45 protein-coding genes and 1 other RNA gene (2 of these 46 running past the window's edge) are annotated in these 57,671 nt (G+C 65.0%); 33 read left to right on the top strand and 13 right to left on the bottom strand.

Annotated features, from left to right (window positions below; translation table 11 throughout):
• Positions 1 to 196: the 5' portion of a DUF6725 family protein gene (locus OU11_RS02270; protein ID WP_033514224.1), read on the bottom strand. The gene continues 56 nt to the left of window position 1, outside the view; only the first 196 of its 252 coding nucleotides appear in the window; the start codon lies at positions 194 to 196; its stop codon lies off the left edge, out of view.
• A 130-nt stretch (positions 197 to 326) separates the two neighbouring features.
• On the opposite strand from OU11_RS02270, the gene OU11_RS02265 reads away from it, so the two are divergent.
• From OU11_RS02265 to OU11_RS02240, 6 genes are all read left to right on the top strand, one after another.
• Complete coding sequence (locus OU11_RS02265) at positions 327 to 1,244, top strand: tyrosine recombinase XerC (RefSeq protein ID WP_033514223.1); 918 nt, start codon at positions 327 to 329, stop codon at positions 1,242 to 1,244.
• A gap of 319 nt (positions 1,245 to 1,563) precedes the next feature.
• On the top strand, positions 1,564 to 2,547 hold the full coding sequence (locus tag OU11_RS02260; RefSeq protein ID WP_033514222.1) for an ABC transporter permease: 984 nt from the start codon (positions 1,564 to 1,566) through the stop codon (positions 2,545 to 2,547).
• A 96-nt stretch (positions 2,548 to 2,643) separates the two neighbouring features.
• Positions 2,644 to 3,621 carry an ABC transporter permease gene (locus tag OU11_RS02255; protein WP_033506249.1) on the top strand — a complete coding sequence of 326 codons (978 nt, stop codon included), beginning with the start codon at positions 2,644 to 2,646 and terminating at the stop codon, positions 3,619 to 3,621.
• Entirely contained in the window at positions 3,621 to 5,723 is a 2,103-nt protein-coding gene (locus tag OU11_RS02250; RefSeq protein WP_052122553.1) for a dipeptide ABC transporter ATP-binding protein, read from the top strand. The genes OU11_RS02255 and OU11_RS02250 overlap by 1 nt, the downstream gene beginning before the upstream one ends.
• Before the next feature lie 273 nt (positions 5,724 to 5,996).
• Positions 5,997 to 7,745 carry an ABC transporter family substrate-binding protein gene (locus tag OU11_RS02245; protein WP_033514221.1) on the top strand — a complete coding sequence of 583 codons (1,749 nt, stop codon included), beginning with the start codon at positions 5,997 to 5,999 and terminating at the stop codon, positions 7,743 to 7,745.
• A gap of 396 nt (positions 7,746 to 8,141) precedes the next feature.
• The gene (locus OU11_RS02240; RefSeq protein ID WP_081963390.1) at positions 8,142 to 9,893 is read left to right on the top strand and encodes an ABC transporter family substrate-binding protein; all 1,752 of its coding nucleotides are present in this window, start codon (positions 8,142 to 8,144) and stop codon (positions 9,891 to 9,893) included.
• Between the two features lie 241 nt (positions 9,894 to 10,134).
• On the opposite strand, the gene OU11_RS02235 is transcribed toward OU11_RS02240, so the two are convergent.
• The gene (locus OU11_RS02235; RefSeq protein WP_033514220.1) at positions 10,135 to 11,547 is read right to left on the bottom strand and encodes a C1 family peptidase; all 1,413 of its coding nucleotides are present in this window, start codon (positions 11,545 to 11,547) and stop codon (positions 10,135 to 10,137) included.
• 213 nt (positions 11,548 to 11,760) lie between these two features.
• On the opposite strand from OU11_RS02235, the gene OU11_RS02230 reads away from it, so the two are divergent.
• The 8 genes from OU11_RS02230 to OU11_RS02195 all read left to right on the top strand — a co-directional run bounded on the left by OU11_RS02230 (position 11,761) and on the right by OU11_RS02195 (position 22,816).
• Positions 11,761 to 12,621, top strand: coding sequence for an exodeoxyribonuclease III (locus OU11_RS02230; protein ID WP_033514218.1), 861 nt, complete (start codon positions 11,761 to 11,763; stop codon positions 12,619 to 12,621).
• 92 nt (positions 12,622 to 12,713) lie between these two features.
• Entirely contained in the window at positions 12,714 to 13,571 is an 858-nt protein-coding gene (locus tag OU11_RS02225; protein WP_033514216.1) for a DUF3710 domain-containing protein, read from the top strand.
• A 72-nt stretch (positions 13,572 to 13,643) separates the two neighbouring features.
• Positions 13,644 to 14,378, top strand: a complete 735-nt coding sequence (locus OU11_RS02220) for a DUF3159 domain-containing protein (protein ID WP_033514215.1) — start codon at positions 13,644 to 13,646, stop codon at positions 14,376 to 14,378.
• Between the two features lie 92 nt (positions 14,379 to 14,470).
• Positions 14,471 to 15,733, top strand: coding sequence for a class I SAM-dependent RNA methyltransferase (locus tag OU11_RS02215; RefSeq protein ID WP_033514213.1), 1,263 nt, complete (start codon positions 14,471 to 14,473; stop codon positions 15,731 to 15,733).
• A 24-nt stretch (positions 15,734 to 15,757) separates the two neighbouring features.
• Positions 15,758 to 16,342, top strand: coding sequence for a type 1 periplasmic-binding domain-containing protein (locus OU11_RS02210; protein WP_033514211.1), 585 nt, complete (start codon positions 15,758 to 15,760; stop codon positions 16,340 to 16,342).
• A 167-nt stretch (positions 16,343 to 16,509) separates the two neighbouring features.
• On the top strand, positions 16,510 to 19,158 hold the full coding sequence (locus tag OU11_RS02205) for an HAD-IC family P-type ATPase (RefSeq protein WP_033514312.1): 2,649 nt from the start codon (positions 16,510 to 16,512) through the stop codon (positions 19,156 to 19,158).
• 139 nt (positions 19,159 to 19,297) lie between these two features.
• The gene (acnA, locus tag OU11_RS02200; protein ID WP_033514311.1) at positions 19,298 to 22,006 is read left to right on the top strand and encodes an aconitate hydratase AcnA; all 2,709 of its coding nucleotides are present in this window, start codon (positions 19,298 to 19,300) and stop codon (positions 22,004 to 22,006) included.
• A gap of 177 nt (positions 22,007 to 22,183) precedes the next feature.
• Entirely contained in the window at positions 22,184 to 22,816 is a 633-nt protein-coding gene (locus OU11_RS02195; RefSeq protein WP_033514309.1) for a sugar O-acetyltransferase, read from the top strand.
• Positions 22,817 to 23,219: 403 nt separating this feature from the next.
• On the opposite strand, the gene OU11_RS02190 is transcribed toward OU11_RS02195, so the two are convergent.
• From OU11_RS02190 to OU11_RS02180, 3 genes are all read right to left on the bottom strand, one after another.
• Entirely contained in the window at positions 23,220 to 24,245 is a 1,026-nt protein-coding gene (locus OU11_RS02190) for an NAD(P)H-dependent amine dehydrogenase family protein (RefSeq protein ID WP_033514209.1), read from the bottom strand.
• A gap of 259 nt (positions 24,246 to 24,504) precedes the next feature.
• The gene (locus OU11_RS02185) at positions 24,505 to 25,182 is read right to left on the bottom strand and encodes a response regulator transcription factor (RefSeq protein ID WP_033514308.1); all 678 of its coding nucleotides are present in this window, start codon (positions 25,180 to 25,182) and stop codon (positions 24,505 to 24,507) included.
• Between the two features lie 18 nt (positions 25,183 to 25,200).
• The gene (locus OU11_RS02180) at positions 25,201 to 26,499 is read right to left on the bottom strand and encodes a sensor histidine kinase (RefSeq protein WP_052122566.1); all 1,299 of its coding nucleotides are present in this window, start codon (positions 26,497 to 26,499) and stop codon (positions 25,201 to 25,203) included.
• 275 nt (positions 26,500 to 26,774) lie between these two features.
• Here OU11_RS02180 and OU11_RS02175 point away from each other — a divergent pair, with 275 nt between their 5' ends.
• Positions 26,775 to 27,467, top strand: a complete 693-nt coding sequence (locus OU11_RS02175) for an Ltp family lipoprotein (protein ID WP_206538216.1) — start codon at positions 26,775 to 26,777, stop codon at positions 27,465 to 27,467.
• A gap of 62 nt (positions 27,468 to 27,529) precedes the next feature.
• Here the strand turns inward: OU11_RS02175 and OU11_RS02170 are convergent, their stop codons facing one another.
• From OU11_RS02170 to OU11_RS02160, 3 genes are all read right to left on the bottom strand, one after another.
• Positions 27,530 to 28,723 (bottom strand): MFS transporter, encoded by a 1,194-nt coding sequence (locus OU11_RS02170; RefSeq protein WP_033514303.1) that lies wholly within the window; start codon positions 28,721 to 28,723, stop codon positions 27,530 to 27,532.
• A 365-nt stretch (positions 28,724 to 29,088) separates the two neighbouring features.
• Complete coding sequence (locus OU11_RS02165; protein ID WP_033514207.1) at positions 29,089 to 29,919, bottom strand: Bax inhibitor-1/YccA family protein; 831 nt, start codon at positions 29,917 to 29,919, stop codon at positions 29,089 to 29,091.
• Positions 29,920 to 30,066: 147 nt separating this feature from the next.
• On the bottom strand, positions 30,067 to 30,801 hold the full coding sequence (locus tag OU11_RS02160) for a GTP pyrophosphokinase (RefSeq protein ID WP_033514301.1): 735 nt from the start codon (positions 30,799 to 30,801) through the stop codon (positions 30,067 to 30,069).
• Between the two features lie 35 nt (positions 30,802 to 30,836).
• Here OU11_RS02160 and miaB point away from each other — a divergent pair, with 35 nt between their 5' ends.
• Together miaB and miaA are read left to right on the top strand one after the other, a co-directional pair.
• Entirely contained in the window at positions 30,837 to 32,297 is a 1,461-nt protein-coding gene (miaB, locus tag OU11_RS02155) for a tRNA (N6-isopentenyl adenosine(37)-C2)-methylthiotransferase MiaB (RefSeq protein ID WP_033514206.1), read from the top strand.
• On the top strand, positions 32,284 to 33,342 hold the full coding sequence (miaA, locus tag OU11_RS02150) for a tRNA (adenosine(37)-N6)-dimethylallyltransferase MiaA (RefSeq protein ID WP_081963389.1): 1,059 nt from the start codon (positions 32,284 to 32,286) through the stop codon (positions 33,340 to 33,342). Before miaB ends, miaA begins: the two co-directional genes overlap by 14 nt.
• A gap of 122 nt (positions 33,343 to 33,464) precedes the next feature.
• Here miaA and OU11_RS02145 read toward each other — a convergent pair whose 3' ends face one another.
• Positions 33,465 to 34,193: a Fic family protein gene (locus OU11_RS02145; protein ID WP_081963388.1), complete on the bottom strand. Its 729-nt coding sequence runs from the start codon at positions 34,191 to 34,193 to the stop codon at positions 33,465 to 33,467.
• Between the two features lie 102 nt (positions 34,194 to 34,295).
• Between OU11_RS02145 and OU11_RS02140 the strand changes: the two genes are divergently transcribed.
• The 7 genes from OU11_RS02140 to OU11_RS02110 all read left to right on the top strand — a co-directional run bounded on the left by OU11_RS02140 (position 34,296) and on the right by OU11_RS02110 (position 41,170).
• Positions 34,296 to 37,013: a DNA translocase FtsK gene (locus tag OU11_RS02140; protein WP_033514204.1), complete on the top strand. Its 2,718-nt coding sequence runs from the start codon at positions 34,296 to 34,298 to the stop codon at positions 37,011 to 37,013.
• Positions 37,014 to 37,082: 69 nt separating this feature from the next.
• Entirely contained in the window at positions 37,083 to 37,742 is a 660-nt protein-coding gene (pgsA, locus tag OU11_RS02135; protein ID WP_033514203.1) for a CDP-diacylglycerol--glycerol-3-phosphate 3-phosphatidyltransferase, read from the top strand.
• 86 nt (positions 37,743 to 37,828) lie between these two features.
• Positions 37,829 to 38,353, top strand: a complete 525-nt coding sequence (locus tag OU11_RS02130; protein ID WP_033514297.1) for a CinA family protein — start codon at positions 37,829 to 37,831, stop codon at positions 38,351 to 38,353.
• Positions 38,354 to 38,417: 64 nt separating this feature from the next.
• Entirely contained in the window at positions 38,418 to 38,930 is a 513-nt protein-coding gene (locus OU11_RS02125) for a helix-turn-helix domain-containing protein (RefSeq protein WP_033514202.1), read from the top strand.
• 38 nt (positions 38,931 to 38,968) lie between these two features.
• Complete coding sequence (locus tag OU11_RS02120; RefSeq protein WP_033514201.1) at positions 38,969 to 39,202, top strand: DUF3046 domain-containing protein; 234 nt, start codon at positions 38,969 to 38,971, stop codon at positions 39,200 to 39,202.
• A 250-nt stretch (positions 39,203 to 39,452) separates the two neighbouring features.
• Positions 39,453 to 40,589, top strand: a complete 1,137-nt coding sequence (gene recA, locus OU11_RS02115) for a recombinase RecA (RefSeq protein WP_033514200.1) — start codon at positions 39,453 to 39,455, stop codon at positions 40,587 to 40,589.
• 29 nt (positions 40,590 to 40,618) lie between these two features.
• Entirely contained in the window at positions 40,619 to 41,170 is a 552-nt protein-coding gene (locus OU11_RS02110; protein ID WP_033514199.1) for a regulatory protein RecX, read from the top strand.
• A 22-nt stretch (positions 41,171 to 41,192) separates the two neighbouring features.
• Here OU11_RS02110 and rnpB read toward each other — a convergent pair.
• Positions 41,193 to 41,563: RNase P RNA component class A (rnpB, locus tag OU11_RS08755), an RNA gene on the bottom strand.
• Positions 41,564 to 41,722: 159 nt separating this feature from the next.
• On the opposite strand from rnpB, the gene hpf reads away from it, so the two are divergent.
• The 7 genes from hpf to OU11_RS02075 all read left to right on the top strand — a co-directional run bounded on the left by hpf (position 41,723) and on the right by OU11_RS02075 (position 52,101).
• Entirely contained in the window at positions 41,723 to 42,391 is a 669-nt protein-coding gene (gene hpf / locus OU11_RS02105) for a ribosome hibernation-promoting factor, HPF/YfiA family (RefSeq protein WP_033514198.1), read from the top strand.
• Between the two features lie 169 nt (positions 42,392 to 42,560).
• Positions 42,561 to 45,488 (top strand): preprotein translocase subunit SecA, encoded by a 2,928-nt coding sequence (gene secA / locus OU11_RS02100; RefSeq protein WP_033514197.1) that lies wholly within the window; start codon positions 42,561 to 42,563, stop codon positions 45,486 to 45,488.
• A gap of 165 nt (positions 45,489 to 45,653) precedes the next feature.
• Positions 45,654 to 46,706: an anthranilate phosphoribosyltransferase gene (gene trpD / locus OU11_RS02095; protein WP_033514196.1), complete on the top strand. Its 1,053-nt coding sequence runs from the start codon at positions 45,654 to 45,656 to the stop codon at positions 46,704 to 46,706.
• Between the two features lie 56 nt (positions 46,707 to 46,762).
• A complete protein-coding gene (locus OU11_RS02090; RefSeq protein ID WP_052122552.1) occupies positions 46,763 to 47,464 on the top strand; it encodes a LytR/AlgR family response regulator transcription factor in 702 nt (233 codons plus the stop codon).
• Between the two features lie 37 nt (positions 47,465 to 47,501).
• Positions 47,502 to 48,179 (top strand): sensor histidine kinase, encoded by a 678-nt coding sequence (locus OU11_RS02085; RefSeq protein ID WP_033514195.1) that lies wholly within the window; start codon positions 47,502 to 47,504, stop codon positions 48,177 to 48,179.
• A 99-nt stretch (positions 48,180 to 48,278) separates the two neighbouring features.
• The gene (locus OU11_RS02080; RefSeq protein WP_081963386.1) at positions 48,279 to 50,183 is read left to right on the top strand and encodes an ABC transporter ATP-binding protein; all 1,905 of its coding nucleotides are present in this window, start codon (positions 48,279 to 48,281) and stop codon (positions 50,181 to 50,183) included.
• A complete protein-coding gene (locus OU11_RS02075; protein WP_052122551.1) occupies positions 50,170 to 52,101 on the top strand; it encodes an ABC transporter ATP-binding protein in 1,932 nt (643 codons plus the stop codon). Before OU11_RS02080 ends, OU11_RS02075 begins: the two co-directional genes overlap by 14 nt.
• Before the next feature lie 116 nt (positions 52,102 to 52,217).
• Here the strand turns inward: OU11_RS02075 and OU11_RS02070 are convergent, their stop codons facing one another.
• On the bottom strand, positions 52,218 to 52,763 hold the full coding sequence (locus OU11_RS02070) for a hypothetical protein (RefSeq protein ID WP_033514194.1): 546 nt from the start codon (positions 52,761 to 52,763) through the stop codon (positions 52,218 to 52,220).
• Between the two features lie 66 nt (positions 52,764 to 52,829).
• Between OU11_RS02070 and OU11_RS02065 the strand changes: the two genes are divergently transcribed.
• Entirely contained in the window at positions 52,830 to 53,537 is a 708-nt protein-coding gene (locus tag OU11_RS02065) for a lysophospholipid acyltransferase family protein (protein WP_033514193.1), read from the top strand.
• A gap of 67 nt (positions 53,538 to 53,604) precedes the next feature.
• Here the strand turns inward: OU11_RS02065 and OU11_RS02060 are convergent, their stop codons facing one another.
• Positions 53,605 to 55,875 carry a protein kinase domain-containing protein gene (locus OU11_RS02060; RefSeq protein WP_033514191.1) on the bottom strand — a complete coding sequence of 757 codons (2,271 nt, stop codon included), beginning with the start codon at positions 55,873 to 55,875 and terminating at the stop codon, positions 53,605 to 53,607.
• Between the two features lie 44 nt (positions 55,876 to 55,919).
• Positions 55,920 to 57,017 (bottom strand): polyprenyl synthetase family protein, encoded by a 1,098-nt coding sequence (locus tag OU11_RS02055; RefSeq protein WP_033514190.1) that lies wholly within the window; start codon positions 57,015 to 57,017, stop codon positions 55,920 to 55,922.
• A 192-nt stretch (positions 57,018 to 57,209) separates the two neighbouring features.
• Here OU11_RS02055 and OU11_RS02050 point away from each other — a divergent pair, with 192 nt between their 5' ends.
• Positions 57,210 to 57,671, top strand: partial view of a DUF4192 family protein gene (locus OU11_RS02050; protein ID WP_052122550.1) — the 5' portion only. Its footprint extends 156 nt past the window's final position; 462 of the gene's 618 nt are visible here — the first part of the coding sequence; it begins with the start codon at positions 57,210 to 57,212; its stop codon lies beyond the right edge, outside the window.

Below are 57,671 nucleotides of genomic sequence, written 5' to 3'. Positions count from 1 at the left end.
CGTCGATGGTCACCCGTTGTTCGGGGCGCGACCCGTTGGCGGTCGCGTCGCGGGTCATCTCCAGCGTGTGCCCGTCCCATGAGCGCACGTGGCCGACGTAGTCGCGGAACTTCATGCGGTGGTCGGACGGGTCGACGCCTTCGCACACGCGCGCCACGATGCGTGCGCCGGTCGGAATCTCACGTGGTATAGGCATATCCCTATGCTACGCCGTGCGTGGGCCCTGCGGCGTGCGGTGTCCGGACAGCGGTCCGTGGCCTGCGCGGCGCTGCGGCATCCGCATGCGAGAATGGATGGCGAAACGGCGGAAACGGAAAGGGGCCGTCATGCGGTTCGAACGCGAACTGGATGGGTATCTGACCTATCTGAAGGCCAACCGGGGGCTGAGCGAGAACACGCGATCGGCGTACGCGCGTGACGTGAGGTCGTGCCTGGAGGCCATGCAACGGCGCGGCGTGGCCGAGCTGGGGGAGATCACGCTGGATGACCTGCGGATGTGGATGGCGGGGGAGTCCCGCACCCACGCGCGTTCGAGCATGGCCCGCCGGGTGGTGGCGGTGCGGGGGTTCTTCTTCTGGGCCCATGAGCATGGGATGATTCCGTCCGACCCGGCGGCCGCGCTGATGACGCCGAAGATCCCGGAGCACCTGCCGGAGATTCTGAACGAGGCCCAGACCGAACGCTTGCTGGATAAGACGGCGGATCGTCTGGTCTCCGACGGCGACGACCCGCGGCGCGACGCCATCGGACTGCGGGACGACGCGATGCTGGAACTGCTGTATGCCACGGGGATTCGCGTGGCCGAACTGGTGGCGTTGGACCGCGGCGACATCACCTTCGCCAACCGCACGCTGAAGGTGACCGGAAAGGGAAACAAGCAGCGGGTGGTGCCGTTCGGGGCACCCGCCGGACGGGCGCTGGAACGCTGGCTGGAACGGGGGCGGCCGGTGCTGGAGAACGAGGCATCGGGGGCGGCCGTGTTCCTGGGCGCGCGGGGCGGGCGGGTGAACCAGCGCGTGGTGCGCCAGGTGGTCCACGCATCCGCGCGCGCGGCCGGCGTGCCCGACATCGGTCCGCATGCGCTGCGTCACAGCGCCGCAACCCATCTGCTCGACGGCGGGGCCGACCTGCGCGAGGTCCAGGAGCTGCTGGGGCATGCGTCGCTGAAGACCACCCAGCGGTACACCCACGTCTCGATCGAACAGCTCAAGCAGCGCTATGGCCAGGCCTTCCCCCGCGCGTAGAGAGGACATTACGTCGCATGCGTGTCGGAATGTGGACGCTTAAACGTTGCAGCAACCCGTTCCGTCTCATCATATGGGAAGTTCCGCATCGGTGATTCCGTGTTTGCTATGATGGCGCGTTTCGTCGGTGTCGCCGGCGCAAACCCCTGAACTTCTGCGGCATAGGCTTGTCCATCGTTGTCTTCGGAACATGAACGGCGTCTGAACTTCCGGCGCTTTTGATATAACAGCATCTAATGAAAATGGCTCGGCTCACCGGTTCGACGACTAGAATGTTGAAGAGTTTGCATGGCCGAACATCCTGATAAGGGAGTAGCAAGTGATTAAATACATCATCAGACGCTTGGTGAATTACGTGATCATGCTATTCGTCGCCATTTCGATGACGTACTTCCTGGCAAGTGCGTTCATGGATCCGCGTTCGAACTACATGTCGCGTAACCCCCGTCCGCCGGAGGCGTCCATCGATCGTTCGCTCGATCTGGCGAACATCAACGACAAGACCCCGGTGCTCGTCCGTTATTTCAACTGGCTCAAGGGCATCGTCACCGAGTGGAACTGGGGTCTTTCCCCCGATCAGGAACCGGTCGCTCCGGCTGTGGCCTCCCGCATCTCCTCGTCGGTGCAGCTGGTGGCCATCTCCACGGTGCTGTCCATCATCATCGGCGTGAGCCTGGGCGTGTACACCGCCATCCGCCAGTACAAGTGGCAGGACCGCGCGCTGAACGCCGTCTCCACGCTCTTCCTGGTGACCCCGGCCGCAGTCCTCGGCCTGCTCATCGTGCTCGGCGCCATCGCGATCAACAACGCCACCGGCACCCGCATCTTCTACGTCACGGGTCTGCACTCATATGAGGGCGGGAACATAGGGTTGGCCATATTGGACTTCCTGCAGCACATCATCCTGCCGACGATCGTGTTGGTATGCATCGGCTACGTCAACTACCACCTGACGCAGCGCACCTACCTGCTGGACACGATGAACGCCGACTATGTGCGCACCGCCCGCGCCAAGGGCCTGACGCTCAATCAGGCGATCCGCAAGCACGCGTTGCGCACCTCGCTGATCCCGACCACCACCAACATCGCGTTCTCGATCGCCAGCATCTTCACCGGCGCGGTCATCACCGAAACGGTGTTCGCCATCAACGGTCTGGGCCGCTACTTCGTCACCACGATCCAGGACAACGACATCAATGGTGCCGTCTGCATCGCGGCGTTCAGCGGCGTGTGCACGCTGGCCGGCGCCCTGCTGGCCGACATCCTCGCCGCGTGGCTCGATCCGCGCATCCGACTGAACTGATGAAGGTGCGTGATATCCAGTGAACCAAGCAATGCTGCCAGTGAATACATGGTCCGTCAACGGACCTCTCGCGGAAGGAGACCGGTCGTGAGCGACATGGCCACCGAAGAAAAGGACCTCGGTCTGAATCAGGACGTCGCCACCGAAGGCACGCCCGCCGCAGTCGTCGTCAACCCCGTCTCCCAGGGCGGGGACGCCCAGGACCTCAAGCGCACCGGACGCATGACGCTGTACGTCCGCCGCTTCATGCGCCGTCCTTCGGCCGTGTTCGGCCTGGTGGTGCTGTGCATCCTGATCCTGTTCGCGCTGTTCGGCGCCATGGTCTGCCCCTGGAAGTACGACGAACCGGACTTCACCGCCCTCGCCGCGGCGCCGAGCGCCGACCATTGGCTGGGCACCACCATCGGCGGTTCGGATATGTACGCCATGATCGTGCGCGGCCTGGGCCGCTCGCTGCTCGTCGGCATCATCTCCTCCACGCTGATCATGATCATCTCCGCCGTGCTCGGCACGGCCATCGCCTTCTTCGAGGGCGTGGTGGAGAAGGTCGGCATGTGGATCCTCGACATGCTGCTGACCATCCCGTCCTTCCTGCTCGTGGCCATGATCGTGCGTTCCTCGTCCGGCACGTCCGGATGGCTGTGGCTGACCATCGGCATCACCGCATTCGGCTGGATCGGCTACGCTCGTGTCATCCGCACGCTGACCATGAGCCTGCGCGAGCTGGACTACATCCGTGCGGCCAAGTTCATGGGCGTCGGTTCCTTCCGCATCATCCTGCGCCACCTGGTGCCGAACCTCGGTTCGGTGCTCATCATCAACACCGTGCTGGGCGTGGTCAGCGCCGTCAATCAGGAAACCGCACTGAGCTTCCTGGGCCTGGGCATCAAAGCCCCCGACACCTCGCTGGGTACGCTGCTGATGAACGGCCAGTCCTCGGTGCTCACCGCCCCGTGGATCCTGCTGTTCCCCTCGGCCGTGCTGATCCTGCTGACCTTCTCGGTGCAGCTGATCGGCGATGGTCTGCGTGACGCGATCGATCCCTATTCCCGTTCGGCCGGAAAGGCGGAGTGATGACTGAACCGATGAATACTGTGGCGGCCGCGCCCGCCAATGGCGAGCAGCCTGTGCTGGAAGTGCGCGACCTGCGCGTCAACTTCGCCTCCGAGGCCGGCACCGTGCGTGCCGTGCGTGGTGTGAACTTCGACCTGTACCGCGGCAAGACCCTGGGCATCGTGGGCGAGTCCGGTTCCGGCAAGTCCGTGACGTCGATGGCCATCATGGGTCTGCTCGACAAGAACGCCCATGTGGAAGGCTCGATCAAGTTCCGCGGCGACGAACTGCTGACCAAGAACGACAAGGAGATGAGCGTCCTGCGCGGCGACCGCATCGCGATGGTCTTCCAGGACCCGCTCTCCGCGCTGACCCCGGTGTTCTCCATCGGCGAGCAGCTCAAGGAGGCCCTGGTCATCCACAACCCGAAGATGACCGAGGAGCAGATCGTCTCCCGTTCGATCGAGCTGCTCAAGCTGGTCGGCATCCCGAACGCCGAGGAACGGCTCAAGTCGTATCCGCATCAGTTCTCCGGCGGCATGCGTCAGCGCGTGGTCATCGCCATGGCCATCGCCAACAACCCGGATATCATCATCTGCGACGAACCGACCACCGCACTGGACGTGACGATCCAGGCCCAGGTGCTGGAGGTGCTGCAGCGTGCGCAGCAGGAGACCGGCGCCGCCGTGATCTTCATCACCCACGATCTGGGCGTGATCGCCGGCATCGCCGATGACATCATCGTGATGTACGCGGGCCGTCCGGTCGAGAAGGCCGATGTGGACACCGTGTTCCACAATCCCGTCATGCCGTACACGATGGGTCTGCTGGGCGCCGTGCCGCGCCCCGACCGTGAGAAGTCCAGCCGTCTGGTGCCGATCCCCGGCGCGCCGATGAACCTGGTGAACATGCCGAAGGGCTGCCCGTTCGCGCCGCGCTGCCCCCTGGCCACCGACATCTGCCGTCAGGGCGAGCCGGACCTGCTGCCGGTCGAGGGGCGTGAGGGCCAACTGGCCGCCTGCCACCGCGTCAAGGAGATCGTCGATCAGAACCTGACGTTCAGCGACATCTACACCGTCGGCGAGTCGGTGAAGTCGAAGTTCGACGGCATCCCGCGCGAGCGGCGCCGGACCGTGCTCGACGTCAAGCATCTGAAGAAGACGTTCCCGCTGACCGCCGGCGGATTCCTGCGCCGCAAGGTCGGCGAGGTGCACGCCGTCGACGATGTGACGCTCGACGTGCGCGAGGGCGAGACCGTGGCCCTGGTGGGCGAGTCCGGCTCCGGAAAGTCCACCACGCTGCTGGAGATCATGGAGTTCCGTCAGCCCGAATCGGGCGAGATCTCCGTGCTCGGCAAGCCGATCGCCAAGCGCATGAGCCGCGAGGACAAGCGTGAGCTGCACAGCAACGTGCAGTACATCTTCCAGGACCCGATGAGCTCGCTCGACCCGCGTCTGCCGATCTACGACATCCTGGCCGAGCCGCTGAAGGTGCAGGGCCTGTCCAAGCAGGAGATCAACGACCGCATCCGCGATCTGATGGCCCTGGTGGAGCTCAACCCAGATCAGGTCGACCGCTTCCCGACGCAGTTCTCCGGTGGCCAGCGTCAGCGCATCGCCATCGCGCGCGCCCTGGCCGTCAACCCCAAGCTGGTGCTGCTCGACGAACCGGTCTCCGCGCTGGACGTCTCGATCCAGGCGGGTGTGATCAACCTGCTGGAGGACCTGCAGAACAAGCTGGGCGTGGCCTACCTGTTCGTGGCTCACAACCTGTCGGTGATCAGGCACATCTCCAACCGCATCGCCGTCATGTACCTGGGCCGCATCGTGGAGCTCGGCAGCAACCACGACGTGTTCGAGGAGCCGCTGCACCCGTACACCAAGGCGCTGCTGTCCGCGGTGCCGGTGCCCGATCCGCAGATCGAGCGCACCCGTCAGCGCATCGTGCTGGAAGGCGAACTGCCGAGCCCGTCCGAGAGCTTCTCGGGATGTCCGTTCGCCGGCCGTTGCCCGATGTTCTCCACGCTGACCAAGGAACAGCAGGCCCGTTGCCTTGGCGAGTCGCCGGAACTGGTGGCCAAGGGCGGCGCCGCCGACCACATGGCGGCCTGCCACTTCGCGTGACCTATGGGCACGGCGGGTGAGTGAACGCCGACCCGCGCCGTCTCCGTGATCGCCGGATGGATCCTCAGGACCCATCCGGTGTTTTTTGTTGCCGAAAACGGGCGTGGAGCACCGGCTTCCGGCCCGTGATGTTGCGTCGGTGTTACGAACATGTGTCCAATAGGTGAATCATCGCCGCGGTTTGGTCAGCGGTCCTACTACCATCGGAACTGTTTCAGTGCCGCGAGGCACATTCGAGACGAGAGGAAACAATAAGTGAAAACTCGCAAGACAATGATTGCGGTGACTGCTGCTTTCGCTGCCTGCATCCTGGCTCTGTCCGGCTGCGGCGGCAATAACGCGAACACCGACGACAACGGCAATGGCGAAGCCTACGTGCAGCCGGATGACGGTGTCCCCTCGAGCTATCAGGGCACGCTGCCGACCCCGGTCGCGGGCGAGCGCAACGACAACCCGACCGATCGTGACGACATCCAGGACGGCGGCGAGCTGATCCAGGACATCTCCGAGATCGGCCCGAACTGGAACGCCAACAGCACCGACGGCAACACCGCTTACATGGCTGAGCTGTGGGCTTGGTACCAGCCGCACCTGTGGGATTACAGCGTTGGTGGCGAGGCCACCCCGAACCCGGATTACCTGACCAACGTTGAGGTCACCAGCGAGGATCCGCTGGTCATCACCTACGACATCAACGAAGAGGCCACCTGGAACGACGGCACCCCGATTGACTACACCGCCTTCCAGTCCACCTGGACCTGCCTGAACGGCAAGGACGACCGCTACAACCCGCCGCAGACCATGGGCTATGAGAACATCGCCTCGGTCGAGAAGGGCGAGTCCGACAAGCAGGTCGTGGTGACCTTCGAGACCCCGTTCTACCCGTACCAGTATCTGTTCCAGCAGCTTGTGAACCCGAACTCGGTCGATCCGGACGTGTTCACCCAGGGCTGGGTCAATGATCCGCACACCGAATGGGCCGCTGGCCCGTACACCATCGAGTCCTTCGACGACACGCAGGTCACCTTCGTGCCGAACGAGAACTGGTGGGGCAACCCGGCCAAGCTGGATCGCGTGGTCTTCCGTCAGATGGCCGACTCCGCTGCCATCAACGCGTTCCAGAACGGTGAGATCGACGCCATCGGTGGCCGTGCCTCCGGCGGCGGTGCGGCTTCGGCCGATCGTCTGAAGATCGTCCGTGGCATGGAGGGCGTGCAGCTGCGTATCGGTTACTCGATGCAGACCAACGTCTTCACCTACAACGGCACCGCTGGTGCTCTGAAGGACATCGCTGTGCGCAAGGCCATCTCCCAGGGCTTCGACTATGAGACCTGGATCAAGATTGCCTATCAGGGCGTGGATTGGGATCCGGAGCGTCCGGGTTCCGAGATCCTGCAGCCGTTCCAGGAAGGCTATGAGAACAACCTTCCGGAGGACGTGCAGGAGCTCGACGTCGAGGGTGCCAAGAAGACCCTCGAAGACGCCGGCTACACCATGGGCGAGGAGTACTACGAGAAGGATGGCGAGACGCTGCACATCACCTACACCTACTTCGGTGACAGCGCCACCCAGACCGCTATGGCGAACGCCTACCAGCAGATGATGAAGAACATCGGCGTCGAGTGCGAGATCATCAACCTCGACAACTCCGAGTTCTCCGACACCGTGGTCAGCGGTTCCTACGAGGTGCTGCCGATGGGCTGGTCCGCCTCTGATCCGTTCGGCTACAGCTCCTCTGGTTTCCAGCTGTACGGCTCCGATTCCTCTTCGAACTTCACCTATGTGGGTTCGGACGAGGTCGATGAGCTGTGGGCTGTTCCGGGCACGCTTGAGGACGCGACCGAGGCCACCGCCGCTGCCAATGAGGCCGAGAAGGCTTCGCTGGCGCTGTACGGCACCGTCCCGGTTTCGACCCCGCCGATCTACATGGCCGTCAAGGAAGGCCTGGCCAACTACGGTCCGTCCGGCTTCATGCAGATCACGTTGCACCGTGAGGACATCGGCTGGGAGAAGGAGGCCTGATTCCGATAGGGATTACGCCCCCGTGACCATTCCGGTCTGATTTCGGGGCCTGCGCAACCATGGGCTGCGCAGGCCCCTTTTCGTTGCCCGAAGGCGCGTATGCGGCGAAACCGTCCACATTGCGACCGCGGTGTTCGGATTGACGAAAACCCAGTCGTTTCAAGGAAAACGACGCCATGGCGTAACGTGTTCGTAACAAGCAGGACCACGACATCGTTCCCATCTCGGTACGTAAGACCTATAGTGGACCGCGAGATTGGGATTTCGACTTGTTCCTTGTGAACAGTGTGGGGTACATCTGGGGATTCACAATCGCCCCCGGCATCGTGCGGCGCCACAAGCGCGACCGATGCCGGGGAGGACATGATGGTCTGCGAACCATGAGGGGAGCGAAATATGAATATGCGCAAGACGATGACGTGGACGATCGCCATGGTCGCCGCGGCCTCGATGGCCTTGGCCGGCTGCGGCGGCAACGGCGCGGGCGACGCCTCCGCGTCCAAGAGCGGCTACGTCCAGCCGGCGGACGGCGTTCCGTCGGATTATACGGGAACATTGCCCGCTCCGGACGCGTCGAAGGCATATAACAACCCGCAGGAGCGTGACAACATCCAGGACGGCGGCACGCTGACCCTGGCCACGACCGAGATTGGCCCGAACTGGAACGCCAACAGCACCGACGGCAACACGTTGTACATGAGTGAGTTCTGGTCGTTCTACCAGCCGCATCTGTGGGACTACTCGTTCGACGGCAAGGCCACCCCGAACCCGGACTTCCTGTCGAAGGTCACGCTCACCAGCGAGGACCCGATGGTGGTGACCTACGACATCAACCCGGATGCCAAGTGGAACGACGGTAGCGAGATCGACTACACCGCCTTCCAGTCCACCTGGAACGCGCTGAACGGCAAGGATTCGGCCTACAACCCGCCGATGACCACCGGTTACGACCAGATCGCCTCGGTGGAGAAGGGCGAGTCCGACAAGCAGGTCGTGGTGACCTTCGAAACCCCGTTCTACCCGTACACCGGTCTGTTCAACCTACTGGTCAACCCGAAGGCCGCCGACGCGGACACCTTCACCCAGGGCTGGGTCAACGATCCGCACACCGAGTGGGCCGCCGGCCCATTCGTCGTGGACTCCTTCGACGACTCGCAGGTCACCTTCACCCCGAACCCGAACTGGTGGGGCGACAAGCCGAAGCTCGACAAGGTGGTGTTCAAGCAGATGGAATCCAGCGCAGCCATCAACGCGTTCCATAACGGCGAGATTGACGCGGTGGGCGCCAGCACCGCCGACAACCTGAAGATCGTGCGCTCGATGGATGATGTGCAGATCCGCATCGGCTACAGCAAGTCCACCGATGTGCTGACGTACAACGGCACGGCCGATTCACTCAAGGATATCGCGGTGCGCAAGGCCATCACCCAGGGCTTCGACCAGAAGACGTGGTCCAAGATCCGTTACCAAGGCACGGATTACGATTCGCCGCAGCCCGGTTCCGAATGCATGCTAGTCTTCCAGGACGGCTATGAGAACAACCTGCCGAAGGATTCCGGATACGACGTGGACGCCGCCAAGAAGACGCTGGAGGACGCCGGCTACACGATGGGCGATGACGGCTACTACCAGAAGGACGGCAAGCCGGTCAAGATCTCCTACACGTACTTCGGAGATGATGCCACCCAGAGCGCCATGGCGAACGCCTACCAGAAGATGATGAAGGACATCGGCGTGGACTGCGAGATCGTGAACCTCGACAGCTCGGAGTTCTCCAAGACCCTGATCAGCAAGAGCTTCGAGGTGCTGGGGATGGGCTGGTCCGCCTCCGACCCGTACGGTTACTCCACCTCCGGCTACCAGCTCTATGGCTCCGATTCCGATTCGAACTACAGCTTCATCGGCACGCCGGAGATCGACGCGATGCTCAAGAAGCCGTCGACGATGTCGGACTCCGCCGAGGCCATCGCCGCGTTCAACGAGGCCGAGAAGGCCGCCTTCGAACAGTATGGCACCATTCCGACCGATGTGCCGCCATCGTACACAGCAGTCAAGAAAGGCCTGGCCAATTTCGGCCCCTCCGGCTTCAACAACTGCAACGGCGGCATCTGGCACACCGAGAACATCGGCTGGCAGAAGGAAGCCTGAGCGGCAGACACCGAGCGGAGCGCATGATCCCATAGGATGATGCGGCTCCTATAAGACGGTCGCCGCGTTTCTGCGGCGCCTCCACGGAGCGAATCCGGATCATCTTTCCTCTCATCTCTGATCCGGATTCGCTTGTTCCATTCTGAACAAGGTACGGACAGGCCGTCGCGGCTCCAGGAACCGCGACGGCCTGATCGCAATGGTCGCGCCGGCACACGCATATGACGCGGGGCGTGTCGGCTCAACGGCACGGCCGCGTCAGCGGCGCCCACGGGTCCAGCGTCACCGGTTCGGTTTCGAGCAGCGCGCGCGTCTCGTCGTCGAGGCAGTCCTTGCGGACGACGATCTCCGTCACGAAGCGGTCGAACCAGGCGCCCGAGGCCACGTAATAGCCGTCGTCGCCGTTGTCCTTGCCCCAGCTGTTCTCGATCTTCCAGCGGTCAGGCGCGCCATCGGGAGCGATGTTCACGCCGGTGAACGTCATCGCATGGTTGCTCGGGCAGTCGGCGTATTCGAGGCCCTGACCCTTGTCGAACGTGAACTCGGTGCCGAACAGCTGGTCCACACGCACGGTGTCGCAGTCGAAATACCCCTCGTCGCGCAGCGAGAACTGCATGCAGTCGCAGGCGAACCAGATCGGGTGGCCGGCGGCGAGCTGGTCCGCGGCGGCCTTCCTGAACGTGTCCAACGGCACGTTCACGAATTCCATCGGACCGGCTTCCTTGACGTTCTCGGTGTAGGCGATCCGGTATCGTTTGCCGAACGGGGTGCGCGCCATCGGAGCGTTGACCAGCGTCACGAACTCATCGACGTCCACGGGCACGTACTTCCTGTAGAACTCGAGCGGGGTGATGCCGTACTCGCGGATCTGCGGGCGGTCGTCGATGCCGGACTTCGGCGCGTCGGCGGCGTCCGTATCCTTGCCGGTGTTCTTGCCGTCCTTGGTGCGGGCGATGAAGTCGAATGTCGCGGGCGGCTCGCCCAACGCGATCGCACAGATGCGGTACACGGTCTCCATGTCCCTGACCTTGAGGTCGCGCAGCTCGTCAATCGTGGCGCCCGCGGCGTGGCGGTCGCGCAACTCGGCGGCGAACTCGCGCAGCTTGGTGTTGAGGTACTGCTCGAAGGCCGTCGAATTGCGGGAGTTCGCCGACTCCGGGAACGCGCTTTTGGGCATCAGGCCGTATTTGTCGACCAAGGCGGCGAACATCTGCCACCAGCCGCCGTCGCCGGCCGGATTGCCGTTGATGTTCTGGAACAGGCGGCTGTCGGTGGGCTCGTCAAGCGTTTCCAGCACGTTCTCCAGATAGGCGTTCGATTTCTCGAACTTGTCCCAAAAGAACAGGTAGGTCTCCGAGAACTCGAAGTCCTCCAGGTTCCAGCGGTGCATGAGCTCATAGCGCAGCGTGTTCAGGCCTGCGAACATCCAGCAGCGGCCGGACTGGCGCTGGTTGGTGATCGACCCCTGCTTGAGCTCGATCGAGAAGTCGCGTGGCAGGGCGCGCATGCCCTTGTAATCGGTCGCGGCCTTCAGGATCCCTTCGGACACCGAGGCGTTGGCGGCCACCAGATTCGCGCGATCCGCGTTGAATGACTCGGCGTAACCGCGCGTCATCTCGGCGGTCATCGCCACGGATGCGGTCGGATTCGTCATATTCCCTCCCGTCATTGGTGCATGGATGTCGGAACCGTGCGGGCGCATACCGATATGCCCCGCGCCAACTCGGTATGATACACCGCCATCGGGGCGGATCCGGTTGCGGAAGGCGCAATCCGTCGGCGCGGTCACGAACGGTGGGCGGCCATCCGGCCGGGGCAGTGCGGACGTGCCCGGGTGCGGTGCGGGGCGGCTGGTATGGTTCGGGGTATGACGATCACTATCACGACTTCGAATGTCAACGGCATCCGTGCGGCGCGGCGCAAGGGCATCGCCGCCTGGGCGGGCGCGAACACGCCGGATGTGTGGTGCATGCAGGAGGTGCGTGCCCCGCAGGAGGAGGTCGATCCGATCTTCGCGGAATTCGGGTTTGAATACGCCACGGCGGGCAAGATCGGCGATCAGGGGGAATTGTCGGCGATGAACGAGGTCTGCCGGGTCAAGGGGCGTGCCGGGGTCGGGCTGTTGAGCGATCTGCCGGTGGTCGAACGCCGCTACGGCTTGCCGGGATTGGATGAGGACGTGGATTCGGGCCGGTGGATCGAGGCCGATGTGCGCACGCCGCAGGGGTATGTGATCACGGTGGCCTGCGTGTACGTGCACGCCGGCAACAGCGATGACGAGGTCAAGATGACCCAGAAGTACCGGTTCCTGGACACGATGCTGGTCCGTTTGGGGCAGTTGCGCGACGAGGCGGCCTCCGGCGGACGGCAGGCCGTGCTGTGCGGCGATTTCAACATCGCGCATACGCCGCTGGACATCAAGAACGCCAAGGCCAACGAGACGCATGCGGGCTTCCTGCCCGAGGAGCGCGCCTATGTGGACCGCTGGCTGGACGAATACGAATTCGTGGACGTGGTGCGCGACCTGGCCGGCGACATCCAGGGGCCGTACACCTGGTGGAGCCAGCGCGGCAGGGCGTTCGACAACAACGTCGGCTGGCGGCTCGACTACCAGTTCGCCACGCCTGAACTGGCCCAGACCGCGCGGGGGTTCGTCATCGACAAGGCCCCCACCTACGACGCCCGGTGGTCCGACCATGCGCCGCTGACCATCACCTATGACGTGTGACGGTCCAGCTGGCATTCAGGTTCGGATGTCATCCGGGTGCTAGGCTATAGGACGGTTGCACACGAGCACGAAACCATTATCAAAGGAGCATTATGGGACTGTTCGGATTCGGCAGGAAGAAGCGCGAAGCCAAGGAGGCCGAGGAGATCAAGGAGGCCGAGGATCTCGGGGCCGTCCGGACCGAGGCCGAAGAGGGCGAGTCCGCCGCCGAAACTCAGCCGGAGCAGACGCCGGCGTTCCCGCCCGCCCCGTCGGCGGCGTATGAGGGGCGCGGCGAGGTCTACGGCCCGTGGGATGTGAACGACGAGGACGTGCCCGACTACGACGAATACCTGGATCTGGGATCGTACTACCTGCCGTTCCTGCTGGGCATCCAGCTGCGCATCAAGGCGAACCGCAAGACGGGCCAGGTGCTGGGCGCCACGGTGACCTTCGGTGCCTCCAGCCTGGAGATCGAGGCATTCGCCGCCCCGAAGACGATGGGGCTGTGGGACGACATGCGCGCCGACCTGCTGGCCGCCAACGAGAAGGCGACCGAGAAGGAGGGCGTGTTCGGCACCGAGATCATGCTGCCGGTCACGCTCAAGGGCGGCCGCAGCGTGATGACCCGCGTGGTCGGCATCGACGGTCCCCGGTGGATGCTGCGCGGCGTGTTCTCCGGTCGCGCCGCCGTGGCCGAGGGGCCCGAAACCGATGCGCTGAACAAGTTCTTCGCCGATATCGTGGTGGAGCGCGGCGACGAACCGCTGGCGCCCCGCGATCTGATCCCGATGCACCCGCCGGTCACCCCGAAGCAGCGTCGTGCCGCCGAACAGGCCGCCGAAGCCGCCGAACAGGGCGATGACAAGCGTGACGTCCCCGGCAAGCCGAAGGGGCCGTTCGATTCCGACCAGCAGGTGCAGGTGGAGACCACGCTGTCGCGCGGGCCGATGTTCTCCGAGGTCCGCTGAGCCTATCGCTCGGCAGCCGGCCGGTCGCCATGGACGACCGGCCGGAGGAACGCTACTGATCGGGATACCCGTATGGCAGAACCAGGGAAACGTACCGGGCTGGCCTCGCTGGCCAGCGCCGGCGAGGATGAGGATTTCTCCGTCATCGACGCGATCGGCGGACCGCGCGGCGTCATCGAATCGATGTTGCCCGGAGTGGTGTTCGTGGTGCTGTTCGTCATCACCAGCAATCTGGAACTGACGGTTGGCGTGTCGGCCGTGCTGGCGGTGCTGCAGGTCGTCGTCCGCCTGATCCAGCGTCAATCGGCCGTGGGCGCCGCCAGCGGTCTGCTGGCGGTCGGCATCTGCCTGATCTGGGCGTGGCAGAGCCACGAGGCCCGCAACTACTACATGTTCGGATTCCTGACGAACGCGTTCTATATCGTCGTGCTGTCGCTCTCGCTGATCGTCCGTGTCCCCGCGCTCGGTCTGGCGGTCGAGTTCATCCGCACGCTGCCCACCGAACACCTCAAGGCCTGGCTGGACGATTGGATGCGGGACAAGCCGCTCAGGCGCGCGTACACGATCATCACCGCGCTGTGGATCGGCGTGTTCGCACTGCGGCTGCTGGTGCAGGTGCCGTTGTATCTGACCGACCAGGTCGGTTGGCTGGGAACGGCCCGCCTGCTGATGGGCATCCCGTTCTGGGCGCTGATGATCTGGATCTCCTACCTGATCATCGCCACGCCGATGCACCACCACAAGGCGATGCAATCCGCGGCGGAGGAACGGCACGCCGAACCGGAGCCGCCACGGCGGGACGCGTAGACGCGGCGTCGGGGCGGATGCCGTCCGGCCATGAACCAGTCGTACAGGCCGCAAGGCCGCAAGGCCCGTATCGGGCGTCAGGAGCAGGATGCATGGAATCGACGATCCGCATCGAACGATATGCCGATCAGGGCCGGTGCGTCGGCCATCTTGACGGACGCGTGGTGTTCGTCCGTTTCGCGCTGCCCGGCGAACTCGTGCGCATCGTGCTCGACGAGCCGCACGACCGTGACGATCGCTATTGGACCGGCGAGGTGGTCGAGGTCCTCGAGGCGAGCGAAGACCGTGTGACCCCGCCCTGGCCGCTGGCCGGCCCGCTGGCGATGGGCGGCGGCGTGGGCGGCGCCGACCTGGTCCATGTGAGCCTTGAGGGCCAGCTGCGCTGGAAGGCCATCACCATCGGCGAACAGATGAGCCGGCTGGGGCATATCGAGCTCGAGGACGTGCCCATCGAACGCATGGAGTGCGACCTCGCCACCGGAGGCCTCAACTGGCGTACCCGCATCGAGATGATCGTCGACGATCAGGGACGACCGTCGATGCGCCGCCGCGGCACCCACGTCCGTGTGCCGATCGACACGATGCCTCTGGCCAGCGAGACCCTGCTGCAGGTCGCCGCCGACCATCACGTCTGGGATGGCGGTTTCGAACCCGGCTCGCAGATCCGCATCGCCGCCCCCGAGCCCCGTGGCGCGCAGATGGCGGACGATTACGCCATCCTCGTCGACGGCGCGCTGCGCGATGGATCCCGGGAACTCGAGGAGACCGTAACCGTCGATGGGCATGATTTCCGGTACATGGTGGATGCCGCGGGCTTCTGGCAGATGCATCGTCAGGCGCCGGTCGCCCTGGCGAACCACGTGCTGGGGCTGGTCCGAGGCGTGCTCGACGGCGCGGCCGCCGCCACGGTGTGGGACCTGTACTCCGGATCCGGTCTGTTCACGTTGCCGTTGGCCACGCTCGCCGCCGATCGCATGCGCATGCTCAGCGTCGAAGGCGGCAAAACCCCCGTGCGCAACGCGCAGCGCAACCTGCGTCGCATCGGCATCAATGCCGTCGACGCGCGCTGCGGCGACGTCTCCGCCACGTTGCACCACGTGCCGCACGACCTGTCCCGTCCCGATGTCGTGGTGCTCGATCCGCCCCGCGCCGGCGCGCGCGCGAAGGTCTGCCGTCAGATCGCCGTCGCCGAGCCGCAGGGCATCGTCTACATCGCCTGCGATCCGACCAGCCTGGCGCGCGACACCGGCACGTTGCTCGGCCTTGGCTACGAGTTGGCCGATATCCGCGCCTTCGACATCTACCCGATGACCCATCACGTCGAGACCGTCGCCCTGTTCCGGCGGCGGGGCTGACGTAACGGCGGAAGGATGAACGCCATGACAATCCCGTTGCGGCGTATTGGCGGACTGGCCGCGGCATCGGTCGCGGCCCTGAGCTTGCTGGGCGCGTGCACGCCGCCGGACAAGGCCGTGGGCGATACGCAGGAGAAGGAACCCGACGTGGCGTTCGACGGACTCGACCGCGGCGACGTGGTCATCGGCTTCATCGGCTCCGACCGGCCAGATTTCGATCGCGTGGCGTTGCAGGCGTTCGAGGACTCCGGTCTGGCGGCCTCCTATCTGTCGGTCGCCGAGGTGGAGGACCCGGCACGTGCGGCGCAGCAAGGCGTGAAGGATATGGCGGAGCGGCAGGTGGCGATCATCGTCGTCAGTCGTCTCGACATCGCCGACGACACGGCGGACGGCTGGGACGACGCGCTCGGCGACGCCCGTGGGGCCGGGATTCCGGTGGCGTTGCTGAATCCGCTGTCGGATCTCCCGGACGATACGCTGTACGCGGCGGCGCTGACCATCAACGACCGTGCGGCCGATGCCACACCGATCGACGACGCCGTGATGACCATCATCGACGATCTGCCGCACGACAAGGACATGATGGTCGGCACACTGGTGGACGAGTAGGGGCGGAACCATATCACTCCCTCGGATGATGGCATGAGCGACGGGCTCAGGGAAGAATCAGGGGGTAGATATGTACCATCGGCGGGGACCATGCCCAATAATGGAAGAGAACCGATCGCCGCACGACAGTAAAGGACATCATGAGCACCGTCAATGACGCACCCGCTATGCCCGCGACCGCCGAGCCCGGATTGAGCCGGGCCGAGGTCGAAGCCCGTATGGAATCCGGGCAGAGCAACAGGGTCCAGGACTCGACCTCGCGCTCGCTGCTGGAGATCATCCGGGCCAATGTGTTCACGCTGTTCAACGGCATCATCCTGGCGGCCATGGTGCTGGTGCTCATCACCGGTTCCTGGCGTGACGCGGTGTTCGGGTTCGTCATCATCATCAACACGGGCATCGGCATCGTCACCGAGCTACGCGCCAAGCGTACGCTGGACAGGCTGTCGATCCTGGTGGCGTCCGACTTCCTCGTGCGGCGTGACGGGCGGGACGTCGAGGTGCCGCACAACCAGATCGTGCTCGACGACGTCATGTGGATCCGCTCCGGCGAACAGGTGCCGGCCGACGCCCAGGTGCTTGAAAGCTGGGGTCTGGAGCTTGACGAGTCGATGCTGACCGGCGAATCGCGCACGGTCCGTAAGGACGAGGGCGACCAGATCTATTCGGGGTCCACCGCGGTGTCCGGCATGGCGCTCGTCCGCGTCAACGCCGTGGGCGAACACAGCTACGCCGCCACGTTGACCGCCCAGGCCAAGGTCTACAAGAAAACCGTGTCCGACCTGAACAAGGGCATCAACACCATCCTCAAGTTCATGACCTTCCTGGTCGTGCCGCTGTGCGCGCTGCTCATCTGGTCGCAGATCAACACCGTCGGCGGCTGGGGCGTGGCCATCGCCACCGGGCAATGGCGTCAGGCCGTAGTCTCGGCCGTGGCGGGTGTCGTGGGCATGATCCCCGAAGGATTGGTGCTGCTCACTTCGCTGAACTTCGCGCTCGCCGCCATTCGGCTGGCCCGCAGGAACACCCTGGTGCAGGAGCTCGAATCGGTGGAGACGCTCGCCCGCGTCGACAGCCTGAACCTGGACAAGACCGGCACCATCACCGATGGCGGCATCGCCTTCAACCGTCTGGTCATGCTGGACGGCGCCGGCAGCGCATCCGGGCAGGCGTCCGCGGAACGTCAGCCGGCAGGGGGTGCCGCCGACGAACACACCGTGCTGCAGGCGCTGTACGACCTGTCGTATGAGGAACAGCCGAACGGCACGGGACGGGCGATTCTCGAGGCGTTGGGGGAGCGTGGGTTCGCCCCGGCCGGCATCGACATGCGCGTGCCCTTCTCCTCGGCGCGCAAATGGAGCGCCGTGTCCTATCCGCGGTTGGACGAGGTCGGGAACGCAGGTGCCGCTACCGGTGCCGATGCGACCGCCGATGGAACGGGACTCGTCGAGACTGGAGCACAGGCGCAGCCCGAAGGACTGTGGTACATGGGTGCGCCGGAGGTCATCCTGGCGGCGTTGGATGGTGAGTATACCGACGTCTTGAGCCAGGTCAACGCCATCGCGGCCGATGGCGACCGTGTGCTCTTGGTTGCTCATGTGTCCGGAATGGGCGCGGGGGAGTCGTCGGGGAATCCTGCTGAGGTTTCCGGCGGTTCCGTAGACGAGTCGGCATGGTCCGCACTGGCCGATGATCCACGTCTGGTTACTTCGGCGCGGCCGGTGGCATTGGTGGTCTGCTCGGAGCGCATACGCGCCGACGCCGAGGAGACGCTAGCCTGGTTCCGCGAACAGGGTGTGCGCTGTCGTGTCATCTCCGGCGATAATCCGGCCACGGTCGGGGCGATCGCCGCCAAGGTGCATCTGGCGGGGAACCGTAGCCCTGTGGCGATGGACGCCCGGGAGTTGCCCGAGGATATCGCCGAGATGGCCCGCGTGCTGGAGAACGTCGATGTGCTCGGCCGCGTGCTGCCCGACCAGAAGAAGGCGATCGTGCAGGCGTTGCATGCCGGCAATCACGTGGTGGCGATGACTGGCGACGGCGTCAACGACGCATTGGCCATCAAGGAGGCCGATCTGGGCATCGCGATGGGCAACGCCGCACCGGCCACCAAGGCCGTGGCCCAGGTGGTGCTGGTCGATTCGAAGTTCTCCCATCTGCCCGACGTGGTGGCGCGCGGGCGGCAGGTCATGGCCAACATGGAGCGCGTGGCCAGCCTGTTCCTCGTCAAGACCGTCTACTCGGCGCTGATCTCGCTCGGCGTGGTCCTCACGCAGATCCCGTACCCGTACCTGCCGCGGCACATCACCTACATCGGCGCGCTGACCATTGGCGCCCCGGCGTTCATCCTGGCGTTGGCGCCGAATACCAGGCGCTACATCCCCGGCTTCCTCAAGCGCGTGGTGCGCTTCGCGCTCCCCGGCGGCATGGCCACGGCGCTGTCCGTGCTACTGACAGCTTGGCTGCTGCCGGGCATCATGGGCTGGGATCCGGCTGAGTCGAGTGCGGATCTGGGGGCGCTGCGCGCCACCAGCGCGATCATCCTGTTCGTCATGGGCGTGTTCGTCCTGGCCCGCGTGGCCAAGCCGCTGAACTCGTGGCGGGGCATCCTGGTCGCCTGTTTCGCGGCGGCCGGCGTGATTGGCGCGTGCATCCCGTTCGTGGCCTCGTTCTTCGCGCTGCAATTGCCGACCGGCAGAACGTTGGTCGCCACGCTCGTCGCGTTGGCCATATCCGCGGTCATCTTCGCGATCTGCCTGTTCGCGGTGCCCAAGGTGTGGCATGTCGTCGAACATCACCGCCACGCCGAACGTTGAAGCGGCGACGGCGAATTGTCTCACATGACAAGCTGACACGCCAGAGAGCGATCGAAACCGCGTTACCGTGGAGGGCGGTATACCGACGGCGGGCGCACGCATGCATGTGCGGCGCCTGCCCCGACTGGCGGAGGGATCCATGGCATTGCGTGACAGCCAATTGTCCACGTTGAACGCGGCGGGCAAGGAATACGACTACTACCGGATCGACAATCTCGACGGCATCGACCATCTGCCGTACTCGCTGAAGGTACTGGTCGAGAACCTCATTCGCAACATCGACGGCGCGAACATCACCGACGGGCACGTCAAGGCGCTGCTCGACTGGGATCCGGACGCCGAACCCAGCCATGAGATCCAGTTCACCCCCAGCCGCGTGGTTATGCAGGACTTCACCGGCGTGCCCTGCGTGGTCGATCTGGCGACCATGCGTGACGCGGTCGAGGCGCTGGGCGGCGATCCTCAGGTCATCAACCCGCAGGTGCAGTCCGACATGGTCATCGACCATTCGGTGCAGATCGACAGCTACGGGGTGTCCGACGCGATCGAACGCAACATGGACATCGAATACCGGCGCAACCGTGAACGCTACCAGTTCCTGCGCTGGGGGCAGCAGGCCTTCGAGAACTTCCGCGTGGTGCCGCCGGGCACCGGCATCATCCACCAGGTCAACATCGAATACCTGGCCCAGGTGGTCATGCGTAAGGCCGCGCAGACCCCGACCGGGCGCGAGCTCGCCTACCTCGACTCCTGCGTCGGCACCGATTCGCACACCACCACCGTCAACGGCCTGGGCGTGCTCGGATGGGGCGTCGGCGGCATCGAGGCGGAGGCGGCCATGCTCGGTCAGCCGATCTCGATGCTGGTGCCGCGCGTCGTGGGCTTCAAGCTCACCGGCTCCATCCCGGAGGGCGTCACGGCCACGGACGTGGTCCTGACCATCACCGACATGCTGCGCAGGCATGGCGTCGTCGGCAAATTCGTGGAATTCTACGGCGAAGGCATCGCCTCCGTGCCGCTCGCCAACCGCGCCACCATCGGCAACATGGGACCGGAATTCGGTTCGACCTGCGGCATCTTCCCGATCGACGACGTCACGCTCGACTATCTGCGCCTGACCGGCCGTTCCGAGGAGCAGGTCGCGCTGGTCGAAGCGTATGCGAAGGCGAACAAGCTGTGGGGCGACGCCAGCGCCCCCGGGTATGTGGAACCGACCTATTCGGAGTATCTCGAACTCGACCTCGGTTCGGTCGTGCCCTCCATCGCAGGTCCGAAGCGCCCCCAGGACCGCATCGAGCTGTCCTCGGCCAAGCAGGCGTTCGAGGCGGCGCTGCCGATCTACGAAACGGCGGACACCGTCACCGACCCCGTGCCGGTCCACACCGACTTCCGAGGCGATTTTGCATTGACGAACGGTGCCGTGGCCATCGCCTCGATCACCAGCTGCACGAACACCTCCAATCCTTCGGTGATGATCGCCGCCGGACTCATCGCCCGCAATGCGGTCGCCAAGGGACTCAAGCCCAAGCCATGGGTCAAGACCTCGCTCGCCCCCGGCTCGCAGGTCGTCACCGACTATCTCAAGGCCGCCGGTCTGCAGGATGATCTCGACGCGCTCGGATACCAGCTCGTCGGCTACGGCTGCGCCACCTGCATCGGCAACTCCGGGCCGCTGCTGCCCGAGATCTCGGAGGCCATCAACGCCAACGACCTGACCGTCACGGCCGTGCTCTCCGGCAACCGCAACTTCGAGGGGCGCATCTCGCCGGACGTCAAGATGAACTACCTGGCTTCGCCGCCGCTGGTCATCGCCTACGCGCTCGCCGGCACGATGGACTTCGATTTCGCCACGCAGCCGCTGGGCGAGGATACGGACGGAGAACCCGTGTACCTGAAGGACATCTGGCCCACCAACGCGGAGGTCGAGGCCGTGGTCAACGGCACGGTCAGCCGTGAGATGTTCCTCAAGGACTACGCCTCCGTGTTCGACGGCGACGAGCGCTGGCGCGGCCTCGACGTGCCCGAAGGCGATCTGTTCGCCTGGGACGAGGCCTCGACATACGTGCGTCGGCAGACCTTCTTCGACGGCATGGGCGCCGAGCCCGAGCCGGTGGCCGACATCCACGGCGCCCGCGTGCTCGCGTTGCTCGGCGATTCGGTGACCACCGACCACATCTCGCCGGCCGGCGCGTTCAGGGCCGACAGCCCCGCCGGCCGCTACCTGACCGAACGCGGCGTCGAACCGAAGGATTTCAACTCGTACGGGTCTCGCCGCGGCAACCATGAGGTCATGGTGCGCGGCACCTTCGGCAACATCCGTCTGCGCAACCAGCTGCTCGCCTCGGTGGGGCACGAGGTCACGCCGGGCGGATACACCTACGATTTCCTGGCCGGCCGTCCGACGACCATCTACGAGGCCTCGCGCGACTACCAGGTGCACGGCGTGCCACTGGTCGTGCTGGCGGGCAAGGAGTACGGCACCGGCTCGTCCCGCGACTGGGCCGCCAAGGGCACGATGATGCTCGGTGTCAAGGCCGTGATCACGGAAAGCTTCGAGCGCATCCATCGGTCGAACCTGATCGGCATGGGCGTGCTGCCGTTGCAGTTCCCCGAGGGCGAATCGTATGCCTCGCTGGGATTGGACGGCACGGAGACCTATGACATCGCCGGCGTCGAGGCCCTGAACTCGGGGGAGACCCCGAAGACCGTGCGCGTCACCGCCACCAAGGCCGACGGCACGGTGGTGGAGTTCGACGCGGTCGTGCGCATCGACACCCCCGGCGAGGCCGACTACTACCGCAACGGCGGCATCCTGCAGTACGTGCTGCGCAACCTGATGAAGCGCTGACGCGGAAGCCACCGTACACCGAAACGCCTGCCCCCATGCCTGCGGGGTGGGCGTTTCTCGTTATGAGCCGGAAGCCGGTGCTTTCCCCGACCATATCTCGGACCTTTCGGCTCAAATTATGCAAACGTTGTCATTGTGTCGGCGTGTTGCATCGCGCGATGGTGTTGCATGGTGTGCATGACACAGTACAACAGCGAAAAGGAACGCATGCTCGCCGGCGAACTGTATGTGGCGGCCGATCCGGAACTCGGCGAGGCCAACATGCGCAAGCGCCGGCTCGTGCACGAGATCAACACCATGCCCTATGACCAGCTCGACGAGCGCATGAAGCTCTTCCACGAGCTGTTCGCCGAACTGGGGGAGGGGTCCTTCGTCGAGGCGCCGTTCAACTGCGACTACGGTTCAAACACGCGCATCGGCAGGAACTTCTACGCCAACATGGACTGCATCTTCCTGGACGTGGCGCCGATCACCATCGGCGACAACGTGTTCTTCGGCCCCCGAATCGGACTGTACACCCCGTATCATCCGATTGACGCCGAGGTGCGCAATGCCCAGATGGAGGGCGGTCTGCCCATCACCATCGGCAGCGACGTCTGGTTCGGCGGCAACGTCGTCGTATGTCCGGGCGTGACGATCGGCGACGACGTGGTCATCGGCGCCGGGTCGGTGGTGACCAAGGACATCCCGTCCCATTCGGTCGCCGTCGGCAACCCCTGTCGCGTCATCCGCGAGATCGGCGAGAAGGACCGCGAATACTGGCAGGCCAAGGCCGCCGAGTACCGCGCCTGGAAGGATTCCCGGATCTGAAGGCCCCCATCTTCCAAGGCGCAGCTAGATGCTGGTGCCTTTTCGGGCGCAGTCAGATCCGGTGTTTCCGGACGCAGCTTGGCTTGGTGCTTTCCGGGAGCAGCGGGATCCGGTGTTTCTGGCACGGTTTGATTTGACGTGTTTCCGGGGGGCTTGGTCTGGCGTCTTCCGGTCACAGATTGGTTTGATGTTTCCGGTCGCGGCTAGATGCGGTGATGCGGTCCGGTGAGTGGTACGACACGCCGTTATGGTGGCAAAGCTACCCCAAAAGTTTGCCGGGATTGGCGGAAAATAGCCAAAGCCGGCAAACTTTTGGGGTAGCTTTGCCACACCCCTCGGCGTGTCGGGTGGGGTTGGCCCATGTACGGCGAGGCGTGGTCTGCTGGAGCGCGCGGACGACCGGTCAGCCCACATACAGCGAGGCGGGGTAGGTCAGATAGCTGATCTCATCCAGCTGGTCGGCGGTCACGTAGCCCGCCGGGGCGTTCAGCACATCGGGGATGCGGTTGACGATGGTGGCGCAGGTATGCTCGACCGTGGCCGGCTTGACCACATGGAACTCCACATCCGGCTCGCCGGCGATCGTCCAGTCGCACATGTCGCCATCGTCCGGTCCGTACACCTTGCCGATGCAGGAGGTCTCCAACGTGATGCCCTGATTGGTCTCCGTCGTCACCACAGCCGACATGCCGATGCACTTGCCCGCCGGAATCGTCTCGCCGAGCGTCTCGGAATACACATCCACGTCGCTGAAATAGGGCACGGCCTTCTGCGTGGTCGAGCGGATCGTCAGACCCATCTTCTGGGCCAACGACTCGTTGGAATTCCATACATAGGACGGCACAATCGTCTCGGGGTGCGCCAATTCGGCCTCGAACTGTTCGGCGGTCAGGCCGCAGCCATGCGCCTTGGCCAGCGCCAGGCCGTAATCCTCCACGTTGTAGCTCACCGCGCCGGTGATCTTCTCGATGCGGTGGCAGCCGGCCGCCACCTGCGCGACCATGTTGATCCAGAAGATGTCCTGCATGCCCGAGCCGACCATGGTGGCACCGTGGTCCTTGGCGATGCGGTCGAGCCGGTTGGTCACCGCGGGGGCGGTGGTCCACGGGTAGATGGCCTCCTCGCAGGTGGTGACCACGCTGATGCCGCGGCTGAGGCACTGCTCGCACATGGCCTCGATCTCCTCGGTGAAGCTGAACAGCGTCACGACGGCGATGTCCGCGTCGCACTCGTCCAGCACGGCTTCGGCATCCGAACGGATCGGCACGTTGATCGGCCCGATGCCCGCGTAGACGCCGGCGTCCATGCCGACGACCTCCGGATTCACGTCGATCGCGCCGACGATCTGGATGCCTTTCTCATGCATGTAGCGCATGGTGTACTTGGCCATTTTGCCGCAACCGTACTGAATCGCCTTGATTGCCTCCATACTTGACTCCTTTGTTCGATGGTGGTTGTCCGTCGGCGTTTGCCGCGGCATCGGCGCCGCGAGTCGACACGACCCAGTCTATCGTTTTGTCTTAATTCGGACAATGCGACATGCATCGTGTTGCCGCCAAGGGGGCTGTGGTAATGCTGTGGTAGCGCTGTGATAATGCCGTGAACCGGTATGACGGAAAGGGCAGTCGGTGCAGATGCCGTGCGGCGACATGCGATATGGGTCGGTATGGCGTGAGGCGGGCGACCGCTCACCGATGCTCCGGCAGATCCGCCCGCTCCACGAGCCGGGCCATCTGCACCCGTCCCATGCACAGCTTGTCCGCGGCGGACGACAGATGCGCCTTGGCCGTGCGTTCGGAGATGAACATACGCTGGGCGATCTCGGCGTTCGTGTAGCCCTCGGCTGCCAGGATGACGGCTTCGCGCTCGCGTGCGGGCAACGTGTCCAGCAGTGCGCGCGCCTCGTCCCGCCGGGATTGCGGACGCTGCCTGTTGAGTCCGCCGATCAGCTGCCGCTGGCTCGCCGAATTGAATTGGGGTGTGCCTTCGCAGACGCCGATCACGCGTCGGATGATCTCGTCGGGTGCGTCCGTTTTGGATACGAATCCTTCGGCGCCGGCCTCGACCGCGCGCTCGACCGTATCTGCGGGACTCAGCGAGGTGAGGATGAGCACATGCGGGGCCGGGGACAGGGCGCGGAGTCCCCGTGTCGCCTCGATGCCGTCGATCCCGGGCATGGCGATGTCCATGAGCACGACGTCGGGGCGTTCATCCGCCGCGCGGCGCACCGCGTCCTTCCCGTCGGTGGATGTCGAGACCACGGTGATGCGGCCCTCGGAATAATCATTGAGGATAAGTCCCATCGCCTGACAGATCATCGGGTCGTCGTCCACCACGCTTACGTGGATCGGACGGTCGTCTTCCATCTTGCTCACGGTTGTATCCTAGGCCAGACCTGCAACGTCCGTCTGCTCCCCGGCGATGGTCCTGGTCCATGGCAGTCGTGCGTCGATGTGGAACACGCCGCGTTCGTCCGCCCCGTACGCGCATGAACCGCCCGCATTGTGGATTCGCGCGGCGATGCCCTGTAATCCCGCGCCGGCCCGATCCGACGAGGAGGAGGCGTGCTGTGCCATCGGATTGCTGATGTGGATGTGCACACCGGTCTGGGGACGGGCGTCCACCTGCAACGCGACCGGCGCGTCGGGCGCATGCCTGCGGGCGTTGGTCAGCCCTTCCTGAATGGTGCGGTAGGCGATTTTTCCGAGATTCTCATCCATTTCGCTGAGCTGTTGGATGTCGATCCACGTGTCGATACGCATCCCCGCCTGCCGTGCATCGGTGATGAGCGCGTCGAGCGATTCCCGGGTGAGGGCCGTGTCGTCGGATGGGGCCAACTGGACGTACGCCTGTTCGGGATGTCGGAGCATATCGATGATGGTGTGGGCCTCATCCAACGCGCCGGCCGCCTGCCGGCGGATCTGCTGCGCCTGTTGCGCGATGGAATCGGCGTGGATGCGGATGGAATCCTCGCCTGGTTGCGTCATCGTGCGCAGCTTGTCTGATTCGGCCTGCAGCGCGCTGGCGTTCAACGCCAGCAGGGACAGCGAGTGGGCCAGGGTGTCGTGCGCCTCCGCGGCGATGGCGTCGGCGAGCTGTTGGTTGTTCAGATCGGCCTGCAGTGTGTGGGCCTGGCTGGCGGCGGCGTTGGCCTTGGCTTCGGCCGAGGCCGCGATGGCTTTGGAACGCAGATGCAGTCCGACGAGCGCCGCGATGGCGGTGGAGATGAGTGCGGAAACCGCGGCCGTGATGATGATGGGCGTCTCTCCGACCAACATCACGATGGGTGTGCCGGAATTACCCCCGGTGTTGGGCTTGGCGAAGAACATGTGCCACAACGATGCGTCGGGCGGATTGAGTGCATCGCGCAGGTGTGAGATCAGCGCGGTCATGCCGCCGGCCACGATGGCGCCGATGGTGATTCCGCGTGAGGATCGTCTGGCCAGCAGTGAGGACATGGCCATCAGCGTGAGCGTCGGATCGAAGGGGAATATGATGACGATCGCGCATGATCCCCAGAACACTGCTTCCGGGTGTCGGTCCCTGACCAGCAGCAGGAATCCCGATGGAATGGCGGCGAGCGCGGAGAACATGAACCACAGATACTGAGGATCCGAGCTGCCGTAGCGTGCCGCGGCGAATGAGGTCTGCGTCAGGCACATGAAGATGGCTATGGGCACCATCGCAAGGGTGCTTTTCTTCGTGCTGTGCACCGGCACCTCGATGTTCTGTATGGTGCCGGATGGCTGCTCCTCGGTGGAACGTGCACGGTCACGGGCGTCGGAATTGCTCATACCCACCATTATCGGCATCCGGCCCCGATCCGCCATGGTGCGGTGGGGCATATCCGACTGCCCGAAGGGGAAATCGGAAATGGCCGTTCGTCCAGTATCGAACGCGACTGGCGGCTCATAGGCTGAGTATCGATACAGATACGTCGAATGAAATGAGGAATACCATGAACGAACCGCAGTCTTCGCCTGTTGCTGGCATGCCCCCGCAGACGAATACAAAGAAGCCGGTCTGGAAGCGTTGGTGGTTTTGGGTCATCATCGTGGTTGTGCTTCTGGCCATCGCAGGCATCGGATCCGGCGCCACCAATGGGACTGCGGGACAACCGCAGTCCCAGCAACAGGCGAGTGCATCCTCCGAACCCTCTGACAGCGCGGAATCGTCATCGCCCGAACCCGATCCGGATGTTCCCGTTGAATACACAAATGCGTTGAAGAGCGCGGAGAATTATTCCGATCTTATGCATATGAGCCAGCAAGGCATCTACAATCAGTTGACCAGTGAATTCGATCAGTTCAGCGCCGAGGCGGCGCAGTATGCGATCGATAATCTTCAGGCTGATTACAAGGCGAATGCGTTGGCCAAGGCCGGTGAGTATTCCGATACCATGCATTTGAGCCGGCAGGGCATCTATGATCAGTTGATCAGTGAATTCGACCAGTTTACGGATGAAGAGGCGCAGTATGCGATTGACAATCTTCAGGCTGATTACAAGGCGAATGCGTTGGCCGCTGCCAAAAATTATCAGGACACGATGGCCATGTCTCCCGAGGCTATTCGTGACCAGTTGGTGAGCGAATACGGCAACAAGTTCACGCAGGAGGAAGCGGACTACGCTATCGCTCATCTCAACGACTGACGACGGTTATGATATGCCGACGCCCCGATGTATGGTGTCGGCATATCGAATATATCCGGGTGTTAAGAGCGACGCCGCATGTTGCGGTCGATAAGCAGAGTCAGCAGCACGAACGCGGCGGCGACCAAGGAGAAGAAGGCACCGACGAGCCCGACGGCGCGGAGCCCGGGCCCGGAAACGACCACGCCGCCGATGGCCGTGCCGAAGGCAATGCCGATGTTGAACGCCATCGGTTCCAGCGAACTGGCCAGCACCATCGCCTTCGGATGGCGCTCGCGCGCCACGCGCATGAACAGCGAGATGCAGGAGACCGAGACCACATACATGGACAGGCCCACCAGCATGACCGGCAGCAGTGACCACGGCATCGCGGGGCTGACCAGATACAGCGCTACCAGGAACAGTGCCTGGACCGGAAACACGATTAACAGCGCCTTCATGCCGTACTTGAGGTCCACCCAACCTGAAATCAGGTTGGAGATGAAGCACATGACGCCGTAGACCATCAGGGTGGCGCTCGCGCCGACCGCATCCATGCCCAGCACATCCTCCAGATACGGCGTGATGTACCCATAGAACACGTAGACCGAGCCCACGCCGAACAGGAAGATCGCGATGCCGACGAGAATCTGCGGTTCGGCCAGCAGCCCGGCCTGTTCGCGCATCGTGGACGGCTCATCGGTGGAACCGTGGCGGGGGAGCACCGCCAGCATGGCCGCGCTGACCACCAACGCCAGCACCAGCGCGATGACCATAACCGCATGCCAGTCCAAGACCTCGGCCACGATCTTGCCGACCGACGTGGCCACAACCATCGCCACCGAGAACGCGGCGTAGACCACCGAGATCATCATCGACATGCGGTGCACGCCCACCAGCTCCGGAATGAACGTGACCCCGACGGCCAACAGCGCGCCGGAGACCGCACCGAGCAGGACGCGGGCGGCCAGCAACACCTCGAACGTCGGTGCGAAGGTCATCATGATGTTGGAGACGCAGAACAGCGCCACGTAGACCGTCAGCAGCGTGAACCGACGGAACCGGCCGGTCGATACGGCCAGCAGCGGCGTCAGCACCGCGTAGGCCACCGAGAAGAAACTGATGAGTTCACCGACGCGCGCCAACGGCACGTCGAAGGCCTCGGCGAGTTCGGGCTCCACGCCGATGACGGTGAATTCGGAGAATCCCAGCGAAAACCCCATCAGTACAAGCAGGGCGATGCAGGCAATGGCGCGTGGTCGGCGGATGGGGGTCATGGCGGTCCTTTGAACGAATACGGGGGTGGCAACGCCGCGGCGAAGCCATGGGTTATCGTATCGGACACGACGATCATCGTCATCCGGACAGGTCGTCGGCGTTTCGCCATGTGCTCATGGCCCCTTCCGGTTCCGCCCCAGCCCGCCCCAGTCCGCCCCAGTCCACTCAACACACCCGGCTTCTGCGGACTCTGATGCTTCGTGACCGTGACACAAGTTCGGAATCGTTGTGATTTCAACGATTTCAGGGATGCATCAGAGTCACGATATGTCAGAGTCCGCAGAAGCCGGGCGTGTTGAGGGAAGGAATGGGAAAGGGCCGCCTCCAGAAGGAAGCGGCCCCGCGATGCTATGGTACCGGCGGATCAATCCCTGTTGCCCAGCAGCTGCAGGATGTACAGGAAGATGTTCACGAAGTCCAGATACAGGTTCAGCGCGCAGATGATCGAGACCTTCTTGATCATCTCCGGGCCATAACCGGCGTACTGGTTGAAGATGGCACGGGTCTGCTGGGCGTCGTGCACGGTCATGGCGGCGAACAGCACCAGGCCGATGGCCGAGACGATCATCAGCATCGTGTCTCCCGGGAACAGGAACGCGAGCAGCAGCTCGGCCACGATGAGCACGATCAGGCCCACAAGCAGGATCGGACCCGCCTTGAGCATGTTGATCTTGGTGGTCATGCCGAACATCGTGAGCACGAAGAAGAACACCGCGCACAGGCCCAGCGCCACGCCGATGGAGCCCAGATCGTAGATCATGAAGATGGAGCTCAGCGTGAAGCCCATCAATGCCGAATACACGTAGAACATCAGGCGAGCGGTACCCGACTTGATCTTCATGATGCGGGCGCCGAGGAACATCGCCAGGCCCACCTGCACCACCGCGAACAGGATGAAGCCGATCAGGCCGGTGGCCTGCAGGAATGCCACGTAGGCGCCGCTCATCTGCGCGAGCACGGCCACCACGGCCGTGATGATCAAGCCGATCGTCATCTCGCCATACGCCTTGGTGACCGAGACGCGCTGCGCCTGCTCGAAGGCATAGGCCGCCTCGGTGTTGATGGCGGCGGTGCCGTTGGGCGCGTAGGCGTACGGCTGCTGCGCATACTGCGCGTTGTACTGATACTGCTGGTACTGGTTCTGCGGCTGCTGGTTGAAGCCGGTGCCGCCCTGCGGCTGCTGGCCGAAAGTCATCGTCACTCCTTGGAATCGCCCGGCCGGATGGCCGGAGTGACTTCCATCATACGGGCGAATGCTGAACGAATGGTGAAGGATTCAGCCGCGGGCACAGAATCTTGGCACTACCTTGACGAATCGGCGGTGCCTCGGGCCGGATGACGCTCAGGAATGCGGCGCCTCGTCGACCTGGGGCGCGCCGTTGATGTCGCGGTGGATGTTCTGCATCTGCACCTCGATGTTCTGCAGGCTGCGCGCGCAATCCAGCAGCGTCTGCGAGTGCTCGCTCAGCTTGACGTCCGGCAGATCGGTCTTGTACCGCAGCGCATGCTCCAGGCTCGCCCAGTAGTCCATCGCGATGGTACGGAACTGCACCTCGACCGGCGTGTAGTGCGCGCCCGACGACAGGAACACCGGCACCGCGTAGATCACGTGCAGGCTGCGGTAGCCGTTCTGCTTGGGGTTCTTGATGTAATCCTTGACCCGCAGCACCTGGATGTCCGACTGCGCGGACAGATAGTTCGACACCGAGTACACGTCGTCCCGGTAGTTGCAGATCACGCGCACGCCGGCCACATCGAACAGGTTGTCCTTGATGGACGCCACCGTCTTGGGCAGTCCGCGCCGGTCGAGCTTGCCCAGAATCGAGGAGATCGATTTGAGGCGGCGTTCGATATGATGCACGGGATTGTGCGAGAAGCGCACCTGGAATTCCTCGTCAAGCACCTCCAGCTTGGTGCTGATCTCATACATCGCCCCCTCGTAGACCTGCATGAGATTGACGAATTCGGTGATCTCCTCCATCGGGAATTGGCCGTTGTCGAAGTTCGTGGCCTTCAGGCGCGCCTCGAGTTCGGCGGAGTTCAATCGGCTGTGTCGGTCAAGTATCACGGTTCCCATCATACAATCCGAGCTGTCGGTTAGCATGGGGTTTCATGGACGAAGCGATGATGACCGAGGCGGAGCGCGCCTCGAAGCAGGCCGACGTCGCCGACCCGCGGGTGTCGGCCGGTGAGCGCGGCAAGGGCGTGTACACGATCCACACGCTCGGCTGCCAGATGAACGTGCACGATTCCGAGCGGATCGCCGGCGTGCTGGAGCGGGACGGCTACGTGCCCGCCACCGAGCAGCAGGTGGCGGACAAGGATGTGGACCTGATCGTGCTCAACACCTGCGCGGTGCGCGAGAACGCCACCGAACGCATGTACGGCACGGTGGGCCTGTGGGCGGAGCTGACCCGCCGCAACCCGAACCTGCAGATCGCCGTGGGCGGTTGCATGGCCCAGTTGGATCGCGAGAAGATCGCCAAAAGAGCCCCCTGGGTCGCGGCCGTGTTCGGCACCAAGAACATCGGTTCGCTGCCGCGTCTGCTCGACCAGCATCGCGCCACCGGCTCCCCGCAGGTGGAGGTCGTCGACAAGCTCGACTATTTCCCGAGCCAGCTGCCCGCCGTGCGTGCCTCGAAGGTGTCGAGCTGGGTGTCGATCTCGGTGGGTTGCAACAACACCTGCACGTTCTGCATCGTGCCGACCACGCGCGGCAAGGAGCATGACCGCCGCCCCGGCGACATCCTCGACGAGGTGCGCCGCTGCGTGGACAACGGCGCCAAGGAGGTCACGCTGCTGGGACAGAACGTGAACTCCTTCGGATACGGCATCGGCGACCGGTACGCGTTCTCCAAGCTGCTGCGCGCCTGCGGCACGATCGAAGGCCTGGAACGGGTGAGGTTCACCTCGCCGCATCCGGCCGCGTTCACCGACGACGTGATCGCCGCGATGGCCGAGACCCCGAACGTCATGCACCAGCTGCACATGCCGTTGCAGTCCGGCTCCGACCGCATCCTGCGCGCGATGCGCCGTTCGTACCGCACGGCCAAGTTCATGGATATCCTGCGCAAGGTGCGCGAGGCGATGCCCGACGCGCAGATCTCCACCGACATCATCGTCGGCTTCCCGGGGGAGAGCGACGAGGACTTCGAGGAGACGATGCGGATCGTGGAGCAGGCGCGGTTCTCGTCGGCGTTCACGTTCGAGTACTCGCCGCGCCCCGGCACCCCCGCCGCCGTGATGGAGCAGGTGCCCAAGGACGTCGTGCAGGAGCGGTTCGAACGCCTGGTCGCCCTGCAGGAGCGCATCACCGAGGAGGAGATGGCCAAGTTCGAAGGCCGTGACGTGGAGGTCATGATCACCGGCACCCAAGGCAAGAAGGATGCCGCCACGCACCGCGTGACCGGTCGCGAACGCACCGGCGTGCTTGTGCATGTGGGCGTGCCCGAAGGCGAACCGATGCCGCAGGTCGGCGATTTCGTGACCGCCACGGTCACGCATGCCGCCCGGCACAACCTGATCGCCGATCCCGATCCGAAAGCCGGCCAGACCTACCATGTCCGCCACTGATTCCGCCGTCGCCGCCCCTCTCGTCGAAGCGGCCGCAGACACGGACGGCCGGGGGAGCGCCCTGCCCCGCGTCGTCTCGATCGTCGGACCCACCGCCTCCGGCAAGACGGGGCTGGGCATCGCCGTCGCCCGTGCGCTCGCCGAACGGGGGGAGCGCGCCGAAATCGTGAACGCCGACGCCTACCAGATGTACCGGGGCATGGATATCGGCACGGCCAAGCCCACCGCCGAGGAGCGGGCCGCCGTGCTGCATCATCTCATCGACATCATCGACCCGGATGACGCGATGAGCGTGGCCCGCTTCCAGACGTTGGCGCGCGAATGCATCGCCGATCTGCAATCCCGCGGCGTCCGGCCGATCCTGGTCGGCGGTTCCGGGCTGTATGCGAGGGCCGCCATCGACGACATCTCATTCCCCGGCACCGATCCCGAGGTGCGGGCCCGGTTGGAGCGTCGCGCCGAAACCGAGGGGCCGGGCATCCTGTTCGAGGAGCTCAAGGCCAAGGATCCCGAGGCCGCCGCGCGTATGGATCCGCGCAACCCGCGCCGTACCATCCGTGCGCTGGAGGTCATCGAACTGACCGGTCGCCCGTATTCGGCGAGCCTGCCGCGCTACCGGTATGTGATTCCGAGCGTGCAGATCGGTCTGGATCTGCCGCGTGAGGAGTTGGACCGCCGTATCGGGCTGCGTACCGAACAGATGCGTGAGGAGGGGTTCGTCGACGAGGTGCGTCGCCTGCGCCCGCATCTGGGTGCGACCGCCTCCCGTGCGCTCGGCTACCAGCAGGTGATCGACGCGTTGGACGGACTGTGGAGCGAGGACGAGGCCTTCGCCGACATCGCGCAGAAGACCCGTCGGCTCGCCCGCAAGCAGATGGGGTGGTTCGGGCGCGACCCGCGCATCCACTGGCTGCGTGCGCAGAACCCGGATCTGGTGGCCAACGCGATGGCCGTTATCGACCATGCCGACGCCGGTGACTACGACGCCATCGATGCGCGGGCCGATGCCTACACGCAGCACCATCTGGGCGACATCGCCGCCTGAGCTCGGACGTTCGGGACGGACGGATCCGCTTTCTGCCGGTCGGGCCGACGGAAGACGGTCGGGCCGACAGAAGATAGTTGGGCCGGAGGAAGACCCTGCCGTGCGGAGACGTCGGTGACGGATCAGTGGGCGGGGCCCTGATCCCATCCGGCGATGAGGAACACGCGGGTGGGATTCGCCGGACGGACCATCATGTCGAACATGCGCTCGAAGCCGGTCGTGTCCCCACGGTAGGCGTCCCGCTTGGCCTCGCGGTAGGTGTCGCGATCCACCGGCCCCCAGTCCAGATCCCAGCCGGCATCGTGGGCGAGGCGCGAGGCGAAGATGCGCAGCGTCATCGCGTTGCCGCCCTTGAACGGATGCAGATAGCCCAGCTCATCATAGATGTGGGCGAGCTGACGGATGAAGTCGCCGCGGTCCAGGTTGTTCAGGTTCCGACGGTCCGCCAGTTCGGTGGCGATGTTCAGCGCCCCGGTCTCGATGAGATTGGCGGGGAAGAACGCCTCCGGGTTTCTGGCGCGCGTCCGGTCGTCGGTGCTCTCCCGCACGGTGTCGCGGGTGCGCAGACGGCCTGCGTCGTTGAACACGCCCTCGAACAGCCCGCGGTGGATGGCCCGGAGCTCATCGAGATCGGTGGTGGCCGGCCAGCGGCGTTCGATCAGCACGATCGTACGCACGAACACGGCGCTGTCTCGGTCGTCGTCCGCATCGTCGAACAGGCGGGTGACGTCGATGTCCCCATGCTCATAGCGCACGGCGGCCCGCATCGTCGCGTCGCTCGGCGTCATCGATTCCAACGCGCAGTTCTTCAGTGCAAATGCGACTGCGCTCGCACGTTCCGCTGGAGTCATACTCCGATGATAGCGGTCGGCGGGTCGCAATCGCGGCGATGTCGTGTGTGTCGCGTCCACGCCGGCGGCGCGACCGTGCCGGGTTGTACAATTTGTTGCGTTATGGCACGAACCACTTCTTCCCCCGATACCTCCAAACGCGGCAAGGCGACGAACGGTCGCGCCGCGCAATCGCAGACCACGACGCCGGTTGAGCCGGCATGGAAACGCGCGCTGCTGGCGATCCCGCGCGGCATGGGTTCCGCGGTCCGTTCCGTGACGGGCGTGGGCGAGTACGACCCGGCGTATCGCCGCGACGGCCTGTGCTTCCTCATGCTGGTGCTCGCCGTGTTCTTCTGCGCCTCCGAATGGTTCCGCGTCAAAGGGCCGTTGGGCGTGTTCCTTCATGCCGTGGCTTCGGGCCTGTTCGGTGTGATGAGCGTCGTGGTGCCGGTGGTGCTGGCCATCGTGGCGGTGCGGCTGATGCGCAACTCCGGTAAGGATTCCGGCAATCCGCGGGTGGTCGCGGGGTGGACGCTGCTCATGTGGTCGATCTGTTCGATCATCGACGTGGTGCTGGTCGCCGACGTGCCCGGCTTCCATATGGGTGCGCTGCAGGAGGCCGGCGGCCTGTTGGGGTTCGTCGTGGGCTCCCCGCTGGCGTGGGGGCTGTCCCGTGCGTTCGCAATCGTCGTGTTCGTGATCGTGGGGGTGTTCTCCCTGTTGCTGCTCACCCGGACGCATGTCACCGAAGTGCCCGAGAAGATGGGACTGGTGATGGATAAGGCCCGCGGCAGGCAGCGGGATGCGGGCGAGGGCGCGCAGTTCCCGAACGAGGTGCGTGTGGGGGACGGCACGTTGTCCTTCGCCGAAGGGGTGCCCGCGCATGACGGCACCGACGCCGCGCCGCGCAGGCAGGGTCTGTTGGGTCGTCTGTTCGCCAAGGCCAGAGGGGCCAGGACGGATCGGACGCTGGAACGCTATGAGGGCGACGATCCGTTCGAGAACGCCGCGAGCCGTCACGGCGATGCCGCGGAGACCCTCGTCATCGATCCCGACGCGCCGCCGCGCCTGATGTCGTCGGGCACGCCGTCGTCCGATGCCGTGCCGACGGTCGTCGATCCCGCGCAGGCCGGATCGACACGGGTGATGCATGCCGGGCAGACGCACGAGCATGACGCCTCCGCCGAACGCGCCGCCGTGAACGACCCGTGGGCGTCCATCGGCGAGGACGGCGAGATCGCGGTCGACGCCGAAACGGGGGAGCTCGTCGACGGGGCGGATGCCGATGCCGGCCGCGATGGTCATGATGCGGCCGCACCGTACCGTCTGCCCGACCTCGTGCTGCTGTCCAAGGGACAGCCGCATGCCGCGCGCACGCCCGCCAACGACCGCGTGATCCAGGCACTGACCTCCACCTTCCAACAGTTCAACGTGGACGCCAAGGTCGTCGGGTTCCTCCGCGGCCCGTCGGTCACCCAGTACGAGGTTGAACTGGGGCCTGGCGTGAAGGTCGAGAAGGTCACGAACCTGCAGAAGAACATCGCCTACGCGGTGGCGAGCTCCGATGTGCGCATCCTCTCGCCGATCCCGGGCAAGTCGGCCATCGGCATCGAGATCCCGAACGCCGACCGCGAGATCGTGCATCTGGGCGATGTCCTGCGCTCCGACACGGCACTGAACGACCCGAACCCGATGCTGGCGGGCATCGGCAAGGACGTCGAGGGCCATTTCGTGACCGCCGACCTGACCAAGATGCCGCATCTGCTGGTGGCCGGCGCCACCGGTTCCGGCAAGTCAAGCTTCGTCAACTCGATGCTCACTTCGATCATCATGCGTGCCACGCCGGAGCAGGTGCGCATGATCCTGGTCGATCCCAAGCGCGTGGAGCTGTCCGCCTACTCGGGCATCCCGCACCTGCTCACCCCGATCATCACCGATCCGAAGAAGGCCGCTCAGGCGCTCGAATGGGTGGTCAAGGAGATGGACGCGCGCTATTCCGACCTGGAGTTCTTCGGTTTCCGCCATGTCAAGGATTTCAACGAGGCGGTGCGCGCGGGCAAGGTGCACGCCCCCGCCGGATCGAACCGCAAGGTCGCCCCGTACCCGTACCTGCTGGTCGTGGTCGACGAGATGGCCGATCTGATGATGGTGGCCAAGAACGACGTGGAGAGTTCGATCCAGCGCATCACCCAGCTGGCGCGTGCCGCCGGCGTGCATCTGGTGCTGGCCACGCAACGTCCGTCGGTCGATGTGGTCACCGGCCTGATCAAGGCGAACATCCCCTCGCGTCTGGCCTTCGCCACGTCCTCGGCCACCGATTCGCGCGTCATCCTGGACACCGTGGGTGCCGAGACGCTGATCGGCCAAGGTGACGCGCTGTTCCTGCCGATGGGCTCGGCCAAGCCGATCCGCGTGCAGGGTTCGTGGGTTTCCGAATCGGAGATCCGCAAGGCCGTGGAATACGTGCGCACGCAGCGCAAGCCGCACTACCGCGAGGACATCGAGCAGATGGCCAAGGAGGCCGAGCAGCGCGCCGTGGAACCGGATGAGGAGATCGGCGACGACATGGATGTGCTGCTGCAGGCCGCCGAGCTGGTGGTCACCACGCAGTTCGGTTCCACCTCGATGCTGCAGCGCAAGCTGCGTGTCGGGTTCGCCAAGGCCGGCCGACTGATGGACCTGCTGGAATCGCGTGGCGTCGTCGGCCCCTCGGAGGGGTCGAAGGCCCGCCAGGTGCTGGTCCAGCCGCAGGATCTGCCCGCGGTGCTGGCGTTCATCCGCGGCGAGAGCGATACCTTGACCTCCAGCGCGCCGGAGCAGGACACCCTGGCCATGTGATCGGCGGCGCGCGGATTCCTCGAATCGCAAACGCCGCTATCACCGTGCGCCTGAAATCAAGGTACAGTGATGAGTATGCAGAATTCCGATGAGCAGCGCACGGGCTCCTTGCTCGATGGCTGGAACGCGCCTCCCAATCTGGTCACCTATGCGCGCATCGCGCTGGTGGTGGTGTTTCTGGTGCTGGACATCATGGCGGGGCCGTTCGGCGTCGACAATCCCGCGATGCGGTGGGTTGCCGCCATCATCTTCATCGTCGCCGCGTCCACCGATAAGATCGACGGCTGGATGGCCCGCAAATACAACCAGGTCACGGAGATGGGCAAGCTCATGGACCCCATCGCGGACAAGCTGCTCACCTGCGGCGCGCTCGTTGTGGCGGCGGCGTTCGGCGAATTCGGCAACGTCGTCTGGGGTTGGATCCTGGTGGCGCTGTTCCTGATCCGCGAGCTCGGCATCACGGTGATGCGGTTCTTCGTCATGGAACGGCCCGGAGGCAAGGTGATCGCCGCCGCATGGCCGGGCAAGCTCAAGACCGTGTTCCAGTGCGTAGGCCTATCCATGCTGCTGGTGCCGCTGTGGACGTTCGCTCCCGGAACGGGGGCGAACCCGTGGTGGCTGACCGCCTATACCTGGCTGACCCAGATCGTGATCTACGTGGCGTTGGCGCTGTGCCTGTATTCCGGCGCCGTCTACCTGATCAACACGTTCCGTCCGGCCGAACGGTGATCGGGTCGGCCGATACCGGGGAAGGGGAGATGATGACGTGCGACAGTGGGGGCGGTGGCGCGTCCGATGCGCCGGATGCGGCGCAACTGGCGGAGCGCTGCGATGATTTGGCACGTCGGGTTCTGGCGTGGTGCGACCGACGGGGGATGAAGATCGCCGCCGCGGAATCGTTGACCGGAGGGCTGCTGGCCGACGCGTTCGTGCGCATTCCGGGGGCCTCCCGCGTGTTCCTGGGGTCGGCGGTGACCTATGACATCGCCGCCAAGGCCGCGGTGCTGGGGGTGGATGCGGAGCTGCTGGAGCATGAGGGTGCCGTGCATCCGTCGGTGGCCGAGCAGATGGCCGTCGGCACGTCGCGGCTGTATGGCGTGGGGGAGTATGCCGGTCGCGTCATCGGATTGTCGACCACCGGTGTGGCGGGGCCCGGTCCCGACGGGGACAAGCCCGCCGGCCTGGTGTATGTGGGGGTGTCGGCGCCCCGGCCCGATGGGGGGTCGGCGGTGCGGTCGGTCCGGCTGCGACTGTCCGGCGACCGTGAGCGCATCAGGCGTCTGACCGTGCTGCGCGTTCTGGAAAATGTGAGCGGATTCACAGTGGATTCACAGGAATAATCCGTCGGTTCCGGTGTTGTTCGTAGTGGTGGAACGAACGACGCCAAGTCGGAAGGAAGACGTGATGGAACCGATGACCGTGACCCGTGAACGTATCGAACATGCAGGTGTGAACGCCGCCTCGGTGAAGGGCACCGGCGCGCGTATGCGCGACCTGACCCCGGCGCAGCGCCGGGCCGTGCTGTTCGCCCAGCAGCAGGTCATCAAGGCCCGTGCCGCCAAGAAGGCCAAGGAGGAGCGTCAGGCGGCGCTGGAGCGGATGTGGCAGCAGGAGGATTACGCCGAGCGGACGCGTTCCCGTGCGGGCCGCTCCATGCAGGATACGGACGAGGTCCGTGAGGTGTCGCTGCGCGAGGCGATCGGCCATGTGCTGCGTGAACTGCGCACGCGTGACCGCAAGACGCTGCGTGAGGTCAGCGAGAAGGCCGGCGTGTCGCTGGGGTATCTGTCGGAGGTGGAGCGCGGGCAGAAGGAGGCCAGCTCGGAGCTGCTGGGCTCCATCGCGCAATCGTTGGGTGTCAAGCCCTCGCAGATGCTGCGGTTGGTGGCCGACTATCTGGATTCTCTGGAATCGTAACCGTTGCTCGGGCGGCGTGCCGGGTACACTGGGCCCCTATGCGAGAACGCGAATTCTGGGAGTTGCTGGAAGAGGTGTTCGGGCGTAGCTATGGACGCAGTCTTTCCAGGGATCAGCAGCTGACCTCGTTGGACGGGCTGACCGTCGTCGAGGCGTTGGCCGCCGGCATCGAACCCCGCGTGGTGTGGAACGCGCTGTGCGATCAGATGGATGTGCCGGACGCGCGACGCTGGGGCACCGACCACAACGCGCCGCCTCTGCCGGCCGCGTGACATGCCGGCCGTGTCATTCGAACATTTGTTCGTGTTTGGGGTTATAGTTATCCACATGAACCGACCACGCCGCAAAGGCATGGGTGCCGGAAACGGCGGAATCGCGCGGATGCACCGGTAGTGCGCGGCATCCGCGCGAGCCGGACGCGAATCGTTCGACCACATTGGTCGCCTGCGGTTGCGCGGTGCGTCGCGGCCCCATACGGTGGGTGGAGACGGACGGTCACGACACGCTTGTTAAGGAGAAGACATGGCACAGCAGACGACAGCCGCCAAGGACGCCGACGCCTCCAAGGGTGCGCATGGCATCGACCCGCGCCGGCAGGCCGCGCTGGACACGGCGCTGGCGCAGGTGGAGAAGAGCTTCGGCAAGGGGTCGGCCATGAGGCTGGGGGATAAGCCCCCGCAGGATGTGGAGGTCATTCCCACCGGTTCGTTGGCGCTGGACATGGCGCTGGGCATCGGTGGTCTGCCCAAGGGGCGCATCGTGGAGATCTACGGCCCGGAATCGTCCGGTAAGACCACCCTGGCGCTGCACGTGGTGGCCAATGCGCAGCGTGAGGGCGGTGTGGCCGCGTTCATCGACGCCGAGCACGCCCTGGACCCCGTGTATGCCAAGAAGCTTGGCGTGGATACCGATTCCCTGATCGTCTCCCAGCCGGATAACGGCGAGCAGGCGTTGGAGATCGCCGATATGCTGATTCGCTCCGGCGCCCTGGACGTCATCGTCATCGATTCGGTGGCCGCCCTGGTGCCCAAGGCGGAGATCGAGGGCGAGATGGGGGACAGCCATGTGGGCCTGCAGGCCAGGCTGATGAGCCAGGCGCTGCGCAAGATGACGGGCGCCCTGGCGCAGGCCGGCACCACGGCCATCTTCATCAATCAGCTGCGCGAGAAGATCGGCGTGTTCTTCGGCAACCCCGAGACCACGACCGGAGGCAAGGCGCTGAAGTTCTATGCGTCGGTCCGTCTGGACATCCGCCGCGTGCAGACGATCAAGACCGGCGACGAGGCCGTCGGCAACCGCACCCGCGTCAAGGTGGTCAAGAACAAGATGGCGCCGCCGTTCAAATCGGCGGAATTCGACGTGCTGTACGGCGAAGGCATCTCCAAGGAAGGCTCGGTGCTGGACATGGCGTTGCAGGCCAACGTCGTCAAGAAATCCGGTTCCTGGTTCACCTATGATGGCGACCAGCTCGGTCAGGGCCGTGAGAATGTCCGCCAGTTCCTGAAGGACAACCCTGAGGTGACCGCTCAGATCGAGAACAAGGTCAAGGCCGCGTTCGGACTGGTCTCGCTGCCTGAAGATGCGTCGCAGCCCGATGCCGAGGCGGCCGGCGGCACCGACGCGGGCAAGCCGGCGAAGAGCGCCCCGGCGAAGTCCTGACGCGGAATCATCGATCGGAGACGCGTGGCATGATCGACGCCGAACGATTCCTGTCCGTGGTGGGGCGCGGCGATACGCCCCACCACGGTGACGGAGGTCCATCCCCGGACCGTTCCGATGCGGAAGAGACGCTGGATATGTGCCGCGAGGCGGCGCTGCGGCTGTTGGACGCCGCCGCGCGGCCGTCGGGGGCATTGCGCGGGCGATTGCTGGACAAAGGATACGATGCGGACACCGTGGATGAGGTGATCGCCCGACTGACCCGTGTGGGATTGCTGGATGACCGCGCCTATGCCGAATCCGCGGTGCGGTACTGCGTGGGCAGATGCATGGGGCGTCGCGGCACGGTGACGGAGCTGGTTCGCAAGGGGGTCGACCGCGGTCTGGCCGAAACGGTCGCCGCACAGGCCGAGCAGTGCGGGATGTTCGAGGAATCCGCGTGGGAACTGGGGCGGCGGTATGCACGAAAGACCGTTGGACTTGAAACCGCCGTGCGTCGGCGCAGGTTCTGGTCCGCCGGAGGGCGGAAGGGCCATGATCCCGGCGTGTTGCGGCGTGTGGCCGAGGAGCTGCTGCCGTAGTGCGGCGCGTTTCGGCGGTTGGTGTGCGAGATTCCCGGTACCCCGGGTTCTGTCATGCCGCCGAAGCGGCACGGATGGCCATCCATCTCGACCTGACGTCGCCGCCAGGCTCTAGCAGCCTACCCGGAGACTCGGGCGAGCAGCCCTCATGCGTCTCCTGCTTGGCCTTGCTCCCGATGAGGCTTGCCATGCGGCCGGCTGTTACCAGCGGCCCGGTGGTCTCTTACACCGCCGTTTCACCCTTACCCGGACGAGTCCGGGCGGTCTATTCTCTGTTGCGCTAGCTCTCAGGTCACCCTGGGCGGACGTTATCCGCCATCGTGCTCTATGGAGCCCGGAAGTTCCTCAGCCGTACCGGCGAGCCGGTATGACCGCGGCCATCTGGGAATCTCGCACCCACACAACAATAGCGCATACGCGTGTCGTTCATCGTTGGCGAGTTGTTCGCCATGTCGCCGCCGAACTCGGCTACAATGAGACATACCCGGATGGCGATGATGCCATTCGGGCACATACAGCGGGCACAACCCGCTTGAGCTCAAGGAGGTCCACATGGAAATCGTCGTTACCGGACGTCATACGCAGATCAAGCAAAGGTTCCGTGATGTCGTCGAAAACAAGATGAATCGTGTGACCGCTATCGCCCCGGACGCGGAGCGCGTGCAGATCGTCGTCACGCATGAGGGCAACCCGCGTCAGGCCGATACCGCCAAGCGCGTGGAGATCACCGTCATCGCCGGCCGCACCGTGGTGCGTGCCGAGGCGTCGAGCACCGACGAATACAGCGCGCTCGACATGGCTCTGGACAAGCTGACGCTGCGTCTGCGCCGTACGCGTGACCGCCGCAAGGATCATCGTCGTGGATACACGAATCCGGTGCCCGTCGATATGGGCGTCGTCACCCCCGAGCCGGCCGAGGAGGAGGCGCCGGCCGAGGAACCGAACAACAGCCCGCAGGCGGCCGTCGCCTCCGATCTGGGCCCCGGCGAATCGGTGGAGGTCCAGGTCGGGGATACGCCGATCGTCATCCGCCGCAAGCTGCACATCGCCGAACCGATGACCATCGATGAGGCGCTGTATGAGATGGAGCTGATCGGACACGATTTCTTCCTGTTCGTCAACAAGGAGACGAACCGCCCGTCCGTCGTCTACCATCGCCATGGCTGGAGCTACGGCGTGTTCGAGATCGACACCCCGGAGAACGTGAAGAAAGCCGAGTGAGGCCCTGACTGAACGTTGACGATGATGCCCCGCGACACACAGTGCGCGGGGCATCATTCGTGTGGAAGACGCCAAAAATCGTAACGTTCGCGTACACTGGGACGAAGTTTGTGCCCGATTCCCACGAATTGGGCTATGCTCGTTTACGGTAACCGACAAGGGAGCGAACGTGGTAGACATTATCGACAAGGCCCTCCGCATGGGCGAGGGACACCAGCTCAAGAAGCTCGAGAACGTGGCGAAAGCCGTGAACGCGCTGGAGGATGAGATTTCCGCCCTGAGCGATGAGGAGCTCAAGGCGCAGACCGGCAAGTTCAAGCAGCGCCTCGATAACGGCGAGAAGCTGGACAGCCTGATGCCTGAGGCCTTCGCGACGGTGCGAGAGGTCTCCAAGCGCACGCTGGGCCAGCGCCACTTCGATGTCCAGCTGATGGGCGGCGCCGCGCTGCATTGGGGCAACATCGCCGAGATGAAGACCGGTGAAGGCAAGACCCTGGTCGCCACGCTGCCGAGCTACCTGAATGCGCTCGAAGGCAAGGGCGTGCACGTCGTCACCGTCAACGACTACCTGGCCAGCTACCAGAGCGAGCTGATGGGCCGCATCTACCGCTTCCTCGGCCTGTCCGTCGGATGCATCCTGACCGAGCAGAAGCCGCCGGAGCGCCGCAAGCAGTACAACGCGGACATCACCTACGGCACCAACAACGAGTTCGGCTTCGACTACCTGCGTGACAACATGGCGTGGGAGAAGTCGGATCTGGTGCAGCGCGGCCATCACTACGCCATCGTTGACGAGGTCGACTCCATCCTGATCGACGAGGCCCGTACCCCGCTGATCATCTCCGGTCCGGCCGAGGGCGACGTGACCCGCTGGTACCGCCAGTTCGCGCGCCTGGTGCCGAAGATGACCCGCGACGAGGACTATGAGGTCGACGAGAAGAAGAAGACCGTCGGCATCCTGGACCCGGGCATCACCAAGGTCGAGGACTTCCTGGGCATCGACAACCTGTACGAGCCGAACAACACCGCGCTGATTGGCTACCTGAACAACGCCATCAAGGCCAAGGAGCTGTTCCTGCGCGACCGCGACTACGTGGTCACCGGAGGCGAGGTGCTCATCGTCGACGAGCACACCGGCCGTATCCTGCCGGGCCGCCGCTACAACGAGGGCCTGCACCAGGCCATTGAGGCCAAGGAGAACGTGGAGGTCAAGGCCGAGAACCAGACCTTCGCCACCATCACGCTGCAGAACTACTTCCGCATGTACGACAAGCTCGCCGGCATGACCGGTACCGCCGAGACCGAGGCCGCCGAGTTCATGGGCACCTATAAGCTCGGCGTGCTGCCGATCCCGACGAACAAGCCGATGATCCGCGTCGATCAGGACGATCTGATCTTCCGCACCAAGCGCGAGAAGCTCGCCGCCATCGTCAAGGACGTGGCCAAGCGCCACGCCAAGGGCCAGCCGGTGCTGCTGGGCACCGCCAGCGTGGAGAGCTCCGAGGTCGTCTCCTCGCTGCTCGACGTGGCGGGCATCCCGCATCAGGTGCTCAACGCCAAGCAGCACGCCAAGGAAGCGGCCGTCGTGGCCGTGGCCGGCCGCAAGGGCGCCGTGACCGTGGCCACCAACATGGCAGGCCGTGGTACCGACATCATGCTGGGCGGCAACGTGGAGTTCCTGGCCGATGCCAAGCTCAAGGCCGAGGGCTACTCCCCGGATGACACCCCGGAGGAGTACGAGAAGCGTTGGCCGGGCACCCTGGCCGAGGTCAAGGAGCAGGTCAAGGACGAGCACGAGGAGGTCGTCGGGCTCGGCGGCCTGTATGTGCTCGGCACCGAGCGCCATGAGTCCCGCCGCATCGATAACCAGCTGCGCGGCCGTTCCGGCCGTCAGGGCGATCCGGGCGAGTCCCGCTTCTACTTGAGCCTCGAGGACGACCTCATGCGTCTGTTCAACACGCAGCTCGTGGCGCGTGTGATGGCCAAGGGCCTGCCCGAGGGCGAGCCGATCGAGTCCAAGAGCGTGTCCAAGGGCGTGCGCACCGCGCAGAAGTCCGTCGAGTCGCGCAACTTCGAGATCCGTAAGAACGTGCTCAAGTACGACGACGTGATGAACAAGCAACGCAGCGTCATCTACGCGGAGCGTCAGGCCGTGCTTAAGGGCGAGGACATCCACGAGGACATCGAGCGGTTCATCACCGACACCATCACCAGCTATGTGCGTGGCGCGAACAAGGGTTCCGACAAGCCCGCCGACTGGGATTGGGAGGGCCTGTTCAAGGCGCTGAAGAGCGTCTTCCCGGTACAGGTGACCGAGGAGGAGGCCCGTGAGGCCGCCGGCAAGCTCAAGGGTGAAAAGGCCGTCGACGCCGTGCGCGACGTGCTGGTGGCCGACGCCGAGGAGCAGTACGCCGCCATCGAGACCAAGCTCGGCGAGGAGGGCCTGCGCCAGCTGGAGCGTCGCGTGGTGCTCGCCGTGCTCGACCGCAAGTGGCGCGAGCACCTGTATGAGATGGACTACCTCAAGGACGGCATCGGCCTGCGTGGCATGGGCCAGCGCGATCCGCTGGTCGAATACCAGCGCGAGGGCTACCAGATGTACAACTCGATGATCGAGGCCATCAAGGAGGAGAGCATCCAGCTGCTCTTCCACGTGGACATCGACCGTGTGGCCATGACCCAGGACCTGGAATCCGAGCAGGATGAGGATGCCGCCGTCGACGCCGCCGAGGCGCAGATGGGCATCGAGGACGCCGCCCCCGCGGATCAGACCGTGGCCAGCGGCCCGTCCGAGCCCGAGACCGACGACGAGGCGGAGGCCGAAGCCATCGACGAACTGGCCGCGCAGTCCGAATCCGGGTCCGAGAGCGCGGATGAGGACGACGTGACCCGTGACGAGAACGGCAATCCGATCATCGTCGGCCCCGCTCCGATCAGCCACGCCGAAGGCAAGGTCCCGACCTCCAAGCGTCCCAAGAGCGAGGAGCTGCACACGCCGTGGGCGGACGGTCGCACTTTCCCGGACACGCCGAAGAACGCCCAGTGCCCGTGCGGTTCTGGCCGCAAGTACAAGATGTGCCACGGCCAGAACGAGTAGTGGCTCATTTACGGACCATCCAGCGCCCGCCGGAACCCATCCGGCGGGCGCTGCCGTATTCCGCCCCGATATCCGTGATGTGGACAGCGTCGCGGCGGCGCAACATGCCATCGATACAATGAGCCGCGTCAACATCCATCACGAACGTGCTTCAAGGAGGGCATGATGGCCGAGATCACATGGAAGTCGATCCTCACCACATTGGTTGCCGGAAATCACCTGAGCGCGGGGGAGTCGTGGTGGTTCGTGGATGACCTGATGCGGGGCAACGCCAATCCCGCGGCCGTGGGTGCCGTGCTCGCCTCCCAGCAGCTGCTGGGATTGACCGCCGAGGAGGTGCGTGGCGCCGCCGATGCGATGGTCGCCCACGCCGTGCCGTTGAACGTCTCCGGCGAGACGACCGACATGGTCGGCACCGGCGGTGACGGCGCCGCGACCGTGAACCTGTCCACGATGGGATCGGTGGTGGCCGCGGCCGCCGGCGTGAAGATCGTCAAGCATGGCAATCGCGCCGCATCGTCCAAATGCGGCGCCGCCGACTGCCTGGAGGCGTTGGGCCTGCCGATGGAGCTCGACCCGCAGGCCGTGGCCGAAGTGGGCGATGAGGTGGGGATCACCTTCGCGTTCGCCAAGGTGTTCCATCCGGCCATGCGGTTCGTCGGTCCGGTGCGCTCCGCCATCGGCGTGCCCTGCGTGTTCAATGTGCTGGGGCCCCTGACCAACCCCGCCAATCCACGGCATGTGGCTATCGGATGCGCCAATCGCGCGGTCAGCCCGATCATGGCCGAAGTGTATGCCTCCCGCGGCCAGAGCGGCATGGTGTACACCTCGCATGAGGGATTGGACGAGCTGGCGCCGACAGGGCCGGTGAGCGTCTGGGAGATCCGCGACGGCAAGGTGCGTGAAACCGAATTCGATCCGACGGCGGAGCTGGGGCTCACCCCGGTGACGTTGGATGACCTGCGCGGCGGCGAGCCCGCCGTCAACGCGCAGGCGATGCTGGACTTCCTGGCCGGAAAGCCGGTGCCGTTCCGCTCGACCGCATTGCTCAACGCGGCATCCGCCATCGTGGCCGACGCCCGCCGGCTGCCCGATCCGGACGCCACGCTGGCGCAGCGCTTCCGTGACGCCTATGCGATGGCCGAGGCCGCCGTCGACTCCGGTGCCGCGAACGACCTGCTGCACCGTTGGATCGAGGTCGCCAAGTCGAAGGCCTGAGCGTCGAGTGACGTGACGGCGACTACGATGGGTTCCGGAACATCGAAAGGGGGCCCATGCCGTACCGTATCGCAATCTGCGACGACGAGCCAGCCGATGCCGCCTATCTGAAATCCGTCGTGACCGGGTGGGCGGCCCGTCGCGGCCACATCGCCGAGGTGACGACGTTCTCATCCGCCGAACGGTTCCTGTTCCGCTGGGAGGACGATCCCGCGTGGGACATCCTCCTGTTGGACGTCGAGATGGGCTCGATGGACGGTGTGACGCTGGCCCGCACGATACGCCGTGCCGACCATGCCGTGCAGATCGTCTTCGTGACCGGATACACCGATTACATCGCTGAAGGCTATGACGTCGAGGCGTTGCACTATCTGGTCAAGCCGATCGACGAAGCCAAGCTGGACGCCGTGCTCGACCGGGCCGCCCATCGGCTGCATACCGGCGAGCGACGTCTCGAACTGCATACGGGCGGTGGCCTCGAACTCGTGCCGATCAGTGCGATTCGCTGGCTCGATGTGCACGGCAACTACGTGACCGTGCACACACGCGATGGTGACCATACCATCAAACGGTCGCTGAGCGACCTGGAACGCGAACTCGGCGACGGATTCGTGCGCGTCGGCCGCGGTCTGATCGTCAATCTCGATGCGGTGCGGCGCATCACCCGCACGACGGTGCGACTTGACGGTGGCGCCGAGCTCAAGCTGCCCCGCGGCGGCTGCGAACTACTGAACCGCGCGGTCATCGCACGGACATAGCCGCGCTGACGGAACGAGAGGGAAGACGGGAGATGAGATGGGAGTGCTGAAGCGGCTGCGTGAACGTCGCCTCAACCGTGAGCTGGCCGCATACCGCGTCGAACTACTCGACACCCATTACCACGAGGTCGAGCACATGTACCGGCGGATGCGCGTATGGCGGCACGACTGGCGCAACCATATCCAGACGATGAAGGTTCTCGCGGCCGACGGCGACCTCGCCAAGCTCCGCGACTATCTGGATACGCTCGACGACGAACTGACGCGGCTCGACACTCCCGTCAAAACCGGCAACACGATGGCCGACGCCATCCTCAACAGCAAGATGTCGCTCGCTGCCGAGCGAGGCATCGACGTGCGGGTCGATGCGCACATCCCCGTCAAGCTCGACATCCCCGACCTCGACCTGTGCTCGATCATCGGCAACCTGTTCGACAACGCCATCGAGGCCAGTGCCGGACTGCCGGAGGGGCGGCGGATGATTCGCGTCTACATGGCCATGAAGGGGGCGATGCTGTACCTCTCGTTCACCAACACGGCCTCGGAGGGCAAGCAGCCCAAGGTCGCCGGCCGTTTCCGCACCACTAAGCGCACGGCCGGGCACGGGCTCGGCCTCGCCCACGTCGACGAGATCGTCCACCGGCTCGACGGCTGGGTGGACCGCAACTCCGAAGATAGTGCCTTCACCACCGAGATCCTCCTGCCGCAGGGGTAGCCGCGCGTCGTCACCAAGGACCCTGCGTTTCGTCACCCGCAGCCATGTGTGCCGCCGTCGTCCACGGTACAACGGAATACGACGAGAAAGGAGCGGAGCATGACGGATGATCGGAACGCCGAAGCCGCGCATGAGGGCGACGACCGCGGAACACGCGGGACGGCGGCCACGAAGCCGAGATACGGCATGGCGGCCATCGTCGCGTTCATGACGCGCACCGCATGGCATGTGCGCAAAAGCGTGCTGATACTGTGCCTGTTGGAGGGCGTGGCCGCGGCGGGCACCGGCATACTGGACCTGTTCGTGGCCCCGACGATACTGGGCACGATCGAACGGCACGACCCGCTGAGCACGACCGTCACGGCCGTCGTGGCGTTCACTGCCGGGCTGATGCTATGCGGCGCCCTGACCGGATGGGTCGAGATGAACACGCTGTTCGGGCGCATCGAGGTGCGGATGAGTCTGCTGCGTCGCATCTCCGGGAAACAGGCATCCACCTCGTACCCCAACACGCTGGACACGTGGTTCAACGAGGCCGGGGCGAAAGCCAAGGACTGCTGCGCCAGCAACCAGTCCGCAGGCGAGGGGATATGGCATACCCTGGCCACTCTGCTGACCAATGTGCTCGGATTCGCCGCCTATCTGACGGTCCTGTCGGGGCTGGACCTGTGGATGGTCGTGCTGGTGCTGGCCACCACCGTGGCCAGCTACGCGCTCTCCCACCGGCTCAACGCCTGGGGATACCGTCATCGCGACGAGGAGCGGCGCAGCAAGAAACGGCTCAGGTACCTGTTCGATACCGGTACCGGCCGCGATTACGCCAAGGACATCCGCCTGTTCGGCCTGGGCCGGTGGATCGACGAGCTGTGGGATGGCGCGATGCGCGTGTACCGCGGCTTCCTGACCAGACGCGAGGGCATATATATGTGGGCCAACATCGCCGACGTGGCGTTGACCGTGGCGCGCAACGGCATCGCCTACGCCTATCTGATCGCCATGGCGCTGGACCACGGGTTGACGGCTGCGCGGTTCCTGCTGTACTTCACCGCCGTCACCGGGTTCGCCACCTGGATGGAGGGCATCCTCGACCAGTGCTCGCAACTGCACCGGCAGAGCATCGACCTGTCGATGCTGCGCGAGTTCCTCGAATGGCCCGAACCGTTCCGTTTCGACGACGGCGAGCCGCTGGCCAAGGCGTCGGACGACCGTTACGAGATCCGGCTGGACGGCGTCAGCTTCCGCTACCAAGGTGCCGATAGGGATGTGCTGCACGATATCAATCTGACCATCCGGCCGGGCGAGAAGATCGCGATCGTCGGACTCAATGGCGCCGGCAAGACCACGCTGGTCAAACTCGCCGCCGGGTTCCTCGATCCCACCGAGGGAGGCGTGCTGCTCAACGGCGTTGATATACGCCGCTACAATCGCCGCGACTATTACGAGCTGTTCGAGGCCGTGTTCCAGGACTTCTCGGTACTCGACGCCACCGTGGCGCAGAACGTGGCCCAGCGTGTGGACGGCATCGACCCGGTGCGCGTGCGCCGTTGCCTGAACCAGGCGGGACTGTCCGATGACGTGGCCGCTTTGCCGCACGGCATCGACACGCAGATCGGACGTCAGATATACGAGGACGGCGTCGAACTCTCCGGCGGACAGACCCAACGGCTCATGCTGGCCCGTGCGCTGTACAAGGATGCGCCGATCCTCCTGCTCGACGAACCGACCGCCGCGCTTGACCCGATCGCCGAGGACGCGATCTACCGGCGGTACCGCGATATGGCCGCCGGACGCACCTCGCTGTTCATCTCGCATCGCCTGGCCTCCACCCGCTTCTGCGACCGGATCCTGTACATGGAGCACGGGCGCATCGTCGAGGAGGGCACGCACGAATCGCTGCTTGCGCAGGGCGGCCGGTACGCGCGGCTGTTCGAGGTGCAACGCCACTACTATGAGACCGACGCCGACGTCGCCGGCCGGAAGGGAGACGACGATGACGCGCGATGAACGGAACGGGGCAGGGCTCGGAACCGTCAAGGAGGATTGGCGGCGCACCACCCGCGCCCTCGGCATCTGGTGGCGCATCGCACCGCAATGGCTGGTTGCGATCACGGTCAATGCGGCGCTCACCGCCTGCGGACCATACGCCACGATCTGGCTGTCCGCGCGGCTGATCGACGAGTTGGCCGGGGCGCGCGACCCGTCGCGTCTGGTGTTCTGGGCCGTGCTGACGCTGGGTGTGACCGCCGTCGTGTCACTGGCGACCGCCGCATCGTTGCATTGGAAGAACAGGGAGGACGGCGCGAATATATGGTGGGCTTCCTCACGCCTGTACATGGACACGATGATGGGGACGGATTACCCCGACGTGGATGACCAGCGCACCTACGACCTGTTCTCGACGATCCTGCAGAACCGCAACTTCAACGGATGGGGGCTGGACCGCATCCCGGAGCTGCTGACTGACGCGATGACTGCGGTGTTCCGCATCATCGGCGGCATCGGACTGACCGTCGGGCTGTTCCTGACCCCGATGCCGGAGGGCTCGCCGCTGCGGTTCCTGGGCACGCCGTGGTGCGGTGCGCTGTTCTGCGTGCTGCTGCTTACCATTGTCGCGGCATCGGCGGCATGCGCCTCGGGTGCGGAGCGGGTCTGGCTCCGCCACGCCGACGACGGCAAGCTCGGCAACCGCATATTCAACACCTACGCCCCCATGCCGAACGAGGCCGGGCGTGCGATGGACATGCGCATGTACGCTCAGCAGGAGCGTGCGGTCGCGCCGCTGCTGCTGAGCGTCGACGACACCTACGGTGTGCGCAGTTCGATGGCCCGCGACGCCCGCGGCCCGATGGGGCTGTTCGGCGCCGGGTCCCGCGCGCTGACGATGACGCTCGAAGGTGCCGCCTATCTGTTCGTGTGTGCCAAGGCGTGGGCCGGGGCGTTCGGCGTCGGCGCGGTCACCCAGTACGTGGGCGCGATCACCAACTGTTTCGCCGGCGTGGCCAGTCTGTTGACCGTGGCCGCCGAGGCACGCGCGAACGCCGCGTTCCTCGTCCCCACATTCCAGTTCCTCGATACTCCCCACCGCATGTATCAGGGGAGTCTGACCACCGAGAAACGCACGGACCGCGAATACGACGTGGAGTTCCGTGACGTCTCGTTCCGCTATCCCGGCTCGCAGGCCTGGGCGTTGCGTCACGTGAACCTGCGGTTCAGGATCGGCCGGCGTCTGGCGGTGGTCGGCGAGAACGGCAGCGGCAAGACCACATTCATCAAACTGTTGTGTCGGCTGTACGACCCAACCGAGGGCGAGATCCTGCTCAACGGCATCGACATCCGCAAATACCGCTACGACCAGTATCTCGACCTGTTCTCGGTGGTGTTCCAGGACTTCCATCTGTTGGCACAGCCGCTGGGGCGGAACGTGGCGGCGGGGGAGCGGGGCGACGCCGACCGAGCCCGCGACTGCCTGAAGAAGGCCGGCTTTGGCGACAGACTCGCCACGCTGCCCAAGGGACTCGACACGCCGCTGTACCGCGACCTCGACCCTGAGGGCGTGGAGGTTTCCGGCGGCGAGGCGCAGAAGATCGCGCTGGCCCGCGCCATCTACAAGGATGCGCCGTTTGTGGTGCTTGACGAGCCGACAGCCGCGCTCGACCCGGTCGCCGAGGCCGAGGTCTACGAGGGGTTCGATCGGATCGTGGAGGATCGCACCGCCGTCTACATCAGCCACCGGCTCTCCTCCTGCCGGTTCTGCGACGAGATCGCCGTGTTCGACCACGGTTCGATCGTCCAGTTCGGCACCCACGACGAGCTTGTGGCCGACGAGTCCGGCACTTATCACCGGCTGTGGCAGGCACAGGCCCAGTACTACGTGGAGCGGCATGTGGACAACCGGCGCGACGGCGGTCGGCCGGCGTCGTGATTCGGTTCCGGGCGTGACGTTTGAGGAGGTGGCCTTATGCGCGTGTTGTCGCGTCTTGGTGACGACACGGACGTTTGATAGTGGCCTTATGCGCGTGTTGTCGCGGTGGGACTCGGTCAGACGCGGGCGCCGTCGTCGAACGGGTTCTCGCGGGTTTCGGCGTGGCCCTTGTGCTGCACGATCAGACCGGCCGCGCCGATGAGTACGCACGCGCCGAAGATTGTGCCGAGCATGGCGGCCAATCCAGGCAGGAACACCGAGCCGATCACGCCGGCGACGCCTACGATCAGCAGAATCCAGAACACGAGCTTGGACTTGTTCACCGGACCCAGATCGGGGTTCGGCGGCGTGAACGGCTCGCCATAGCGGTCCATCACATCGTCGGTGTCCAGCCAGCTGGAACCGGTGAAATCGCGGGGGCCCCGCCTCGCGCCGCCGGCGAAGGCGCTCGGGTCCAGATCGTCGACTGAGAGCAGCGCCTCCTTCTCCTTGCGCTGCGCATGCTTTTCGAACCGTTTGGCGTTGCGTGAGCGTTCCACGTCGTTGAGGTCATCGGCGTGGTCGGCGGCGAACTCGGCCCAGGCGGCGTCGAAATCGGTTCCATCACCCGGCGTGGGGTTTGGACGCTCGCCATCGGCATTGCTATTGTTGTTCTCAGTCATAGACACCACTGTAACCAAGCGTGACGCCATACCGCGCCCACAAGGTATACGAGGAGGAAACCCACGATGCTGTACTGGTTCTTCGTCAAGGGGTTCGGTTGGATCGCCCACCGGCGGCTTGGTCCCACGGTCAAGGGGTTGCAGAACATCCCCAAGCATGGCGGCGCCATCATCGCCGCGAACCATCTGGCCGTGATTGATGACGCGCTGCTGCCGATCACCTGCCCGCGCATGATCCATTTCATGGGCAAGGCCGAGTATTTCGAAGGCAAGGGCATCAAGGGCCGGTTCAAGAAGTGGTGGTTCACGTCCGTCGGCGTGTTCCCAGTCGACCGTTCCGGTGGCTCCAAGTCGCTCGGCGCGCTGAACCATGCGCGTGAGATTCTGGAGGACGGCCACCTGTTCGGTATCCACATCGAGGGCACGCGCAGCCCCGACGGCCGTCTGTACAAGGGACATACCGGCGTGGCCAAGCTGGCGCTGGAAACCGGATGCCCGATTGTGCCGGTGGCCATCATCGGCTCGGACACGTTGCAGCCGGTCGGCACCGTGGTGCCGAAGAAGGGCAAGACGCAGGTGATCTACGGCAAGCCGATCCCCGTGGAGCGTAAGGATGCCGAGACCGTCACCCATGATGACCTGCGCTCGCTGACCGATCAGGTCACGCACGCCATCCAGGCCATGAGCGGGCAGGAATACGTGGACGAGTACGCGCAGACGGTCAAGAAGCGCCTCAAGGAGCAGGCCGCCGCGGATTCGACCGTGACAAAGTAAGTCGACGCAACACCCCTTATCGTGCGCGTATAGCCGTTGTATACGTGCGCAACATCCGCAGGTGATTTCACACCACGGTCAGCGTGATGACGGTCGCGTTGCCATCCTTGTCGCGCAGCCGCACATCGGCCCCGTTGCTGATGGACTCCCCGTCGTACTGCACGTCACGCACGGTGCCGAACAGGCCGCCGAGGATGCGGTTGGTCTCCACCTTGAAGCCGAGATCCTCCAGCGTCTTGGTCACGTCGCTCTCCTGCTTGCCCACCAGCCCGGAGGGCACGGCCGCGGTCTGCGGACCCTTGGAGACCACCACGTCCACCGTGTCGCCCCAATGCAGCTGGGCGCCGGAATCCGCGGAGGCGGAAATCACCTGTCCGGAGGGCACGGAGTCGCTGAACTCCTCGGTCACGTTGGCGATGAGCCTGAGTTCGGCGAGCGCCGCCTCCGCCTCGTCTCGTGTGGAACCGATGATGTTCGGCATGTCGACCGGCGCCGGGCCCTTCGACAGGGTCACGGTCACCTCCGCGTTGTGGTCCAGTGTGGTGCCGGGGTCGGGGCTGATGGTCAGCGCCACGCCCGCCGGCAGCGTGTCCGAATACTGGTCGTTGTCCTCGTCGTGGGTCACGTTGTCGAAGCCCGCGTCCTTCAGCGCCTTCAGCGGATCGGCCGCGTTCGCCGAGTTCGGGTCGAGGATGTCGTCGGGGATCGTGGCCTGCCGTACGCCCTTCGATACGGTGACGGTGATCTGGCTGCCGTCCCGCCGGTTGATGCGGTCGCCCACATCCAGCGGATCGGCGGAACCGTCGGCGGTCAGATGAGCCGAGATGATGTCTCCCTCGGCCACGGTGTCGCTGTAATCCTCATCCGTGGTGTAGGGGATGCCGGCCACCTTGAGCGTGCTCTCATAGTCGGCCCAGTCGGCATCGGTGATGGGGCAGTCCCGGCCTTCGGTGCAGGAGATGTCGTTCGGCTGGGGCATCGTCCAGTAGCTGCCGGGGCCCAGATAGTACCACCATGCGAACACGCCACCGCCGATGGCGGCCAATGCGAACAGGATGATGGCGACGACGGCGACCGTGCGCTTCGTGTGACGGGTGCCGGTGTCGGCATCGGTGTCGGCGACCGCATCCGCGGTTTGGGCGTCGTCGAACTGCCCGTCGGGCAGGACTCCCGTTTGGGGGATGGCCTGTGTCGGCGTGGAAGGCACCGCGGGAATCGTCTGTGTAGCGGCGTCTCCGGCGGCGTCGGCCTTGGCGATGGGCTGCGTGGCGTCGGGACGGAACTCGGCCGTGGCGGCCAGCTCGGCATCCGGGGAAGGTTTGGCGATGGTGTCGGTGGCGGCGTCGGCCGAAGGTCTTGCGCTCGCCGTCGCAATCGGTTCGGTGGCGGGGGCGGGCGGATCGAGCGGCGGCAGCGGCGGCTGTGTGGTTTCGTTGGCCGTGGCTTGGTCGCCGTCCGTGGACTTGCGGTATTGCCATGCGGAAATCGGCAGGGATGCGGTCAACGCGCGCAGCTCCTGCAGCGCCGCGGTGGCATCGGCCGGCCGGGCGTCCACGGCGCGTGCGGTCAGGTGGGCGATGAACGCCGCCACATCCGGATGCAGGCCGGGGCAGGAATCCGATAGGGAGGGCACATCTTCGTGGACGTGCTTGAACACCAAGGTGACCGGGTTGTCGGATTGGAACGGCACGAAGCCGGCCAGCATCTCCCAGGCGGTGATGCCGATCGAATATAGGTCGCCCTGCGGGGTGGCCTGGTTGTCCTGGATCATCTCCGGGGCCAGATAGGCCGCGGTGCCCAGCAGCATGCCGGTGGCGGAGAGCGTGGCCTGCGAGGCCGCCTTGGCCAGGCCGAAGTCGGTGATCTGCACGCGACCGCGGTCGTTGAGCAGGATGTTCTCCGGCTTGATGTCCCGGTGCACGACGCCGACGCGATGCGCGGCGGACAGGCCATCCAGCGTCTCGGAAAGGATGCGCAACGTCTCCCGGACGGTGAACGTGCGTTGCGTGTTCATCTCATGCCGCAGGTTCACACCATGGACGTACTCCATGACCAGGTAGTCCAGACCGTTGAACTCGCCGGTGTCGTACACCTGCACGATATGAGGGTTGGCGATGGCCGCCGCGGATTTGGCCTCGCGGCGGAAACGCTCGACGAACTGGTCGCGAAGCGGCCCCTGGGCGAGCTGCGTGTGCATGATCTTGATGGCCACCGTGCGGTCGAGTCGTTCGTCGACGGCCTGGTACACCGTGGCCATGCCGCCTTCGGCGATGCGGTGGACAATACGGTATCGTCCTTCGATCACAAGCCCTTCGGGCACGTTCGCGGCTTCAGTCATGGTGATACAGGCATTCCTTGGTGGGATAACGGTCTCTTAAAAGTCTACATGCTGTCCTGCTCGCGGGGCGTGTAATGAACGGAAGGCACGAAACGAGCACAGGCCTGTTCCAGGATCGTCCGTGATTCGGTGGGGCACCCCATCATCTCGATGGCGTGCAGGCTGCGCGTCCACAGCGTTTCGATGCGATCGCGTGAGCGGTCTATCGCACCGGTTGTGTGGAACAGCGCGATGGCGCGGGCGGTCTGCGTCTCGTCGCGCATGGGGGCCTCGAACATGGCGGTCAGTTCACGGCGCTCGTCCGGCGTCGCGCCAGTCAGCGCGTCCGCCAGCAGCACCGTGCGTTTGCCTTCGCGGATATCACCGCCGATCGGTTTGCCGGTGGCGGAGCTGGAACCGACGACGTCGAGCAGATCGTCGGTCAACTGGAACGCCAGTCCCAGGGGATCGCCGATGGCGAGCGCGTGGCGGCGCGCCTCGTCGGGGCTCATGCCGGCGGCGAGCATGCCGAGCTCCAGCGGTGCGATGGTGGTGTAGCTCGCGGTTTTCCAACGGAACACATCCAGCGAGGCTTGGGCGAGCCGTTCGGGATCGGACATGGGGCATTGGACCGCCGCCAAGTCGAGCACCTGCCCGATTTCCACCTCGCGGTGCATGGTCAGGAACGCTTGGATGATGGCATCGGCGTTCGGCAGCTGACGGGCGGCGCCGTTGGCGATGTCCACGCTGGCCGTGGCCAGCAGATCGCCGAGCATGATGCCCAGTCCCGTCCCCAGCGCCGCGTCGTGCGCCGGCCCGGCCAGGGCCTTGTGCGCGGCCGGCTTGCCGCGGCGCAGGTCGGCGTCGTCGATGATGTCGTCATGGACCAGCGCGGCCGTCTGGAAGACCTCGACCGCGCAGGCCAGGTCGATGAGCGCCCCGCGCCGGGAATCGTCGGATGCCAGTGCGCCGAACGTATCCACGGCCAGCAGCGCCCGCAGCCGCTTGCCCCCCTCGCTGGAAACGGTCGCCTGCCGGATCGTCGCATGCAGCACGGCGGCGCAGACGTCATCGAGCCGTTCATCGTCAGGCATCGCAAGGAACGAGGACACCAGCTCGGTGATGCGCCGTTCGATGACGCCCAGCATCGCAGTCGTAGTCATACCTACGAGGGTATCCGCAGCCGGGTGACAAGACAAGCGTTCGCGAAACGTTCGACCACATCCGGCAAGCCTTCGACCACATTGCCCGTTTCGGGTGGCGGTGGGCGGGCATCCGCGCCCATACTGGAATCCTCGCCTTCGGGCGGACCGGTGCAGGGGCGCCGGCGGATGGCAGCAACCAAAGGGGGAATGATGTCGGAACTTCGGGAAGGGCGGAAGGCGGAAACCCGTGCCGCGCGGATCATGGACGAGCTGAGCATGCGGCTGCGGGAGGATCGGCGCGAGCGCGGCCCGCGAACGGCCGACGCGGCATGGGTGGACCATCCGTTGGATGACTGGCTGGAGGTATTGCGGGATGGCAAACAGTTGCCCGAGGCGTCGATGATGGCGCTCGCGGTCGGTATGGACCAGACCCTGGCCATCCGGGACGCCCTGATCGTGTCGATCGTGACCGGTGCCGCGGGCTTGGACAAGGAGGTGTTGATGGGATTCGCCTCACGGCCGCACGCGCCGGAGGTCTGCGATCGGATGGGGCGGATGCTGACCGAGGCGTTCACGGACGAGCACGGCGGGGTGGACGGCGCCCGATGCCGGGCGGCCGTGGCGGCCCTGGAGCGGATGGTGGCCGCGGTTCCCGAACGCTACCGGGTGCAG

The sequence above is a fragment of the Bifidobacterium pullorum DSM 20433 genome (assembly GCF_000771405.1).
Taxonomy (GTDB): domain Bacteria; phylum Actinomycetota; class Actinomycetes; order Actinomycetales; family Bifidobacteriaceae; genus Bifidobacterium; species Bifidobacterium pullorum.
This window is presented reverse-complemented; position numbering and strand designations above follow the sequence as displayed.

Excerpts from the sequence above, each read along its gene's own strand:
- OU11_RS02175 (WP_206538216.1), top strand. The coding sequence starts at position 26,775 with ATGAACGAACCGCAGTCTTCGCCTGTTGCTGGCATGCCCCCGCAGACG.
- OU11_RS02250 (WP_052122553.1), top strand. The coding sequence starts at position 3,621 with ATGACTGAACCGATGAATACTGTGGCGGCCGCGCCCGCCAATGGCGAG.
- OU11_RS02165 (WP_033514207.1), bottom strand. The coding sequence starts at position 29,919 with ATGACTTTCGGCCAGCAGCCGCAGGGCGGCACCGGCTTCAACCAGCAG.
- OU11_RS02190 (WP_033514209.1), bottom strand. The coding sequence starts at position 24,245 with ATGGAGGCAATCAAGGCGATTCAGTACGGTTGCGGCAAAATGGCCAAG.
- OU11_RS02255 (WP_033506249.1), top strand. The coding sequence starts at position 2,644 with ATGGCCACCGAAGAAAAGGACCTCGGTCTGAATCAGGACGTCGCCACC.
- OU11_RS02065 (WP_033514193.1), top strand. The coding sequence starts at position 52,830 with ATGCTGTACTGGTTCTTCGTCAAGGGGTTCGGTTGGATCGCCCACCGG.
- OU11_RS02240 (WP_081963390.1), top strand. The coding sequence starts at position 8,142 with ATGAATATGCGCAAGACGATGACGTGGACGATCGCCATGGTCGCCGCG.
- hpf (WP_033514198.1), top strand. The coding sequence starts at position 41,723 with ATGGAAATCGTCGTTACCGGACGTCATACGCAGATCAAGCAAAGGTTC.
- OU11_RS02170 (WP_033514303.1), bottom strand. The coding sequence starts at position 28,723 with ATGACCCCCATCCGCCGACCACGCGCCATTGCCTGCATCGCCCTGCTT.
- OU11_RS02215 (WP_033514213.1), top strand. The coding sequence starts at position 14,471 with ATGGAATCGACGATCCGCATCGAACGATATGCCGATCAGGGCCGGTGC.
- OU11_RS02060 (WP_033514191.1), bottom strand. The coding sequence starts at position 55,875 with ATGACTGAAGCCGCGAACGTGCCCGAAGGGCTTGTGATCGAAGGACGA.
- OU11_RS02230 (WP_033514218.1), top strand. The coding sequence starts at position 11,761 with ATGACGATCACTATCACGACTTCGAATGTCAACGGCATCCGTGCGGCG.
- OU11_RS02180 (WP_052122566.1), bottom strand. The coding sequence starts at position 26,499 with ATGGTGCCCATAGCCATCTTCATGTGCCTGACGCAGACCTCATTCGCC.
- OU11_RS02110 (WP_033514199.1), top strand. The coding sequence starts at position 40,619 with ATGATCGACGCCGAACGATTCCTGTCCGTGGTGGGGCGCGGCGATACG.
- OU11_RS02070 (WP_033514194.1), bottom strand. The coding sequence starts at position 52,763 with ATGACTGAGAACAACAATAGCAATGCCGATGGCGAGCGTCCAAACCCC.
- OU11_RS02205 (WP_033514312.1), top strand. The coding sequence starts at position 16,510 with ATGCCCGCGACCGCCGAGCCCGGATTGAGCCGGGCCGAGGTCGAAGCC.
- OU11_RS02220 (WP_033514215.1), top strand. The coding sequence starts at position 13,644 with ATGGCAGAACCAGGGAAACGTACCGGGCTGGCCTCGCTGGCCAGCGCC.
- acnA (WP_033514311.1), top strand. The coding sequence starts at position 19,298 with ATGGCATTGCGTGACAGCCAATTGTCCACGTTGAACGCGGCGGGCAAG.
- OU11_RS02265 (WP_033514223.1), top strand. The coding sequence starts at position 327 with ATGCGGTTCGAACGCGAACTGGATGGGTATCTGACCTATCTGAAGGCC.
- OU11_RS02145 (WP_081963388.1), bottom strand. The coding sequence starts at position 34,193 with ATGACTCCAGCGGAACGTGCGAGCGCAGTCGCATTTGCACTGAAGAAC.
- OU11_RS02120 (WP_033514201.1), top strand. The coding sequence starts at position 38,969 with ATGCGAGAACGCGAATTCTGGGAGTTGCTGGAAGAGGTGTTCGGGCGT.
- OU11_RS02075 (WP_052122551.1), top strand. The coding sequence starts at position 50,170 with ATGACGCGCGATGAACGGAACGGGGCAGGGCTCGGAACCGTCAAGGAG.
- OU11_RS02080 (WP_081963386.1), top strand. The coding sequence starts at position 48,279 with ATGACGGATGATCGGAACGCCGAAGCCGCGCATGAGGGCGACGACCGC.
- OU11_RS02235 (WP_033514220.1), bottom strand. The coding sequence starts at position 11,547 with ATGACGAATCCGACCGCATCCGTGGCGATGACCGCCGAGATGACGCGC.
- OU11_RS02185 (WP_033514308.1), bottom strand. The coding sequence starts at position 25,182 with ATGGAAGACGACCGTCCGATCCACGTAAGCGTGGTGGACGACGACCCG.
- OU11_RS02085 (WP_033514195.1), top strand. The coding sequence starts at position 47,502 with ATGGGAGTGCTGAAGCGGCTGCGTGAACGTCGCCTCAACCGTGAGCTG.
- OU11_RS02225 (WP_033514216.1), top strand. The coding sequence starts at position 12,714 with ATGGGACTGTTCGGATTCGGCAGGAAGAAGCGCGAAGCCAAGGAGGCC.
- OU11_RS02245 (WP_033514221.1), top strand. The coding sequence starts at position 5,997 with ATGATTGCGGTGACTGCTGCTTTCGCTGCCTGCATCCTGGCTCTGTCC.
- trpD (WP_033514196.1), top strand. The coding sequence starts at position 45,654 with ATGGCCGAGATCACATGGAAGTCGATCCTCACCACATTGGTTGCCGGA.
- miaA (WP_081963389.1), top strand. The coding sequence starts at position 32,284 with ATGTCCGCCACTGATTCCGCCGTCGCCGCCCCTCTCGTCGAAGCGGCC.
- OU11_RS02140 (WP_033514204.1), top strand. The coding sequence starts at position 34,296 with ATGGCACGAACCACTTCTTCCCCCGATACCTCCAAACGCGGCAAGGCG.
- pgsA (WP_033514203.1), top strand. The coding sequence starts at position 37,083 with ATGAGTATGCAGAATTCCGATGAGCAGCGCACGGGCTCCTTGCTCGAT.
- OU11_RS02125 (WP_033514202.1), top strand. The coding sequence starts at position 38,418 with ATGGAACCGATGACCGTGACCCGTGAACGTATCGAACATGCAGGTGTG.
- miaB (WP_033514206.1), top strand. The coding sequence starts at position 30,837 with ATGGACGAAGCGATGATGACCGAGGCGGAGCGCGCCTCGAAGCAGGCC.
- OU11_RS02195 (WP_033514309.1), top strand. The coding sequence starts at position 22,184 with ATGACACAGTACAACAGCGAAAAGGAACGCATGCTCGCCGGCGAACTG.
- OU11_RS02160 (WP_033514301.1), bottom strand. The coding sequence starts at position 30,801 with ATGGGAACCGTGATACTTGACCGACACAGCCGATTGAACTCCGCCGAA.
- recA (WP_033514200.1), top strand. The coding sequence starts at position 39,453 with ATGGCACAGCAGACGACAGCCGCCAAGGACGCCGACGCCTCCAAGGGT.
- OU11_RS02210 (WP_033514211.1), top strand. The coding sequence starts at position 15,758 with ATGACAATCCCGTTGCGGCGTATTGGCGGACTGGCCGCGGCATCGGTC.
- OU11_RS02055 (WP_033514190.1), bottom strand. The coding sequence starts at position 57,017 with ATGACTACGACTGCGATGCTGGGCGTCATCGAACGGCGCATCACCGAG.
- OU11_RS02090 (WP_052122552.1), top strand. The coding sequence starts at position 46,763 with ATGCCGTACCGTATCGCAATCTGCGACGACGAGCCAGCCGATGCCGCC.